The organism is Ruegeria sp. AE4, from assembly GCF_056542185.1.
In genome coordinates this window covers 55,423-107,475 of record NZ_JBQFZK010000010.1, presented here as the reverse complement: position 1 = coordinate 107,475, position 52,053 = coordinate 55,423, and the positions used below count along the sequence as shown (strand labels likewise).

General features: G+C 60.6%; 68 protein-coding genes (2 of these 68 cut by a window edge). 33 read left to right on the top strand and 35 right to left on the bottom strand.

Features of this window, described 5'->3' with window-relative positions:
• On the bottom strand, window positions 1-702 hold the 5' portion of the coding sequence (lepB, locus tag ACR0EK_RS13495; protein ID WP_480487137.1) for a signal peptidase I. It extends 138 nt beyond the left edge of the window; 702 of the gene's 840 nt are visible here — the first part of the coding sequence; its start codon is at window positions 700-702; its stop codon lies off the left edge, out of view.
• A gap of 62 nt (window positions 703-764) precedes the next feature.
• A complete protein-coding gene (gene acpS / locus ACR0EK_RS13490; RefSeq protein ID WP_209506227.1) occupies window positions 765-1,184 on the bottom strand; it encodes a holo-ACP synthase in 420 nt (139 codons plus the stop codon).
• Between the two features lie 126 nt (window positions 1,185-1,310).
• Here acpS and ACR0EK_RS13485 point away from each other — a divergent pair, with 126 nt between their 5' ends.
• Window positions 1,311-2,159 (top strand): CE1 family esterase, encoded by an 849-nt coding sequence (locus ACR0EK_RS13485; protein ID WP_480900393.1) that lies wholly within the window; start codon window positions 1,311-1,313, stop codon window positions 2,157-2,159.
• Between the two features lie 75 nt (window positions 2,160-2,234).
• Here the strand turns inward: ACR0EK_RS13485 and ACR0EK_RS13480 are convergent, their stop codons facing one another.
• The 7 genes from ACR0EK_RS13480 to folK form a co-directional block, all read right to left on the bottom strand.
• A complete protein-coding gene (locus tag ACR0EK_RS13480) occupies window positions 2,235-2,708 on the bottom strand; it encodes a hypothetical protein (protein ID WP_480900391.1) in 474 nt (157 codons plus the stop codon).
• Window positions 2,705-3,331, bottom strand: a complete 627-nt coding sequence (locus ACR0EK_RS13475) for a LysE family translocator (protein WP_480900389.1) — start codon at window positions 3,329-3,331, stop codon at window positions 2,705-2,707. The genes ACR0EK_RS13480 and ACR0EK_RS13475 overlap by 4 nt, the downstream gene beginning before the upstream one ends.
• Window positions 3,328-4,074, bottom strand: a complete 747-nt coding sequence (locus ACR0EK_RS13470; protein ID WP_480967871.1) for a pyridoxine 5'-phosphate synthase — start codon at window positions 4,072-4,074, stop codon at window positions 3,328-3,330. Before ACR0EK_RS13470 ends, ACR0EK_RS13475 begins: the two co-directional genes overlap by 4 nt.
• Window positions 4,074-4,766, bottom strand: a complete 693-nt coding sequence (locus ACR0EK_RS13465; protein WP_267364078.1) for a DUF2062 domain-containing protein — start codon at window positions 4,764-4,766, stop codon at window positions 4,074-4,076. The genes ACR0EK_RS13470 and ACR0EK_RS13465 overlap by 1 nt, the downstream gene beginning before the upstream one ends.
• 16 nt (window positions 4,767-4,782) lie before the next feature.
• Window positions 4,783-6,915, bottom strand: a complete 2,133-nt coding sequence (locus ACR0EK_RS13460; RefSeq protein WP_480774149.1) for a RelA/SpoT family protein — start codon at window positions 6,913-6,915, stop codon at window positions 4,783-4,785.
• A gap of 26 nt (window positions 6,916-6,941) precedes the next feature.
• Window positions 6,942-7,295 carry a DNA-directed RNA polymerase subunit omega gene (rpoZ, locus tag ACR0EK_RS13455; RefSeq protein ID WP_209506215.1) on the bottom strand — a complete coding sequence of 118 codons (354 nt, stop codon included), beginning with the start codon at window positions 7,293-7,295 and terminating at the stop codon, window positions 6,942-6,944.
• 94 nt (window positions 7,296-7,389) lie between these two features.
• Entirely contained in the window at window positions 7,390-7,959 is a 570-nt protein-coding gene (gene folK / locus ACR0EK_RS13450) for a 2-amino-4-hydroxy-6-hydroxymethyldihydropteridine diphosphokinase (protein WP_480900384.1), read from the bottom strand.
• 145 nt (window positions 7,960-8,104) lie between these two features.
• Here folK and ACR0EK_RS13445 point away from each other — a divergent pair, with 145 nt between their 5' ends.
• The 7 genes from ACR0EK_RS13445 (at window position 8,105) to ACR0EK_RS13415 (ending at window position 12,600) form a co-directional block, all read left to right on the top strand.
• The gene (locus ACR0EK_RS13445) at window positions 8,105-8,680 is read left to right on the top strand and encodes a LabA-like NYN domain-containing protein (protein ID WP_209506211.1); all 576 of its coding nucleotides are present in this window, start codon (window positions 8,105-8,107) and stop codon (window positions 8,678-8,680) included.
• A 189-nt stretch (window positions 8,681-8,869) separates the two neighbouring features.
• Window positions 8,870-9,820 (top strand): 4-hydroxy-3-methylbut-2-enyl diphosphate reductase, encoded by a 951-nt coding sequence (gene ispH, locus ACR0EK_RS13440; protein ID WP_480483764.1) that lies wholly within the window; start codon window positions 8,870-8,872, stop codon window positions 9,818-9,820.
• Window positions 9,817-10,269, top strand: a complete 453-nt coding sequence (locus tag ACR0EK_RS13435; protein WP_480538700.1) for a DUF3429 domain-containing protein — start codon at window positions 9,817-9,819, stop codon at window positions 10,267-10,269. The genes ispH and ACR0EK_RS13435 overlap by 4 nt, the downstream gene beginning before the upstream one ends.
• Entirely contained in the window at window positions 10,266-10,853 is a 588-nt protein-coding gene (locus tag ACR0EK_RS13430) for a class I SAM-dependent methyltransferase (RefSeq protein ID WP_209506203.1), read from the top strand. Before ACR0EK_RS13435 ends, ACR0EK_RS13430 begins: the two co-directional genes overlap by 4 nt.
• On the top strand, window positions 10,846-11,313 hold the full coding sequence (rnhA, locus tag ACR0EK_RS13425) for a ribonuclease HI (RefSeq protein ID WP_480832614.1): 468 nt from the start codon (window positions 10,846-10,848) through the stop codon (window positions 11,311-11,313). Before ACR0EK_RS13430 ends, rnhA begins: the two co-directional genes overlap by 8 nt.
• Window positions 11,310-11,933: a trimeric intracellular cation channel family protein gene (locus tag ACR0EK_RS13420; protein ID WP_209506199.1), complete on the top strand. Its 624-nt coding sequence runs from the start codon at window positions 11,310-11,312 to the stop codon at window positions 11,931-11,933. The genes rnhA and ACR0EK_RS13420 overlap by 4 nt, the downstream gene beginning before the upstream one ends.
• Window positions 11,934-11,997: 64 nt before the next feature.
• Window positions 11,998-12,600 (top strand): COG3904 family protein, encoded by a 603-nt coding sequence (locus tag ACR0EK_RS13415; RefSeq protein WP_480900381.1) that lies wholly within the window; start codon window positions 11,998-12,000, stop codon window positions 12,598-12,600.
• Window positions 12,601-12,660: 60 nt separating this feature from the next.
• Here the strand turns inward: ACR0EK_RS13415 and ACR0EK_RS13410 are convergent, their stop codons facing one another.
• The 5 genes from ACR0EK_RS13410 to def (ACR0EK_RS13390) are packed head-to-tail and all read right to left on the bottom strand — an operon-like array spanning window position 12,661 to window position 15,099.
• On the bottom strand, window positions 12,661-12,879 hold the full coding sequence (locus ACR0EK_RS13410) for a GlsB/YeaQ/YmgE family stress response membrane protein (protein ID WP_480900379.1): 219 nt from the start codon (window positions 12,877-12,879) through the stop codon (window positions 12,661-12,663).
• Window position 12,880: 1 nt separating this feature from the next.
• Entirely contained in the window at window positions 12,881-13,117 is a 237-nt protein-coding gene (locus ACR0EK_RS13405; RefSeq protein ID WP_267364066.1) for a hypothetical protein, read from the bottom strand.
• A 10-nt stretch (window positions 13,118-13,127) separates the two neighbouring features.
• Window positions 13,128-14,036, bottom strand: coding sequence for a methionyl-tRNA formyltransferase (gene fmt / locus ACR0EK_RS13400; protein WP_480914549.1), 909 nt, complete (start codon window positions 14,034-14,036; stop codon window positions 13,128-13,130).
• A gap of 53 nt (window positions 14,037-14,089) precedes the next feature.
• Window positions 14,090-14,584: a peptide deformylase gene (gene def, locus ACR0EK_RS13395; protein WP_209506187.1), complete on the bottom strand. Its 495-nt coding sequence runs from the start codon at window positions 14,582-14,584 to the stop codon at window positions 14,090-14,092.
• A complete protein-coding gene (gene def / locus ACR0EK_RS13390; protein ID WP_209506185.1) occupies window positions 14,581-15,099 on the bottom strand; it encodes a peptide deformylase in 519 nt (172 codons plus the stop codon). The genes def (ACR0EK_RS13395) and def (ACR0EK_RS13390) overlap by 4 nt, the downstream gene beginning before the upstream one ends.
• A 94-nt stretch (window positions 15,100-15,193) precedes the next feature.
• On the opposite strand from def (ACR0EK_RS13390), the gene ACR0EK_RS13385 reads away from it, so the two are divergent.
• Entirely contained in the window at window positions 15,194-16,366 is a 1,173-nt protein-coding gene (locus ACR0EK_RS13385; RefSeq protein ID WP_480900377.1) for a MalY/PatB family protein, read from the top strand.
• Entirely contained in the window at window positions 16,353-16,517 is a 165-nt protein-coding gene (locus tag ACR0EK_RS13380; protein WP_480900376.1) for a hypothetical protein, read from the top strand. The genes ACR0EK_RS13385 and ACR0EK_RS13380 overlap by 14 nt, the downstream gene beginning before the upstream one ends.
• On the opposite strand, the gene ACR0EK_RS13375 is transcribed toward ACR0EK_RS13380, so the two are convergent.
• Window positions 16,514-16,867, bottom strand: a complete 354-nt coding sequence (locus tag ACR0EK_RS13375; protein ID WP_209506181.1) for a hypothetical protein — start codon at window positions 16,865-16,867, stop codon at window positions 16,514-16,516. The two genes, ACR0EK_RS13380 and ACR0EK_RS13375, sit on opposite strands and share 4 nt — an antisense overlap.
• 212 nt (window positions 16,868-17,079) lie before the next feature.
• Between ACR0EK_RS13375 and ACR0EK_RS13370 the strand changes: the two genes are divergently transcribed.
• Window positions 17,080-18,069 carry a glutathione S-transferase family protein gene (locus tag ACR0EK_RS13370; RefSeq protein WP_480900374.1) on the top strand — a complete coding sequence of 330 codons (990 nt, stop codon included), beginning with the start codon at window positions 17,080-17,082 and terminating at the stop codon, window positions 18,067-18,069.
• On the opposite strand, the gene ACR0EK_RS13365 is transcribed toward ACR0EK_RS13370, so the two are convergent.
• Window positions 18,051-18,413 carry a response regulator transcription factor gene (locus ACR0EK_RS13365; protein WP_209506176.1) on the bottom strand — a complete coding sequence of 121 codons (363 nt, stop codon included), beginning with the start codon at window positions 18,411-18,413 and terminating at the stop codon, window positions 18,051-18,053. The two genes, ACR0EK_RS13370 and ACR0EK_RS13365, sit on opposite strands and share 19 nt — an antisense overlap.
• Before the next feature lie 185 nt (window positions 18,414-18,598).
• Here ACR0EK_RS13365 and cobD point away from each other — a divergent pair, with 185 nt between their 5' ends.
• From cobD to ACR0EK_RS13350, 3 genes are read left to right on the top strand one after another with little or no spacing between them, the layout of a single operon-like run.
• On the top strand, window positions 18,599-19,564 hold the full coding sequence (cobD, locus tag ACR0EK_RS13360) for a threonine-phosphate decarboxylase CobD (RefSeq protein WP_480914554.1): 966 nt from the start codon (window positions 18,599-18,601) through the stop codon (window positions 19,562-19,564).
• The gene (cbiB, locus tag ACR0EK_RS13355; protein WP_480900371.1) at window positions 19,561-20,481 is read left to right on the top strand and encodes an adenosylcobinamide-phosphate synthase CbiB; all 921 of its coding nucleotides are present in this window, start codon (window positions 19,561-19,563) and stop codon (window positions 20,479-20,481) included. Before cobD ends, cbiB begins: the two co-directional genes overlap by 4 nt.
• Window positions 20,482-20,492: 11 nt before the next feature.
• A complete protein-coding gene (locus ACR0EK_RS13350; RefSeq protein WP_480900370.1) occupies window positions 20,493-21,656 on the top strand; it encodes a lytic murein transglycosylase in 1,164 nt (387 codons plus the stop codon).
• Between the two features lie 75 nt (window positions 21,657-21,731).
• On the opposite strand, the gene ACR0EK_RS13345 is transcribed toward ACR0EK_RS13350, so the two are convergent.
• From ACR0EK_RS13345 to ACR0EK_RS13325, 5 genes are all read right to left on the bottom strand, one after another.
• Window positions 21,732-22,532: a hypothetical protein gene (locus ACR0EK_RS13345; RefSeq protein ID WP_480911298.1), complete on the bottom strand. Its 801-nt coding sequence runs from the start codon at window positions 22,530-22,532 to the stop codon at window positions 21,732-21,734.
• A 268-nt stretch (window positions 22,533-22,800) separates the two neighbouring features.
• Window positions 22,801-23,151 (bottom strand): hypothetical protein, encoded by a 351-nt coding sequence (locus ACR0EK_RS13340; protein ID WP_480900366.1) that lies wholly within the window; start codon window positions 23,149-23,151, stop codon window positions 22,801-22,803.
• Window positions 23,152-23,204: 53 nt separating this feature from the next.
• Entirely contained in the window at window positions 23,205-26,660 is a 3,456-nt protein-coding gene (locus ACR0EK_RS13335; RefSeq protein WP_480900365.1) for a chromosome segregation SMC family protein, read from the bottom strand.
• A gap of 140 nt (window positions 26,661-26,800) precedes the next feature.
• On the bottom strand, window positions 26,801-27,208 hold the full coding sequence (locus tag ACR0EK_RS13330) for a hypothetical protein (RefSeq protein WP_480483776.1): 408 nt from the start codon (window positions 27,206-27,208) through the stop codon (window positions 26,801-26,803).
• A gap of 44 nt (window positions 27,209-27,252) precedes the next feature.
• Window positions 27,253-28,446, bottom strand: coding sequence for an aminotransferase-like domain-containing protein (locus ACR0EK_RS13325; protein WP_480483777.1), 1,194 nt, complete (start codon window positions 28,444-28,446; stop codon window positions 27,253-27,255).
• A gap of 150 nt (window positions 28,447-28,596) precedes the next feature.
• Between ACR0EK_RS13325 and ACR0EK_RS13320 the strand changes: the two genes are divergently transcribed.
• Window positions 28,597-29,367, top strand: coding sequence for an FCD domain-containing protein (locus ACR0EK_RS13320; protein ID WP_480487174.1), 771 nt, complete (start codon window positions 28,597-28,599; stop codon window positions 29,365-29,367).
• A 23-nt stretch (window positions 29,368-29,390) separates the two neighbouring features.
• Here ACR0EK_RS13320 and ACR0EK_RS13315 read toward each other — a convergent pair whose 3' ends face one another.
• From ACR0EK_RS13315 to ACR0EK_RS13285, 7 genes are all read right to left on the bottom strand, one after another.
• Entirely contained in the window at window positions 29,391-30,224 is an 834-nt protein-coding gene (locus tag ACR0EK_RS13315; RefSeq protein ID WP_480911289.1) for a hypothetical protein, read from the bottom strand.
• A 201-nt stretch (window positions 30,225-30,425) separates the two neighbouring features.
• Window positions 30,426-30,986, bottom strand: coding sequence for a F0F1 ATP synthase subunit B (locus ACR0EK_RS13310; protein WP_480507355.1), 561 nt, complete (start codon window positions 30,984-30,986; stop codon window positions 30,426-30,428).
• Window positions 30,987-30,991: 5 nt separating this feature from the next.
• On the bottom strand, window positions 30,992-31,543 hold the full coding sequence (locus ACR0EK_RS13305) for a F0F1 ATP synthase subunit B' (protein WP_209506152.1): 552 nt from the start codon (window positions 31,541-31,543) through the stop codon (window positions 30,992-30,994).
• An 86-nt stretch (window positions 31,544-31,629) separates the two neighbouring features.
• A complete protein-coding gene (locus ACR0EK_RS13300; protein ID WP_005981269.1) occupies window positions 31,630-31,854 on the bottom strand; it encodes a F0F1 ATP synthase subunit C in 225 nt (74 codons plus the stop codon).
• A gap of 48 nt (window positions 31,855-31,902) precedes the next feature.
• Window positions 31,903-32,688 (bottom strand): F0F1 ATP synthase subunit A, encoded by a 786-nt coding sequence (locus ACR0EK_RS13295; RefSeq protein WP_480538728.1) that lies wholly within the window; start codon window positions 32,686-32,688, stop codon window positions 31,903-31,905.
• A gap of 2 nt (window positions 32,689-32,690) precedes the next feature.
• Window positions 32,691-33,023: an AtpZ/AtpI family protein gene (locus ACR0EK_RS13290; RefSeq protein WP_480559645.1), complete on the bottom strand. Its 333-nt coding sequence runs from the start codon at window positions 33,021-33,023 to the stop codon at window positions 32,691-32,693.
• A gap of 184 nt (window positions 33,024-33,207) precedes the next feature.
• Window positions 33,208-34,119, bottom strand: a complete 912-nt coding sequence (locus tag ACR0EK_RS13285) for a DMT family transporter (protein ID WP_480900364.1) — start codon at window positions 34,117-34,119, stop codon at window positions 33,208-33,210.
• 84 nt (window positions 34,120-34,203) lie between these two features.
• Here ACR0EK_RS13285 and ACR0EK_RS13280 point away from each other — a divergent pair, with 84 nt between their 5' ends.
• Window positions 34,204-34,539, top strand: a complete 336-nt coding sequence (locus tag ACR0EK_RS13280) for an ArsR/SmtB family transcription factor (RefSeq protein WP_480483782.1) — start codon at window positions 34,204-34,206, stop codon at window positions 34,537-34,539.
• On the opposite strand, the gene ACR0EK_RS13275 is transcribed toward ACR0EK_RS13280, so the two are convergent.
• From ACR0EK_RS13275 to ACR0EK_RS13265, 3 genes are all read right to left on the bottom strand, one after another.
• Window positions 34,536-34,949, bottom strand: coding sequence for a universal stress protein (locus tag ACR0EK_RS13275; RefSeq protein WP_267367733.1), 414 nt, complete (start codon window positions 34,947-34,949; stop codon window positions 34,536-34,538). The genes ACR0EK_RS13280 and ACR0EK_RS13275 overlap by 4 nt on opposite strands.
• Window positions 34,950-35,074: 125 nt before the next feature.
• Window positions 35,075-35,989 carry a DMT family transporter gene (locus ACR0EK_RS13270; RefSeq protein ID WP_480559641.1) on the bottom strand — a complete coding sequence of 305 codons (915 nt, stop codon included), beginning with the start codon at window positions 35,987-35,989 and terminating at the stop codon, window positions 35,075-35,077.
• Entirely contained in the window at window positions 35,986-36,864 is an 879-nt protein-coding gene (locus tag ACR0EK_RS13265; protein WP_209506137.1) for a LysR family transcriptional regulator, read from the bottom strand. The genes ACR0EK_RS13270 and ACR0EK_RS13265 overlap by 4 nt, the downstream gene beginning before the upstream one ends.
• A gap of 119 nt (window positions 36,865-36,983) precedes the next feature.
• Here ACR0EK_RS13265 and ACR0EK_RS13260 point away from each other — a divergent pair, with 119 nt between their 5' ends.
• Together ACR0EK_RS13260 and ACR0EK_RS13255 are read left to right on the top strand one after the other, a co-directional pair.
• Entirely contained in the window at window positions 36,984-37,565 is a 582-nt protein-coding gene (locus tag ACR0EK_RS13260; RefSeq protein ID WP_480487184.1) for an FMN-dependent NADH-azoreductase, read from the top strand.
• A gap of 72 nt (window positions 37,566-37,637) precedes the next feature.
• The gene (locus ACR0EK_RS13255) at window positions 37,638-38,375 is read left to right on the top strand and encodes an aspartate/glutamate racemase family protein (protein WP_480774170.1); all 738 of its coding nucleotides are present in this window, start codon (window positions 37,638-37,640) and stop codon (window positions 38,373-38,375) included.
• Here the strand turns inward: ACR0EK_RS13255 and ACR0EK_RS13250 are convergent, their stop codons facing one another.
• Window positions 38,376-38,906, bottom strand: a complete 531-nt coding sequence (locus ACR0EK_RS13250) for a prolyl-tRNA synthetase associated domain-containing protein (RefSeq protein ID WP_480900363.1) — start codon at window positions 38,904-38,906, stop codon at window positions 38,376-38,378. It lies immediately after the preceding gene.
• A gap of 87 nt (window positions 38,907-38,993) precedes the next feature.
• On the opposite strand from ACR0EK_RS13250, the gene ACR0EK_RS13245 reads away from it, so the two are divergent.
• Complete coding sequence (locus ACR0EK_RS13245; protein WP_480967870.1) at window positions 38,994-39,509, top strand: hypothetical protein; 516 nt, start codon at window positions 38,994-38,996, stop codon at window positions 39,507-39,509.
• A 3-nt stretch (window positions 39,510-39,512) separates the two neighbouring features.
• Here ACR0EK_RS13245 and ACR0EK_RS13240 read toward each other — a convergent pair whose 3' ends face one another.
• On the bottom strand, window positions 39,513-40,400 hold the full coding sequence (locus ACR0EK_RS13240; RefSeq protein WP_480483789.1) for a sulfotransferase domain-containing protein: 888 nt from the start codon (window positions 40,398-40,400) through the stop codon (window positions 39,513-39,515).
• Between the two features lie 258 nt (window positions 40,401-40,658).
• On the opposite strand from ACR0EK_RS13240, the gene ffh reads away from it, so the two are divergent.
• From ffh to ACR0EK_RS13185, 11 genes are all read left to right on the top strand, one after another.
• The gene (gene ffh, locus ACR0EK_RS13235) at window positions 40,659-42,167 is read left to right on the top strand and encodes a signal recognition particle protein (protein ID WP_209506127.1); all 1,509 of its coding nucleotides are present in this window, start codon (window positions 40,659-40,661) and stop codon (window positions 42,165-42,167) included.
• A complete protein-coding gene (locus ACR0EK_RS13230) occupies window positions 42,167-42,721 on the top strand; it encodes a GNAT family N-acetyltransferase (RefSeq protein WP_480900361.1) in 555 nt (184 codons plus the stop codon). The genes ffh and ACR0EK_RS13230 overlap by 1 nt, the downstream gene beginning before the upstream one ends.
• Entirely contained in the window at window positions 42,718-43,260 is a 543-nt protein-coding gene (locus tag ACR0EK_RS13225; protein WP_480559629.1) for a GNAT family N-acetyltransferase, read from the top strand. Before ACR0EK_RS13230 ends, ACR0EK_RS13225 begins: the two co-directional genes overlap by 4 nt.
• Complete coding sequence (locus ACR0EK_RS13220) at window positions 43,257-43,553, top strand: chorismate mutase (RefSeq protein WP_209506121.1); 297 nt, start codon at window positions 43,257-43,259, stop codon at window positions 43,551-43,553. The genes ACR0EK_RS13225 and ACR0EK_RS13220 overlap by 4 nt, the downstream gene beginning before the upstream one ends.
• A gap of 122 nt (window positions 43,554-43,675) precedes the next feature.
• Window positions 43,676-44,065: a 30S ribosomal protein S16 gene (rpsP, locus tag ACR0EK_RS13215; protein WP_209506119.1), complete on the top strand. Its 390-nt coding sequence runs from the start codon at window positions 43,676-43,678 to the stop codon at window positions 44,063-44,065.
• 12 nt (window positions 44,066-44,077) lie between these two features.
• On the top strand, window positions 44,078-44,713 hold the full coding sequence (bluB, locus tag ACR0EK_RS13210) for a 5,6-dimethylbenzimidazole synthase (RefSeq protein ID WP_480483790.1): 636 nt from the start codon (window positions 44,078-44,080) through the stop codon (window positions 44,711-44,713).
• Window positions 44,714-44,719: 6 nt separating this feature from the next.
• Window positions 44,720-44,869 carry a hypothetical protein gene (locus ACR0EK_RS13205; RefSeq protein ID WP_209506115.1) on the top strand — a complete coding sequence of 50 codons (150 nt, stop codon included), beginning with the start codon at window positions 44,720-44,722 and terminating at the stop codon, window positions 44,867-44,869.
• Window positions 44,862-45,365 (top strand): ribosome maturation factor RimM, encoded by a 504-nt coding sequence (gene rimM / locus ACR0EK_RS13200; RefSeq protein ID WP_480483791.1) that lies wholly within the window; start codon window positions 44,862-44,864, stop codon window positions 45,363-45,365. Before ACR0EK_RS13205 ends, rimM begins: the two co-directional genes overlap by 8 nt.
• Window positions 45,365-46,180, top strand: coding sequence for a hypothetical protein (locus tag ACR0EK_RS13195; RefSeq protein ID WP_480967869.1), 816 nt, complete (start codon window positions 45,365-45,367; stop codon window positions 46,178-46,180). Before rimM ends, ACR0EK_RS13195 begins: the two co-directional genes overlap by 1 nt.
• Window positions 46,177-46,986, top strand: coding sequence for a tRNA (guanosine(37)-N1)-methyltransferase TrmD (trmD, locus tag ACR0EK_RS13190; RefSeq protein ID WP_480914577.1), 810 nt, complete (start codon window positions 46,177-46,179; stop codon window positions 46,984-46,986). The genes ACR0EK_RS13195 and trmD overlap by 4 nt, the downstream gene beginning before the upstream one ends.
• Window positions 46,987-47,120: 134 nt before the next feature.
• Window positions 47,121-47,546 carry a hypothetical protein gene (locus ACR0EK_RS13185; protein ID WP_480914579.1) on the top strand — a complete coding sequence of 142 codons (426 nt, stop codon included), beginning with the start codon at window positions 47,121-47,123 and terminating at the stop codon, window positions 47,544-47,546.
• Here the strand turns inward: ACR0EK_RS13185 and ACR0EK_RS13180 are convergent.
• Window positions 47,543-48,343 carry a glycoside hydrolase family 25 protein gene (locus tag ACR0EK_RS13180; protein ID WP_480914581.1) on the bottom strand — a complete coding sequence of 267 codons (801 nt, stop codon included), beginning with the start codon at window positions 48,341-48,343 and terminating at the stop codon, window positions 47,543-47,545. The genes ACR0EK_RS13185 and ACR0EK_RS13180 overlap by 4 nt on opposite strands.
• A 379-nt stretch (window positions 48,344-48,722) precedes the next feature.
• Between ACR0EK_RS13180 and rplS the strand changes: the two genes are divergently transcribed.
• A complete protein-coding gene (gene rplS / locus ACR0EK_RS13175; RefSeq protein ID WP_267366771.1) occupies window positions 48,723-49,106 on the top strand; it encodes a 50S ribosomal protein L19 in 384 nt (127 codons plus the stop codon).
• A gap of 11 nt (window positions 49,107-49,117) precedes the next feature.
• Window positions 49,118-49,339, top strand: a complete 222-nt coding sequence (gene rpmE, locus ACR0EK_RS13170) for a 50S ribosomal protein L31 (protein WP_267366773.1) — start codon at window positions 49,118-49,120, stop codon at window positions 49,337-49,339.
• A 54-nt stretch (window positions 49,340-49,393) separates the two neighbouring features.
• Here the strand turns inward: rpmE and ACR0EK_RS13165 are convergent, their stop codons facing one another.
• Window positions 49,394-51,004 (bottom strand): MFS transporter, encoded by a 1,611-nt coding sequence (locus ACR0EK_RS13165; protein ID WP_480900357.1) that lies wholly within the window; start codon window positions 51,002-51,004, stop codon window positions 49,394-49,396.
• Window positions 51,005-51,490: 486 nt separating this feature from the next.
• Between ACR0EK_RS13165 and ACR0EK_RS13160 the strand changes: the two genes are divergently transcribed.
• On the top strand, window positions 51,491-52,053 hold the 5' portion of the coding sequence (locus tag ACR0EK_RS13160) for a division plane positioning ATPase MipZ (protein ID WP_209598810.1). The gene runs 247 nt beyond the window's last position; 563 of the gene's 810 nt are visible here — the first part of the coding sequence; the start codon lies at window positions 51,491-51,493; its stop codon lies off the right edge, out of view.

Genomic DNA, 52,053 nt, shown 5'->3' with positions numbered 1-52,053 from the left:
TTGCGGCAGGCGGCTGTCAGCCGAGTTGTCGCGGTTGTCGCCCATGAAGAAATAATGGCCTTCGGGCACGGTATAGATGCCGGTATTGTCCGAGCCCTGATTGCCGATATTCAGCACGTCATAGGTGACGCCGTTGGGCAGGGTTTCAATCAGGCGCGACTTTTCACAGGCGCCGCCAACGCCAACGGGGCCGTTTTCGCAGCGCGGGCGCAGGCGTTGCGGGCCCTGCGGTTCGGCGATTTCGGTGAATATGCCGTCAGGCTGTTGCGGAACCGGTGTGCCGTTGAGGATGATCTGCCCCTCGCGGACCTGAATGCGGTCGCCCGGCAGGCCGATCAGGCGCTTGATATAATCGCGCCCGCTAACCGGGTGGCGGAAGACGATGACATCGCCGCGCACGGGGTCGCCGCCCCAGATGCGGCCGCCGTCGTCGCCCTGCATCCAGCCGCAGAGATCTTCGGCGTCGATATTCAGACCGACACTGGGGATGATCAGGCTGGGGCATGAGGCGTAGGAATAGCCGTAGGCCATCTTGTTGACGAAGAGGAAATCGCCGATCAGCAGCGTCTGTTTCATCGAACCGGAGGGAATCCAGAACGGTTGAAAGAAGAGTGTCCGGAACACGCCCGCGATCAGCAGGGCATAGACGATGGTCTTGATCGTTTCCCAGACGCCGCTTCCGGTCTTGGCTTCGTCGGCCATACTGCTCTCTCCAGTTCTCTGTGCTTGGCTTCGCTGCTACATGCGGGGGGGATGGGGTCAAGTCAAGGCTGTGTGACGTGATCTTGCAGAGGACGCGCCTCGATCACGACAAAGGCCTGTGCCCAGGGGTGGTCGTCGGTCAGCGTGACGTGGATGATTGCCTCGTGCCCTGCGGGGGTCAGTTCGTTCAGGCGTTCGGCGGCCCAGCCGGTGACATGCATCACCGGCTGCCCGGTGCGCAGGTTGGTGACGGCCATGTCTTTCCACGAAATGCCCATGCGCAGGCCGGTGCCGAGCGCCTTGGAACAGGCCTCTTTCGCGGCCCAGCGCTTGGCATAGGTGCCTGCGGTATCTGCACGGCGTTCGGCCTTGCGCTGTTCGGTGTCGGTAAAGACACGGTTGCGGAACCGGTCGCCGAACCGGTCGAGCGTACCCTGAATGCGGTCGATATTTGCAAGATCTGTGCCGATGCCGAGGATCATGTGGCTCTCATTTCTCTGGTCGGGCCAATCAACGGCAATTGATGACCACGCGCAAGCGGTTGGTTGCCGCATTCCGTGATATACTTTACCGGAATGTTCAATTTTTACGTTGGTGCGGGGGACGCAATGTCGAAAATTCCGTTCATGGCAATCGCGGTGGCTGGCATTGTCGCAAGCACCGTTTCCCCCGCTTTTGCACAGGATTGCGGAACCGAGGAAACCCCCTGTCAGGTAGGAGAGTTGTCCTATCGGGTGGTTCTGCCCGAGGCCGCGCCCGAGCCGCCAGCTGTTATCTATCTGCATGGCTATGGGGCAACGGCGAATTCAGCCGTGAATCTTTCCGGCCTCGCGGCGGCCTTTACCGACCGCGGCATCGCCTTTATCGCGCCGAATGGTCAGGTCGACATTGGCAACCCCAAGGTGTTGGACTGGGGGGTGCATGATGGCTATCGCTGGCCGCGGGATGATCTGGCCGCGCTGGAGCAGATCAAGGAAGACGCCATTGCCCGTTTCGACCTGAACGCAGATCGCATTTTGCTGGCGGGGTATTCACGCGGCGGATCACTGGTTTGGGACAAGGCCTGCACGGATCATTCCTTTGCCTTTGCCTATGCCTCGGCATCAGGGGCTTTTTGGGAGCCAATGTGGCGGCGGTGCAGCGGCCCGGTTCACATGCATCATTCCCACGGATTTGCAGACCGGACCGTCCCGCTGGAGGGGCGTTTTGTGACCTTTGGGGACTATGATTTCGAACAGGGCAGCGTTTTGAAATCCATTGAAATTCTGACCAGAACCAATGGATGCGGGCAGATGGCAAACAGCGTTTCAACAGAGGGCGCAACCTGGCGAAAGAAGTGGAGCAAGTGTCAGGACGGCTCTGTCACCCTGGCGCTGGGGCCACATGGCCACGGCAGGCAACCCGGTTGGGCAAATGCCGTGGCGGAATGGTTTTTGGAAATCTCGAACGCGCCCTAGCGCTTCCACCGGATTTTGCGGAAATCAATTTGCGTGCGTTTGCCAAGTCTGTACCGAAACCGAGGATCAGTTGTGTCAGCTTCTTTCACCGCCAAAAAGCGTTCGTTTTGCCTGTATCGATTGCGATAGCACGGCTCGGCAGGTGCCTATAGAAACCGCTGCCCAAAACAGCAGAACACCGTTTCTTAAAGCGAAAGCCGAAAAATCAAATTGGTGCCAATACCTGAAGTGGTAAAACAATGCTGCGAGTTGCATAGCCCATAACACCGCCACTGAAAGACCAACCATGTAGGCTGCGTTGTACCACAATGTGGCGTTTGCGGTTGTTTCAGAAAACCTCTTTGACCATGGATGTGTGAGAACCACTGCTGCCATAAAGCTGGGGGTCACAAGGAAATCGACCGGAAAGAAAAACACACCTTCGAGGCCCAGTTTTTCCCGGGCAAAGCCCGACGAAACCGACAGCATCATACTAACAACGAAACAAACCACGTACCAAACCCGATTAAACAACAAGGTTTTTTGCTCGGATGTCCAAAGGTTGATCACGACAACCGCACCGTCAGGATCTTGTAACTCGCCACGCCAAAGAACCCGGCGAAGGCGAAATCGAACCAGCGGCGGGCACGGCGGTAGGTGCGGACCATGCGGGCGGATGAGAACAAAAACGCATAGCCGATGAAGATCAGCAGTGATCCTGCGTACAGCATGCCAAAATAGCCCAGCAGCATCGGCAGGCTGGCATCGCTTGGCGCGACGATGGCATAGATCGACCCCCAGCTGAGGATCGCCTTGGGGTTGGTCAGGTGGATCGCCGCACCTTTGGCAAAGATCGTGGGCAGCGTGCCGGTGACCGCTTTGCCCAGGGCGACCTCATTATCCGAGGTCATCGCGCGTTTCAGGGCCTTCAGCGCCAGCCAGCCCAGATAGGCCACGCCGACATAGCGGATCACCTCGAACAGCCAGACATTGGCCAGCATGACCGCCGACAGGCCCAGCGCTGCGGCAATGCCCCAAGCGGCCGATCCGGCGCAGATGCCAAGGGCAAAGGCCAGCCCGGCGGTACGGCCTTCGGTCATGGCGGTTCCGGCAATGCCCATCGTGGCCGGGCCCGGCGAGCCCCCGGCCATCAGCCAGGCGAACCAGATGGCGATAAAGCCGGGGGTGATCACGCGCGTGCCTCGTCCATCAGACGGCGCATTTCCCGAATGGCGGGGGTGAGACCCAGAAAGATCGCCTCGCCAATCAGGAAATGCCCGATGTTCAGTTCCATGACCTCGGGGAAGGCGGCAACCGGCTTTACGGAGTCATAGGTCAGGCCATGGCCTGCATGAACCTCGAGCCCCAGCGAATGGGCAAAGGTGGACATCTGGCGCAGCGCTTCAAGCTCGCGCGCGGCGGCGTCCATGCGGCCTTCGGCATGGGCATCGCAATAGGCGCCGGTGTGCAGTTCGATCACCTCGGCACCGATACGGTGCGCGGCCTCGATCTGGCGCTGATCCGCGGCGATGAAGATCGACACGCGGCACCCGGCCTCGCGCAGGGGGGCGATGAAATGGGCCAGCTTGTTTTCCTCGCGCGCGACTTCGAGCCCGCCTTCGGTTGTGCGTTCCTCGCGCTTTTCGGGAACGATGCAGACGGCGTGCGGCTTGTGGCGCAGGGCGATTTTCTGCATCTCGTCGGTGGCGGCTATTTCAAAGTTCAGAGGCACCGACAGAACCTCCATCAGGCCGTCGATATCGGCGTCCGAGATATGGCGGCGGTCTTCGCGCAGATGCGCGGTGATGCCGTCGGCGCCGGCCTCTTCTGCCAGCTTGGCGGCGCGCAACGGGTCAGGATAAGCCCCGCCGCGCGCGTTGCGCACGGTGGCAACATGATCGATATTCACACCCAGACGCAGACGGCTTTCGGACATCATTTGGTTCCTTTTGCAGATTTTCGCCCCGACCTTAGCGATCTTGGCGCGGGACTGGCAGATGTTTCTCCGGCCAGACGTTTGATTTCTTCAAACTTTGCCTTGATCTTCGCGCGGCGGCGCTGCTGGTAGGTCAGGATCAGTGGCAGGCTGAGGTAGTAGCAGATGATGCCCGCCACGATACCGGGGATGATGCCGCCAATCATGTAGGGATAGAAAACGTCGTGATAGAACTGCCCCAGCCCGTGCCAGTCGGCCACGCGATCGGTGAAGAGCGCAAGAAGGTTGTCCTTGAGGTCACCGATGGCGTCGGCAAATTTGCCCATCAGCCCCTGCGTGTCGCCTTCTTCATATTCGGTGCCCAGCAGGAAATGCCCGGTTTGCAGGCAGATCACCCCAATCGGGACATAGGTCAGGGGGTTGCCAAAGAACGTGCCGCTGAGCGCGGCCAGAATATTTCCCTTGATCAGCCGCGCACCAATTGCCGCGACCAGAAAGTGCAGCCCGTAAAACGGCGTGAAGGATGCGAAAACGCCCGCCCCGATGCCGCGGGCGATCCGGTCAGGGGAATCCGGCAGGCGGCGGACACGGTGTTTGACATAGTGGAAGGCGCGGGTCCATCCGCCACGCGGATAGACGAGTTCCGATGCGACCTGAACAGGAGAGCGTCGGTCTCGGCGCTTGAATACCACCCGTGATCACCCCTTCTCAGCCAGCCGCGGTCGCGGTTTTGGTCCGGTCCCGATAACGCTCGACCGCTGCAACGTCGCTTTCAGCCTCAAGCATCAGCATCAGCGAATGCAACTGTTCAAGGTCGCGCAGTTCGACATTGATCAGCAGGCGGTAAAAATCCGGTTTGCGGTCCACAAATTCCAGGTTCGAGATATTGGCCTTTTTCTCGCCGATCAATGTGCAAATGCGCCCCAGAACCCCGGCATCGTTGCCGATGGTCAGATCCAGTGTCGCCCCATAGACGGCCGGGTGCGTGCCAGAATGCCAATGCAGATCGACCCAGCGTTCCGGTTCGCTTTCATATTGGCTGAGCTTGTCGCAGTCGATGGCGTGCACCACAACACCCTTGCCCCGGTAGGTGATGCCGACGATCCGTTCGCCCGGCAGCGGCTGGCAGCAGGGCGCGCGGTCGAATTTCTGGCCGGGTTCAAGACCGATCACGGCGCGCCGCAGCGGGATGGCGTCGCCGTCATCCTGAGCCAGTTCGGGATAGACGGCCTGAACCACCTCATGAGCGGTCAGTTCTGCACTGCCCAGACGGGCCAGCAATTCATGCCGGTCTTTCAGGCGCAGGTGCTTGGCGGCGGTATCAAGCGCCTTGTCGGTGGCCTTGCGCCCCACATGGTCAAAGCCCGAGCGCGCCAGTTCCTTGCCCAGCTTGATGAACCGTTCGCGATCCACCTCGCGCAGGGCGCGGCGGATGGCGGTACGGGCCTTGCCGGTGACAGCGATCTCAAGCCATGTGACCTGCGGTGTCTGCCCGTCAGCGGTGATGATATCGACCGACTGGCCGTTCTTCATCCGCGTCCAGAGCGGCACGCGAATGCCATCGACCTTGGCCCCCACACAGGCATGGCCGATCCGGGTGTGGATGGCATAGGCGAAATCGATCGGGGTCGCACCGCGCGGCAGTTTCACCACGTCGCCCTTGGGGGTGAAGCAGAAGACCTGGTCCGAATACATCTCGAGCTTGACGGCTTCGAGGAAATCTTCGTGATCATCCTCGTTGTCGAATTGCTCGGTCAGGTTGGATATCCATTTCGCCGGGTCGACGGCAAAGGGGTTTTCCGTGCGCACCCCGTCCCGGTAGGACCAGTGCGCCGCAACGCCGGTTTCTGCCACATCGTGCATCTGGCGAGTGCGGATCTGAACCTCGACCCGTTTGCCATCGCGGCCTGAAACGGTGGTGTGAATCGAGCGGTAGCCGTTCGATTTCGGCTGGCTGATATAGTCCTTGAACCGCCCCGGCACCGCGCGCCAGCGCTGATGGATGGCCCCAAGCGTGCGATAGCAGTCTTCTTCCGTCTGGGTGATGATGCGGAACCCGTAGATGTCCGAGAGGCGCGAGAAGCCCTGATCCTTTTCCTGCATCTTGCGCCAGATCGAATAGGGTTTCTTGGCGCGGCCAAAGACTTCGGCCTCAATGCCTGCCTTTTCCAGCTCGTGGCGCATGTCGCCGGTAATGCGGTGGATCACATCGCCGGTTTCGCGTTGCAGCGTGATAAAGCGACGGATGATCGACTGGCGGCCTTCGGGATTCAGGACGCGGAACGCGAGGTCTTCGAGCTCCTCGCGCATCCATTGCATCCCCATGCGGCCCGCAAGCGGCGCATAGATATCCATCGTCTCGCGCGCTTTCTGAACCTGCTTTTCGGGCCGCATCGCCTTGATGGTGCGCATGTTGTGCAGACGGTCGGCCAGCTTGACCAGAATGACCCGCAGGTCCTTGGACATGGCCATGAACAGCTTGCGGAAATTCTCGGCCTGCTTGGTTTCGCGGCTGGACAGTTGCAGGTTGGTCAGCTTGGTGACGCCATCGACCAGTTTGGCGACCTCATCCCCGAACAGATCGGACACCTTGCCGTAATTGGCCTTGGTGTCTTCGATCGTGTCATGCAGCAAAGCCGTAATGATCGTCGCATCATCCAGACGCTGTTCGGTCAGGATGGCGGCAACGGCAACGGGGTGGGTAAAATAGGGCTCGCCAGAGTGGCGGAATTGCCCTTCGTGCATCTTCTGGCCGAACTCATAGGCCAGCGCGATACGTTCAGCATTCGTCTTGGGATTGTAGTTGCGGACCAGCGCAATCAGATCGTCAGCAGAAATCATCCGGTCCGCACCTTCGTCTTTGGAGCTTACCCCTGCCCTTGAGCCTCCATCAGGGCGCGCAGGAGTTTTTCTTCGGACATGTCGTCCATCGCAGGCTTGTCCGACTCGGCACCCATCAGCAGCGCCATCTGATCTTCTTCCGGCTCATCAACCTCGATCTGGGTCTGGTTGGCCTCGATCAGGCGTTCGCGCAGGGCGTCCGCGCCTTGGGTCTCGTCGGCGATTTCGCGCAGGGACACGACAGGGTTCTTGTCGTTGTCGCGGTCAACGGTAATCGCGGCACCGGCAGAAATCTCGCGCGCCCGATGGGCGGCCAGCATCACCAGTTCGAACCGGTTTGGAACCTTGTCTACGCAATCTTCAACCGTCACGCGGGCCATTGGGCGCTCTCCGTTTCTGAGTCCATGTCAGGAAGAGGTTTATCTAAGCGCGATTCCGCGCCTTGACAAGCAGGAAATGCTGCATTTGCAGGGATCACAGCGGCGTAACCGCTGCAACCTCGGATGGGGGCAGGTCGGCGACCATCTGGGAAACCGTGCGATCAAGCACGGGGTGGCGCCAGTCGGGCACAATATCCGCCATCGGCACAAGCACAAAAGCGCGGTCCTGAAGGCGCGGATGCGGCAGGATCAGCTGATCCGGTGCCTCTTGCCGTTGCGCCTCGGGCGGCAGGGTCAGCCAGCGGTCGAACAGGGCACGATTGGGCAGAATCTGATCGCCATAGCACACAAGATCCAGATCCAGCGTCCGCATTCCCCAGCGCTGCACCCGTTCACGACCGAACTGGTGTTCAACCTCGTGCAGCACGCGCAAAAGCTGGGCCGGGGATTTGTCGGTTTCGATCAGCACAGCCGCATTCACGTAGTCCGGACCAGCGCCAGCGGGGAAGCAGGGTGTCGCAAAAAACCGGCTGACAGAGCGAATCACTACGCCCTGTTGCGAAAGTGCGTCAATTGCGCGCTGTAGCGTTACAGCGGGCCCATTTCCTCTCAGATCGAGATTTGCGCCCAATGCCACAACCGCGTTTGGCAAAGAATTGTACATATGCTACCCTATATTCGACACATTGCATACTTGCGATAACGGCCAAAAGTTCTAACTATAAGCCCACCAGATTGCGTCAATTTATAAAACACCCACTCACTCACGTAACGCGGCGCAGTCTGGATTATACCGGAAGGACCTATTTATGTTTTATAAGGACGAACGGCTAGCGCTGTTCATCGACGGCTCGAACCTTTATGCCGCGGCAAAAGCACTCGGTTTCGACATAGACTACAAACTTCTGCGGCAGGAATTCATGCGCCGTGGCAAGTTGCTTCGGGCTTTCTACTATACAGCGCTGCTTGAAAACGACGAGTATTCACCGATCCGCCCATTGGTTGACTGGCTTCATTACAACGGCTTCACCATGGTCACAAAACCGGCCAAGGAATACACCGACAGCATGGGGCGTCGGAAAGTCAAAGGAAACATGGATATCGAGCTGACAGTCGATGCCATGGAACTGGCACCGCGTGTGGATCATATCGTGCTGTTCTCGGGTGACGGGGATTTCCGCCCGCTGATCGCCAGCCTGCAACGTCAGGGCGTTCGCGTGTCGGTCGTGTCAACGATCCGCAGCCAGCCGCCGATGATTTCGGACGAGCTGCGCCGTCAGGCCGACAACTTCATCGAGTTGGAAGATCTGCGTGACGTGATCGGTCGCCCGCCGCGTGAAATGCCGGCAGAGCATCGCAGCGTCGCGGTTGCAGGCGGCAGCTGATCCGGCACCACTGCCTGTTGATGGGAAAAATTCGCGCGGTCAGGACCGGAGTCCTGGCCGCGCTTCTTTAACTAAGGATTGGTGCTGAAACATCCTCTGACTAACAACGATTCGTGTCAGATGAATGACAATGTCCTGTCTGGACCAAGGCCGGGAAAAGACTTACCTGTGCCCTAAGGAGACAGCCGAATGACCAAGCCGCCACTGACACTTTATCTGGCCGCCCCCCGCGGGTTCTGCGCCGGTGTGGACCGCGCCATCAAGATCGTTGAAATGGCCCTGCAGAAATGGGGGGCACCGGTCTATGTGCGCCACGAGATCGTGCATAACAAATTCGTGGTCGACGGGTTGCGGGCCCAAGGGGCTGTGTTTGTCGAAGAACTGCATGAATGCCCCGATGACCGCCCGGTGATCTTTTCCGCCCATGGTGTTCCTAAATCGGTACCAGCCGAAGCCGCGCAGCGTGAGATGATCTATGTGGATGCCACCTGTCCGCTAGTGTCGAAGGTTCATGTCGAGGCGCAGCGCCATGCGGATGCGGGATTGCAGATGATCATGATCGGCCACAAGGGCCATCCCGAAACCGTTGGCACCATGGGACAGCTGCCCGAGGGTGATGTGCTGCTGGTCGAAACGGTCGAGGATGTGGCCGCCGTGCAGGTGCGCGACCCCGACGCGCTGGCCTTTGTCACCCAGACCACCCTGTCGGTGGATGATACCAAGGACATCATCGCAGCCCTTCAGGCCCGGTTCCCGGCCATTGTCGGCCCGCATAAGGAAGACATTTGCTATGCCACGACCAACCGGCAGGAGGCCGTGAAGGCCGTGGCCCCCAAGGCCGATGCGCTGCTGGTTGTGGGGGCTCCGAACTCGTCCAATTCCCGCCGTCTGGTCGAGGTTGCATCGCGCGAGGGGTGCAAATACGCGCAACTGGTCCAGCGCGCGACCGAAATCGACTGGCGCGCTTTGCAGGGCATCAAAAGCGTTGCGGTGACCGCTGGCGCATCGGCCCCGGAATTGCTGGTGAACGAGGTGATCGACGCCTTCCGCGATCACTATGATGTCACTGTCGAGCCGGTCGAGACCGCAACCGAAAACGTCGAGTTCAAAGTACCGCGCGTGTTGAGGCAACCGGCGTGATCGGCGTGCCGAAGGCGCCGCTCTATCTGGGGCTGGCGGGACTGGTCCCGTTTGTCTGGGGCGCGCTGACCTATCTGAACGGTGATCTGAACGCCTGGGGCGCGCGCAGCTTTGGCCCACGCTTTGTTGGCCCTTATGTGCAGCTGTTCTATGGCTCGGTCATCCTGAGCTTTATGTCCGGTGTTCTGTGGGGGTTTGCCACCAAGACCTCGGGCAGCAAGGCGGCGCTGTGTTATGGGCTGTCGGTCCTGCCTGCGCTGTGGGCCTTTGCCATGACAGGCGGCGGGCCGGTCACTGCAGGCACCAATCTGATCTACGGGTTCACCGGCTTGCTGCTGCTGGACGCCCTGTTTTCATACTGGCGGCTGACGCCGGTCTGGTGGATGCAGCTGCGTATCCTGCTGACCGCAATCGTTCTGGCCAGCCTAGCCGTAGGAGTGTACCTGTGAGCGACAAACGCACGATTGATGCCTATACGAACAGAGTAAACGAATATCTGGCCATTCCTCTGCCAGCCGAACAGCTCAAGACCCGTCAGGATTTTGCCGATGCGGTCGGTGCGGGCGGCTATGTGCTGGATCTGGGGTCAGGCCCCGGATCGGACAGCGGTTTCCTGATGCGTCAGGGGCTGAAGGTGCGGGCGCTGGATGCCACCCCCGCCTTTGTCGAACATGCCCGCCAGAACGGGGTGGACGCGCATCTGGGCACGTTCGACGATGTTACCGAAACCGCCGAGTATGACGGTGTCTACGCCAGTTTTTCCCTGCTGCACGCGCCGCGAGCGGATTTTACGCGTCACCTGAAAGCGATCCACACGGCCCTGAAGCCCGGAGGCCAGCTGTTTCTGGGCATGAAGCTGGGCACGGGCGAGCATCGTGACGATCTGGACCGCTATTACACCTATTACTCGGAAGCCGAGATCCGAGAGGCGCTGACCCAGGCCGGGTTCACGGTTGACCGCACGGTCGAAGGGGTGGGCAAGGGTCTGGCCGGGTCGTACGACGGGTTTATTCTGGTGTTCGCCCATGCCTGAGTTGTTTGCCTATACAGATGGCGCCTGTTCCGGCAATCCCGGCCCCGGAGGCTGGGGTGTGCTGCTGCGCGCGATGAACGGGGACAGGGTTCTGAAAGAGCGGAAACTGAACGGGGGCGAGGCCGAGACGACCAACAACCGAATGGAGTTGCTGGCTGCCATCAGCGCGCTTGAGACGCTGGAGCGCCCGTCGAAGATCACCATTGTCACCGACAGCGCCTATGTGAAGAACGGCGTCACCGGCTGGATATTCGGCTGGAAGCGGAATGGCTGGAAAACCTCGAACAAGAAGCCGGTCAAGAATGTCGATCTGTGGCAGCGACTGGACGAGGCGCAGGAACGACATGATGTGACATGGGAATGGGTCAAGGGCCATGCGGGCCATCCCGAAAACGAAAAGGCCGATGAACTGGCCCGCGCAGGCATGGCGCCCTTCAAGCCGAAAAAGGCGCAGGCGTGAGCGCGCTGACGCTGCTGGATTATGCCTCGGTTCTGATCTTTGCGCTGACCGGGGCGCTGGTGGCCAGCCGGGCGCAGCTGGATCTGGTGGGCTTTGCCTTCATGGCCTGCCTGACCGCGGTTGGCGGCGGCACGGTACGCGACCTGCTGCTGGACCGTCACCCGATCTTCTGGGTCGGCCAGCCGGATTACATCCTGATCGCCGTCGCGGCGGCGGTGTTTGTGTTCTTTACCGCGCATCTGGTGGAAAGTCGCTATAACTGGCTGGTCTGGCTGGACAGTTTCGCACTGTCGGTCGCCGTTGCTGCCGGAACCGGTGCCGCGCTGTCGCTGGATCAGCCCGGTATCATCGTCGTGCTGATGGGTGTGACGACCGGGTGTCTGGGCGGGCTGATGCGCGACGTGGTCTGCAACGAGGTGCCGCTGGTCCTGAAACAGGGCGAGCTCTACGTCTCGTGCGCGTTTTTGGGGGCGTTGACGGCGGTACTTGCGGTCAGGCTGGGGCTGGAGCCCGCCTTTGTGCTGGGCCTGTGCGCCCTTGTGTGCTGGGCCTTGCGGGCCGGGTCGCTGGTGTTTGGCTGGCAATTGCCCGTCTACAAAAGCCGCCCGCCCCGCAACTGAACCTGTCGGTGGACGCGACCGGGGCGGGCTGATAGCTGTTTGGAACGCGCAGCCCGGAGGCCAAATGCCGTTCAGACTTACATCGATTGCGGTCTCACTGGCTTTGCTGGCCTCATGCGGCACATATTATGCGCCTGTCCGCTTTGTTGCCGAGGGTGACCGGATCATCGCCTCGGGTACGATTGACGAAACGACGCTGTCCGCTTTTGAAGACGTCACCGCCGAAAATCCCGAAGCGCGCACGCTGGTGCTGCAATATATTGAGGGATCGGTGGATGACGACGCCAATGTCATCTTCAGCCGCGAGGTGCGCAGGGCCGGGTTCGATACCGTCGTGCCGTCGGACGGTCTGGTTGCCAGCGGCGGCACCGATCTGTTCCTGGCCGGACGCCGCCGCGTTTTGCAGCCGGGGGCCTGTGTGGGCGTGCACAGCTGGGCCGGATCGGGGCTGGTGGCCACGGAGCTGCCCGAGGATGACCCGGAACATGACCGCTATCTGGATTATTTCAGGGACATTGGCGTCGATGAGGCGTTTTACTGGTACACGCTGTATGCGGCCCCCGCCGACAGCATCCACTGGATGACCGCCGCCGAGGCGAACCGGTTCGACATGACCACAAAAACCGCCCCGGCGCTTGGTTCAGCGCTGGAGTGCGACGAGCGCTGATCTGCTGCACTATCTGTCGAGTGAAGGTTTGCGGGACGGAATGCGCGGCCAAGGAATATGCTAACGGCGCAGGTAGGTCTGCCAGATCCAGATCACCAGCAATGCGCCCAGAACCGCGCCCGCAAAGCCCGACATCCAGCCAGCGTCGGGTATCAGAGACCACAGAAGGGGCCCACCGATCATAGCCCCAACAATGCCGATCAGCATCGTCGCCGGGAGCAACCTGGCGAGCAAAACTTCAAGCGCAGCTTGGATGATGATCAGAGCGACGACGGGCATGTCATTTTCGCCAATGGGTCGGCACGATGATCAGCGCGCCGATAGACGAGATCACCGCATCCAGACCGGGAGGGCCAAAGCTGATCCCGAACATGATGCGGATGAAGTAGAACAGGAACGCCCCGCCCACGCAGATGATGATCGACTGAAGATAGCCGTTATGAGTGAACCCGGTCTGTTCGGACAGATATCCGACGATCCCGGCAATCACGACGGTCCCCATCATCACCATGAACATCGGGCTTCTCCTAGGTCAGGCGGGTGCCGGTGGGAATGGGCCAGCCCCGCAGGAAGGTTTCCCTATCCTGCGCGCCTTTGCCCGCCCGTTGCAAGCGCAGCAGTTCGACCGCGCCCTGACCGCAGGCCACGTGCAGGTCGTTGTTCAGAACCTCACCCGCTGCGCCCTGCCCGTCTGCCAGCCGCGATGCCAGCAGCTTGATGCGCTCGCCATTCATCTCGGTCCATGCGCCGGGAAAGGGTGACAGCCCGCGGATTTGCCTGTCGACCTCAACCGCCGGGCGTGTCCAGTCGATGCGGGCCTCGGACTTGTCGATCTTGGCGGCATAGGTCACGCCATCCTCGGGCTGCGGTTCCGGTATCAGGTCCGGCAGCTTGGCCAGAGCCTCGACGATCAGCGCGGCCCCCATGGCCGAGAGCCGGTCATGCAGGTGGGCGGTGGTTTCTTCAGCCTCAATCGCGGTTGCCTGTCGCAGCAGGACCGGGCCGGTGTCCAGACCGGCCTCCATCTGCATGATGCAGATCCCGGTTTCGGCATCGCCGGACATGATCGCCCGGTGGATCGGGGCGGCACCGCGCCAGCGCGGCAGCAGGCTGGCGTGGATGTTCAGGCAGCCGTGTCGCGGCGCGTCCAGAATGGGTTGCGGCAGGATCAGGCCATACGCGACGACGACGGCGATATCGGCGTTCAGCGCGGCAAATGCGGTTTGTTCGTCAGCAGATTTCAGAGAGGTTGGGTGGCGAACGGGCAGGCCCAGCGCCTCGGCCCGGGCATGAACCGGTGTCGGGCGGTCTTTCTTGCCGCGTCCGGCGGGGCGCGGAGGCTGACAGTAGACGGCGGCGATGTCGTGCCCGGCCTTGACGAGTGCGTCCAGCACCGGGACCGAAAAATCGGGGGTTCCCATGAAGATGATGCGCATCGTTGGCTCCGGCAGTTGGGACAGGTGCCGGTCTGAAGCCCGGCCTACGGATGTCAGGTTTGTTTGCGCGCCTTGCGCAGCAGCATGTCACGTTTGACCTTGCTGAGCCGGTCGAAATACATCCGCCCGTTCAGGTGGTCGATCTGATGCTGTACGCTGGTCGCGTCGATCCCGACGAAATCGCGGCGATCCAGCATGCCATGTTCGTTCAGGAACTTCACGGTCACCGCGCGCGGGCGTTTAATTGTGGCCGAGACGCCGGGCAGGTTCGGGCTGGCCTCTTCATGTTCGCGCAGTTCGATCGAGCTGTGCAGGATTTCCGGGTTTGCCAGACGCACGGCCCGGCCCCGTTCGGCAGAACCGTCAACAACGGCCAGCCGCAGCATCACCCCGATCTGTGGCGCGGCAAGACCGACGCCGGGCATCGCCTCCATCGTGTCGATCATGTCGTCCCAGATGGCGCGGACCTCATCAGTGATCTCGGGCACCTCATCCGCCTTGGTGCGCAGGCGTTTGTCAGGCCATGGCAGGCAGGTACGAACGGTCATGCACGGGCCCGTTCGCGTTTGAGCTTTTGCATCTTGCGGGTGATCATCTGCCGTTTCAGCGGCTTGAGATAGTCGATGAAAAGCTTGCCGTCCAAATGATCGATCTCGTGCTGAACGCAGGTGGCCCAGAGCCCGTCAAAGGTTTCCTGTTGCAGGTTTCCGTCGCGGTCCATCCATGTCACATCGACCACTTTGGGGCGCGTCACCTCGGCGTATTGATCGGGGATCGACAGGCAGCCTTCCTCGTAGACATTGGTTTCTTCCGAGGCCGCGATGACCTGCGGGTTGAACATGATCAGGGGGCGCGGCGCCTCGCCTTCTTCCTTGACGCAATCCAGCACGATCAAGCGATCCAGCACGCCGATCTGTGGCGCGGCAAGGCCAACACCGGGGGCGTCATACATCGTTTCCAGCATGTCATCGGCCAGTGCGCGCAGGTCGTCCGTGAGGTCGGCCACGGGGGCGCAGACCTTCTTGAGACGGGGGTCGGGATAGATCAGGATGTTACGTTTCATGAGGCTGATTTAGGGCATCGTGACCCGCGCCGCAACGCCCCCCTTGCACCTGCCTGAATTGCGGTTAGCTTTCGACCATCAGAATGGAGCTGACATGACTTTCAACGACCAGATCGACCGCCGGGGCACCAACAGTACCAAATGGGACAAGATGGAGATGCTGTACGGTGTCTCGCCCGAGGACGGGCTGGCCATGTGGACAGCCGATTCCGATTACCCGACGGCCCCCTGCGTGATCGACGCGTTGCGCAAGGCCGCAGATCACGGCGTGTTCGGGTATTCCTGGGCGCACCCGGAGTATCTGGCCTCGGTCCAGTGGTGGATGAAAACCCGCCACGACTGGGAGATTGACACGGACTGGGTTCTGACCACTCAGGGCTTGGGCAATGCAATCGCCCTGTCGCTGGATGTCTGGACCGATCCCGGTGATGGCATCGTGATCTTTACCCCCGTTTACCATGAGTTTGCCCACAAGGTGAACAAATCGGGCCGCCGGGTCGTGGAATGCCCTTTGGTGCGGGACGGGGAAAGTTATGGCCTTGACCTGGAAGATGCGCAGTCGCGGCTGGACGGGTCCGAGAAGATGTTGCTGTGGTGTTCGCCGCAGAACCCGTCGGGCCGGGTCTGGACGCCGGAGGAACTGCGCGCTGTGGCCGCATTTGCCGAGCGCAACGGGTTGATCCTTGTCTCGGACGAGATTCACCACGATCTGGTCTATCCTGGTGCCAAATTTGTGCCGATGGATGTGGCAGCCCCGGATGCGCGGCCATGGACGGTGACGCTGACTGCGGCATCGAAGACCTTCAACATCGCCGGGCAGCGGACCGGCAACATGATCATTCCCGACACCCAACTGCGCGAAGCGATGAAGCATCGGCTGGCAACGCTGGATTATGGCCCCAGCGCGTTGGGTGTGGCGATGATCACCGCCGCCTACAGCCCGGCTGGCGCGGAATGGGTGGATGCCCAGATCGCGCATCTGGACGGAAACAGGCATCTATTCGACCAGACCATCGCCGAGATTCCAGGCCTGTGGTCGATGCCCTTGCAGGCAACCTATCTGGCCTGGGTCGATTTTTCCGGCACCGGCATGGATCACGCTGAATTTGTCCGCCGATTGCGCGAGGACGCGCGGATTGCAACCTCGTCCGGGCCGGGCTTTGGCACTGGCGGAGAGACCTTCGAACGGTTCAACCTGGCCACGCAACGGGCGCGGGTCGAGGACGCCTGCGCGCGACTGAAAGGGGCCTTTGGTGACCTGCAATAATCCAAGCGGTGGCTGGGTTGGCTGGCCTCACAATGGACCGCGCCTGTTGGCCGGGCGCGGACCCCATGGCGAAATCCATAGCGATAGCCAGTCCTACGGCATGGTGGGCGTCACCCTGACCGAATCCGGCACGATGAAAATCCGAGCCTAGTCTTCGTATCCCAGCAGTGCGATGGGCGCATCCGGGGCGCGATAGAAATCCAGCGGTGCCTTGTCATGGGCGGCTGTGCTGCGCTTGAATTCATATCGCATCTCGCCGCCTTCATCCTGATCGGCAATGATCAGGCATTGATACAGAAGATTGGCCCCGTCATAGATATCGACCAACCCGCGCAGACGCGGTGTCGTTTCCGCCTCAACCGTGAAACCATCTTTCCACAATTTGAGAATTTTATAGGTATTGTCGCCCATCTGGACACGAAGGCGACTGGCCTTTTTCAATGTGGCGATTCGGGCGGCGTCCAACTCGGCGCGTATTTCCTTTGAAACATAAGTACTCATTAAATCATTCCCCCGCTAATGACCTCTATTGTGCGGGAACTGTTGTAAAAATCCAGTGAACGCGTTCACGCAACAGGCTGTGCCTGCGGTTTGTTGCACAGAAATCCCATCATTGCCTGTGCGCGCATGCAGGTCTTGTGCGCGGGCAAATGCATAGGAACAGGCGGGGCTTGGACCTATCTTTGGCCAAACGCCTATGCGGAGGATGAGATATGGGCCTGCTGGTCGATGGAAAATGGCAAGACACCTGGTATGACACCAAATCCACGGGTGGCGCATTCAAACGCAGCGCGGCGCAGTTTCGCAACTGGCTGACCGCCGATGGCCGCGCGGGACCGTCGGGCAAAAGCGGGTTCCGGGCCGAAGCCGGGCGGTATCACCTGTATGTCAGCCACGCCTGCCCCTGGGCGCATCGCACCTTGATCTTTCGCGCGTTGAAGGGGCTGAGCGATCTGGTTTCGGTCTCGGTCGTGCATCCCGACATGCTGGGTCACGGCTGGACCTTTGAGGCGGATGATCACGGTGCCACGGGTGACCGTCTTTACGGGCTGAGCTATGCACATCAGATCTATACCAAGGCGGATCCGTCCTATTCCGGTCGCGTCACAGTGCCGATCTTGTGGGACAAGGCGCAAGAGACCATTGTTTCGAACGAAAGTTCGGAAATCATCCGCATGTTCAATTCGGCCTTCAACGACATCACTGGCAATACGGACGATTACTGGCCCGAGGCGATGCGGGACGAGATCGAGGAGGTCAACGCGCGCATCTATTCAGATGTCAACAACGGCGTCTATAAGTCGGGTTTTGCCACCTCGCAAGCGGCCTACGACGCCGCCGTGGGCCCGTTGTTCGACACGCTAGACTGGCTGGAGGAGCGTCTGGCGCGGAACCGGTATCTGATGGGGGACCGGATCACCGAGGCCGATTGGCGGTTGTTCACAACCCTGATCCGCTTCGACCCGGTCTATCATCTGCATTTCAAGTGCAACAGGCAGCGCCTGATCGATTATCCAAACCTATGGGCCTATACGCGGGAGCTGTATCAATGGCCCGGTGTCGCCGGGACCGTGAACATGGATCACATCGTGCGCCACTACCACTACAGCCATGACAGCATCAATCCGCACCGCATCATTCCGGTGAACCCGGTGCTGGATTACATGGAGCCGCATGGGCGCGATCAGCGCCCGGCGGCGTAATGTTCGACCATCGCCGCCAGATCCTCTGGCGGCGTTTCGCTTTGGACATAGGCACAGGCATTGGGACTGTGCGCAAATATCGACCCGTCGGAAAAGAAGGTGGTGTTGGTGACAAAAATCACCCGTGCCTCGGGGCGGCGATAGCTGGCAAAATCGGCCACAGCCAATGCGCTTCCGGTTTCCAGAACCAGATCCAGCACGATGATATCAAAATCCGTGCCATAGAGCGCCAGAATGGCGGCCTCCTGAGCGTCAACCAGCGTGACTTCGGCGTCTTGCCGCTCCAGATGTCTTTTCCAGACCCGACCAAGGTCGGGGTTACTCTCAACAATCAGAACTTTCATTTGCAACAACCTCGGCACTTGGTATGGTGAGTGGTGCCGACCCCCGTGGTCCGTGATCTCGTTATTTCCTTAACAAAGTGTTAACAGCAGCCGCACGCTTGCGTGTTCGGGCGGATTTGCTTGTGTAAATGGCAAAAATCCGCTTGAAGCACCCCGAAACCGGTCAATCCCCGCAGAGAGAGCAGATGAGTACACTTGATCACGGCTTGGACCCCCGCGCAGTTCGCGACCACGGCGGGGGGCTGGACAGGGCGATTGTCAGGTATGGCGGAGCGCGTGCAGATTGGATCGATCTGTCGACCGGAATCAATCCGCATCCTTACGCCGTTGCGGGCCTGACCGCCGGGGATTGGGCCGAATTGCCGGATCACGGTGCCTTTGAACGGCTGAGTGATGCAGCCCGCAGGTTCTGGAACGTGCCGCAGGGGGCTGCAATCCTGCCGGCACCCGGTGCATCGGCTGTCATCTCTCGCATTCCGGCGCTGGCCGCGCCAGGGCGTGTCCAGGTCACGCCGCCCACCTATAACGAACACGCCGCCGCCTTTTCGGCGCAGGGGTGGCGTGTTCAGCCTGAGGGCGCGGCTGACGCCCGCGTGATCGTGCATCCCAACAACCCGGACGGGCGTATCTGGCAGGAAAGCGACGTCTCGGCCCCGCTGACCGTGATCGACGAGAGCTTTTGCGATGTCATGCCAGAGGTATCGTTGATCCATCTGGCGGAACGTCCCGGCGTGATCGTGCTGAAGAGCTTTGGCAAGTTCTGGGGGCTGGCCGGGATGCGGCTTGGGTTTGCCATCGGGCGGCCTGAACTGATCAACCGCCTGAACGACCTGACCGGACCCTGGTCGGTGTCCGGCCCGGCCCTACGGGTTGGGACACAGGCCTTGTCGGACGATGACTGGGCTGATGCCACGCGCGCGCGACTGGCGGATGAGGCGGCCCGGCTGGATGCGCTGATGCTGACCAGGGGCGCGGATATTGTCGGTGGCACCAGCCTGTTTCGTCTTTATCGGGTCGATGACGCCTCGGGGTGGCAGGACCGGCTGGCCCGCGCCAATATCTGGAGCCGGATCTTTCCCTATTCGGAAAGTTTTCTGCGTCTGGGTCTGCCACCAGAAAAGGGGTGGGACAGGCTGGAGGCCGCACTGTGAGCCCTGCCCTGATGCTGGTCTGCGCCCTGTGTCTGGACGCGGCACTGGGAGAGCCCGACTGGCTCTGGTCCCGCGTCAAACACCCGGCGGTGGTGATCGGCAACCTGATCGGCTGGCTGGACAAACGCCTGAACCACGGGCGCGGTCGGCGACTGAAAGGGGTGGCGGTGCTTGCCCTTCTGATCTGCGGCGCATGGGGCCTTGGGTGGGGTCTGTCCCAGCTGGGGCCGGTGGTTGAAATCCTCGGCTGTGCGATCCTGCTGGCGCAGAAGTCGCTGGTTGCCCATGTCCGCGCGGTTGGTGACGGGCTGCAAACCTCGCTGGAAGACGGGCGGGCGCAGGTGGCTATGATCGTCTCGCGCGACACGCAGGACATGACCGGGGCACAGGTGGCACGTTCCGCCATCGAAAGCGCGGCAGAGAACCTGAGTGACGGGGTCATTGCCCCTGCCTTCTGGTTTCTGGTCGCGGGGCTTCCGGGGTTGCTGGTGTACAAGGCGGTGAACACCGCCGACAGCATGATCGGCTATCGCACCGAAACGTACCGCGATTTTGGCTGGGCTGCGGCCCGGTTCGACGACCTGCTGAACCTGATCCCCGCCCGCCTGACCTGCGTGATGATCGTGGCGCTGTCCGGCCAATGGTTGCGCTGGCGCGAGATTGCGGGGGATGCCCGGCGGCATATCTCGCCCAACGCCGGCTGGCCCGAGGCCGCCATGGCCCGCGCCCTGAATGTCGCGCTGGCGGGGCCGCGCAGCTATGATGGGCAGGTGCGCGACCTGGCCTGGGTCAATGGAGACGCCCCGCGCGAGATCGGCGCATCAGAAGTTTTTCGCGCATGTGACATGCTCTGGCGGGTTTGGGGGCTTGCGCTTGGGCTCGTGTCAGTGTGGGTTGGGGCCGAACTGATATTCTGACGGACCTTTTCATGCGTATACTCTCTGGCCTGATCGCCGCTGCCCTGTTCACCTCACCTGCGCTGGCGCAATGTGGCGGTGGTTTTAATTCCTTTGTCAAAGGGCTGAAGGCCGAAGCCGTGCAGCAGGGTTTGGACAAATCAGCAGTGAACGGGTTTTTTGACGGGGTGCAGCAAGACAGCGCCGTGCTGAAGGCCGACCGGGCGCAGGGCGTTTTTCAGAAGCCCTTTGTTGAATTTTCCCGTCGTCTGATTTCGCAGAACCGGATCGAGCGCGGGCAAGCGATGTCGCGTAAGTACGATGCGGTCTTTGATCGGATTGAGCGCGAGTATGGCATTTCCCGCGGGGTGCTGCTGGCCTTCTGGGCATTTGAAACCGATTACGGATCGTTTCAGGGCGACTTCAACACCCGCAACGCCTTGGTGACGCTGGCCCATGATTGCCGCCGCCCGGAACTGTTCCGGCCACAGATCTTCGCCGCCATCGAGCTGTATCAGAACGGTGATTTCGACCCGGCCCGCACCACCGGCGCATGGGCCGGAGAGATCGGCATGGTGCAGATGCTGCCGCGTGACATACTGGAAAACGGCGTCGATGGTGACGGTGACGGGCATGTCCGCCTGAAAAGCTCGGCCCCTGATGCGCTGATGTCGGGGGCCAGAATGCTGTCTCATCTGGGATGGCGCGCGGGTGAGCCGTGGTTGCAGGAGGTCACCGTGCCCGCGCAGATGGACTGGTCCCTGTCCGGCCCCGGCAAACCGCGTTCGGTGGCGGAATGGCAGGCGATGGGCGTAGAGGCGCGCGGCGGGTCCTTGGCCAACCTGCCCGCCTCGCTGATCCTGCCACAGGGGCGCAACGGGCCTGCCTTTCTGGCCTACCCGAATTTCGATGTCTATTTCGAATGGAACCAGAGCTTTGTCTATGTTCTGACCGCCGCTTATTTCGGAACGCGGCTTGAGGGCGGCCAGATCTATGACGCGGGCAATCCCGCGCAGGGCCTGAATGGCGCACAGATGAAACAGTTGCAGACCAAGCTTCAGGCCAAAGGATATGATGTGGGCAAGATCGACGGGATCCTGGGGTCAGGGACGCGAGCTGCGACGCAGGCGGAGCAGAAACGTCTGGGCCTGCCTGCGGACGCATGGCCAACGATGGAGTTGCTGGGAAAACTCTGATCCAGCGGCCCGCACTTCTATGGTATGACGCAAAACCCGAAGATTATTCGACGATATCAGCGCCGTCACCGCTGATTATGTGACCGGATATTTTTCGGGGTCAATTCCATGTCTGTGACAGACAATATCGATGTAACTTCCCTTTGGAGGAATACCGCCGAACTTACTGCGAATACCACTGCGGGTTTCGCCCTGGAAGTGATGAAACCGGGCCCAATCGGGTTCGTAGTCTTCAATGTTCTCGACCGGGTCCAGAAACCCGCGACGCGGCCAATATAAATGCCAATGCTGGCCTCGGTCGATTTCACCGGTGACCCCCAGCGCCCAGCGGGTCACGCTTGGGCCGGTTGTCGTCCACGGAAGGTCGTAGAGCGTGAGTGTCTCGCCCGCCTCATAGCGTTTGACCAGTTTTTCAATGTGATCACTGCCCAACCAAAACGGGATCGGGACTTCTGATTCAAGGAAATTCAGGATCAGCTTCAGTGCCAGAGAATTTTTGGGAAGACGCAATACGCAGTTGTTCATCGCCTTATTGCGCCAGACGACACCAAACAGATAGTCCGGTGGAACATCCAGCGGCCGGATGCAATAGATATCCAGATCAACCCACACATAGTCGGTTTTTTGCAGCATGTGGATCCGGAAGATGTCTGAATAGACCGCCATCCGTCGTCGGCCACCGGTCAGGTTTTCGGTGGTTTCATCTGTATAGATTTCGCGGGCATCATGAACAACGACGCCGTCGGGAACATCTATGTTCAGATCCAGCACGTACAGGTGGAAGACATAGCCATGATCCAGAAAGGACTGAATGCATACTCTTTCAACGCAAGATAACGGCGAGCCAAACCAGAAACTTGCAACTTGAAAATCCAAAACAGCACCTCTTGCCCAAAGCCGAAACGGGATCGCTGCTGCACTAACGAAGCGGTACGTGGCTCGTCAACCGCGGCTGCTGTTTTGGCGCGACTTACCCTGCCTTGCGCCAGCGCGTTGTGTCGAGGTGCCCACAGTTTGGTTCTGGCCCCTCATTGGGCGCGTATATTTGCGTTGTTCCCGGCATGGCCGTTGACGTCTGCCGCGGGTTCAGATTGCTGCGCGGGTTGGTCCATTGCCAACATGGCTGGCCCAAATTGTGACTTCTTTATTTGGGCCGCACCGGGTACCTATCCCCTTTCTGATCAATCAGGATCAGCCGCTCGCCACTGTGGACATACAGGTCGCAGCGGCTGAACCCGTTGCGATACGCGATGCAGACGGAACCGTCATCGGCGATGGAGTAGGTTCCGAATGCAGACCCCCCGCCCGCGTAGGTATAGGAATAGGCGCCCCCCGCCGAAAACTTGGCCTGACCATCATCGTAGAAGGTCAGCGTCTGACCCGCGAGGGCGTCAAGCTCGGCCACTGTCAGCGGGACATCGCCGGGTTTGACGGGCCATTCAGCGGCGACAACCGGAGTGGCGGCGACGAGGGCGGGGATCAGGAAACGCGTCATGAGGCCAAGGTAGCGCGTTATGCCTGCAATCATCATAACGTTGCGGTGAGCGGTCAGGCCACCATCTGCTCGGCCTTTTTCAGGTCGACCGAAACCAGCTGGCTGACGCCCTGTTCCTGCATGGTGACGCCGAACAGACGATCCATGCGCGCCATGGTCACCGCGTGGTGGGTGATGATCAGGAAACGGGTGTCGGTCTGGCGGCACATCTCGTCCAGCAGGTCACAAAAACGCGTCACGTTTGCATCGTCCAGCGGCGCGTCGACTTCGTCCAGCACACAGATCGGGGCCGGGTTGGCCAGGAAAACGCCAAAGATCAGCGCGGTCGCTGTCAGGGTCTGTTCGCCGCCAGACAGCAGGCTGAGGGTCGACAGCTTCTTGCCCGGCGGCTGGCACATGATTTCCAGCCCCGCATCCAGCGGGTCGTCGCTTTCGACCATGACCAGATTGGCCTCACCGCCGCCGAACAGATGCTTGAACAACAACGCGAAGTTCGAGTTTACCTGTTCAAAAGCGGTCAGCAGACGTTCGCGGCCTTCGCGGTTGAGGCTGGAGATGCCGCTGCGCAGGGCTTTGATCGCCTCTTCCAGATCGGCCTTTTCACTGCTGAGCGTGTCGAATTCTTCCTGAACGTCCTTGCTGTCTTCCTCGGCCCGCAGGTTCACTGCGCCCATGGCGTCACGCTGGCGCTTGTGGCGGTTCACTTCGGCCTCCAGCGCATCCGCGGCGGGCATCTGGTCGGGGTTTACGTCCAGCTGGTTCAGCAGCTGGTTCGGGGTCAGTTGCTGGTCTTCGGCAATCCGTTCTGCCGCCGCAAGCACGCTTTCCTTTGCCGCGTCACTGCGCGCCTCGGCTGCGGCGCGGTTTTCGCGAGCTTCCGAGGCCAGGCGTTCCGCCTCACGCTCGGCCATCACCACTTCGCGCAACTGTGTTTCTGCTTCGGCCAGCTTGTCGGCGGCGTCGGCCCGACGGGCTTCGGCGGCTTCGATCAACTCGTTCAACTCTTCCCGCGCCTCGGCGATTTCGCCGGGGACGGCCATGGCCTCGGTCAGTTCCTCTTCCGAGCTTTCCTTGCGCTCGGCCAGTTCCGAAATCCGTTTCTCTGCCGTTTCCAGACGGTGCCGCCAGCCGCTGAGATCCTTGGTGACCTCCTGCGTGCGACGGGTACGGGCATCGCCTTCACGGCGCAGCTCATCATGGGTCGAGCGGTGGGTCAGCATGGTGATCCGCGCCGCCTCGACCGTCTGTTTGATGTCCTCAACCTCGGCGCGGGCGCTGGCAAGATCACCCAAGTCGTTCAGCGCCGCCTCGGCCTCGCGCAGTTGCACGCGGGCGGACATGGCATCTTCCTTGTGACGGTCCACGGCGAGGGCCAGGGTTTCCAGCTTGCCCTGCGCGAGGTTGCGATCCGCCTCGGCGCGGCTGAGCTGGCGTGCGGTTTCGGCCATGCGCTGATCAGCGGCACGACGGGCTTCGCGCGCGCGGCGGTCGGCCTCGGTCACGTCCGCCAGTTGCCGCGACAGGGTTTCATGCGCGGCGCGGGCGCCGTCGGCCTGCGCCTCGGTGCGGGCCAGTTCCTGTTTTAGCGCCTCAAGCTTGTTGAGCTGCTCCAGTCGCAGCGCCGCCGCACTTGGCGCATCCTCGGCCCAGGCGCGGAACCCATCCCAGCGCCACAGGTCGCCCGAGCGCGACACAAGACGCTGGCCCGGCTTCAACGACGCCTGCAACCGCGCGCCCTGATCCGCATCGACCAGCCCGATCTGCGCGATGCGACGGCTGAGCCTGTCCGGCCCCGACACGTGCAGCGCCAGCGGGTCGACCCCATCTGGCAAGGGCTGATCGCTGTCATACCCTGCCACCTGAACCCAGCCGGACGGGCCGTCACCTTCGACCAGCGGTGCACGGAGGTCATCGGCAAGCGCAGCACCCAGAGCCTTCTCAAAACCCGGTTCCACGCGCAGCAGGTCCATCACCTGCCCGCCTTCGGCCGTGTCGCGTTCCACCAGCTTGGCAAGCGCGGTGGTTTCGGCGCGAATTGCACCCAATTCGCCTTCGGCCTCGGACCGTTGCGCGCGTGCCTCGGCTTCGCGGGCCTGCGTTTCATTGCGCAACTCATCTGCGGCGGCCAGCGCCTCTTCGGCGGCCTCGGCGGCTTCGCGGGCTTCTTCCTCACCCTCCTGCGCGGTTTCGAACGCCTCGCTGGCACGGGTCAGGGCTGTTTTGGCCTCATCCACCGCCAGCCGGGCTTTTTCCTCTTCCCCCTCAGAGCGGGCCAGCGTCTTGCGGCTGTCTTCGACCAGACGCTGCGCCGACTGGTGACGGGCGACAAGACGCGCCATATCTTCGGTCTGCTGCGACAGGTGGTCTTCGCGGTCCTGAAGGATCGAAGCCGCTTCGCGGGCAATTTCTGCGGCTTCCGCCACCTTTGCGTCATGCCCTTCGGCGGCCTTGGCCAGTTCGCGGGCTTCCCATTCCAGCCGTTCGATCATCTGGCCCGCATCGCGGTTCAGGCCGGTTTCCCGGTCGATATCCTTGCCGAGCTGATGAATGCGGCTGGTCAGTGTTTCAATGGTCTGGCGCGCGCGGGTTTCCTGATCGGTCAGTTGATCGCGCTGCACCTGCTGGCGTTGCAGGACAGCGGCGGCGATGGCCTCTTCCTCGCGCAGAGGGGGCAGGGTTTCTTCGATCCCGGCCCTTTTTGCTGCTGCGGCGCGGGCTTCGGCCTCGGCGCGGGAGGCCTCGGAAATCCGGGCCCGCAGCTTGTCTTCAGCCTGCTGGCGGGCCATGTCGGCCTCTTTCCAGCGGCGATAGAGCAGCATTCCCTCGGCCTGACGCAGCTGTTCGCCGATTTCGCGATAGCGTGCGGCCTGACGGGCCTGACGGGCCAGTTGCGCAAGCTGCCCGCCCAACTGCTCGAGCACGTCATCGACGCGGGTCAGGTTGGACTCGGTCGCTTTCAGCTTCAGCTCGGCCTCATGCCGGCGTTGATACAGTCCCGAGATCCCGGCGGCCTCTTCCAGAATGCGACGGCGGGCGCGGGGTTTGGCGCTGATCAGCTCGGCGATGCGGTTCTGCCCCACAAGCGCGGGGGAATGGGCACCAGTCGAGGCATCCGCAAACAGCATCTGCACGTCGCGTGCGCGCACATCCTTGCCGTTGGTCTTGTAGGCGCTGCCGACATCGCGGGTGATCCGGCGCACGATTTCAAGCTGGTCGGTGTCGTTGAACCCCGCAGGCGCCAGACGTTCGGAATTGTCCATGGTCAGGACAACTTCGGCGAAATTGCGGGCGGGCCGTGTGGCGGCGCCAGCAAAGATCACATCCTCCATCGCGCCGCCGCGCATGGATTTGGGGCGGTTTTCACCCATCACCCACCGCAAGGCTTCCAGAAGGTTGGACTTGCCACAGCCATTCGGACCCACCACACCGGTCAACCCGTCCGCGATGATCAGATCGGTCGGATCAACAAAGCTTTTGAAGCCGGTCAGTTTGAGCTTGCTGAAACGCAATGGCCGCGTGTCCCGTGATTCCTATGAATTGAAAGTCTGCGCAAGGGATGGGGTCCGAGTCAACGCAGTTGCGCAGGATATGGGAGATCAGTGCAAGTTATCCACAACATCTTGCCGAAATGTGCAGGAACACGCGTATGTCAGTATGGGCTGCATTCGAAGACCTGATAGCCGCTGTCGCCCCCGACATTTTCATAGATACCATAGTCGATACATTCATACCGGGGCGTCGAGACAGCGGTCAGCAACAGCCGTTCCCCCGCCTCGCGGTCACACCCCAGTACACCAACCGTGACAGCCGCGTCACCCAGCACGTCGAGGATCGGGCAGCCTGAAACCTGCGCCATGGCCAGCGCGGCGCGATCCCGAACAGGGCCAAGCCGCGGGGCGTATTGCGCGTTGATCCGCACCGCCTCGGCCAGATCGCCGCGCACGCGCACGTCGAACACACTACCGTTCACCGCCACGCGGGTGGCCGGAACGTCGCGGAAATGCGGGGTCCCGGCGGCGCAGGCGGCCAGCAGGAGCGGAGCGAGAAACCGGATCATGCCGCAGAGTTGCAGCAATTTGGTTAACAGAACCTTTCTGGACGTCAGGCGCGCAGAACTTCGCCTAACCGGCGGATACCTTCGCGGATCGTCGCCTCGTCCGAGTTCGAGAAGCTGAGCCGGATCGTGTTTGCCCCGCTGCCGTCTGGGAAAAACGCCTGCCCCGGCACAAAAGCCACTTTCACCGTATCCAGCGCATGCGCCAGCAGGTCAGACCCACTGATCCCGGCGGGGAGTGTCACCCAGACGAACATGCCGCCTTCGGGGCGCGTCCACGCCACCCCGTCAGGCATGTGCTGTTGCAGCGCATCCAGCATCGCATCACGGCGCGCGCGGTAAGTGTCGCGCACTTTCGGGATATGGGTGTCAAAGCACGCTTCCGCCACCTGATGCACGGCCATCTGGTTGATGGTCGCCGAATGCAGATCCGCCGCCTGTTTCAGCAGAACCATCTGCGAGATGATCGGCTTGGCCGCAACCACCCACCCCATGCGCAGACCCGGTGACAGGGTTTTCGAGAAGCTGCCACAATAGATCGTCCGGCAGTTTTCGATCGACCCCTTTCGTGCCTGTTCCAAAGCCAGGATCGGCGGGATCGGATCACCGTCATAGCGCAGTGCCTGATAGGCGCCGTCTTCGATCAACGCGCAGTCCAGTTCGTCGGTCAGTTCCAGCAAGGCCTCACGACCCGGGCGGGTCAGGGTTTCGCCTGTCGGGTTGGCAAAATCGGGCGACAGATAGGCGAATTTCACGGCGCCATCCCCTGCCGCAGCTCTGAATTCATCGGCCCCCTTGTTGCCATTAAGCCGGTCAAAGCGCGGCTCATACGCGTTGAACGCGGCAAGAGCACCCAGATAAGTGGGCCACCCGACCAAGGCCGTGTCGCCGGGGGACAGGAACAGCTTGCCCAGATAATCCAGCGCCTGCTGCGAGCCCGAGGTGATCAGGACGTTGTCCATGTCACATTCCACTCCGATCTCGCGCATGTGCTGCACCAGCCACCGGCGCAGGGGGGCATAGCCTTCGCTGACCGAATATTGCAGCGCCTGCGCCTGCATGTCCGGCCCCAATGCCTGCTGAAACGCTTGCGCGAAAGCCTCGGCGGGAAAAAGCGCGGGGTCCGGAATGCCACCGGCAAAGGAAATGATGCCGGGCTGATCGAGCAGTTTCAGCAGCTCGCGGATTTCTGACGCCTTCATCCGGGAAGCCCGGGTGGCAAACAAAGGGTGATGGGACATGAGGCTCCTCCGATCTCATTTCGGCGCAGCCTATGCTTTCTCAAATTAAAGTCAACACTTCTGACCTAATATTTCAGCGGATGTGACCGGGTATTCTTGAACAGCCCCCCTGTCCATGGTCAAATGAGTTGACCAATTTCGGAACGGACCATGCCATTTCAGAAAGTTCAGACGGAAAAACTGTCACTTGCGGTCGTTCGCCAGATCGAGCTGTTGATCCTGCGCGGCATCCTGCGCCCCGGGGAGCGCCTGCCGCCCGAGCGTGAGTTGGCCGAACGGATGGGTGTGTCGCGCCCGTCCCTGCGCGATGCGGTGTCCGAGCTTCAGGAACAGGGGTTGCTGACAACAAAAGCCGGCTCCGGGATCTATGTGGCCGAGGTTTTGGGCTCGGCCTTTTCGCCGGCGCTGATCCGGTTGTTCAGCAGCCATGACGAGGCCGTATTCGATTACCTGTCCTTTCGCCGCGACATGGAGGGGCTGGCGGCGGAACGGGCCGCGCGGCTGGGATCAGAAAGCGACCTGAAGGTTGTTCAGACGATCTATGACAAGATGCGGGCAGCCCATGACCGGAACGCTGCGGACCAAGAGGCGCAGCTGGATGCCGAGTTTCATATGGCCATCATCGAAGCCAGCCACAATGTGGTGATGCTGCATATGATGCGGTCAATGTATGACCTGCTGGTGCAGGGTGTGTTCTATAACCGGCGGACAATGTTCCGGCAGCGCGCGACCCGCGAGGCCATTCTGGACCAGCACAGCACTATCAACGCGGCCCTTCAGGCCCGCGATCCGGCAGCCGCACGTCAGGCCGTCGAAACGCATCTGAGCTTTGTCGAACGCTGCATGATCGATCAGCAGAAGGCCGAGCGGAACGAGGCTGTTGCGCAGCAAAGGTTGCAGCACGAAACCCGTCAGGCCTAGCGCTTTCCAAGTGCCCTCAGGGATCAGGCGGCCCCGGTCTCGGGCTGGATCAGGTGTGACGGGAAAGGTGCGCCGCTGCCTTCGCCCAGATCGTCATTCGGGGCGATGGTTGTCAGGGCCGGGTCGATGAACAGCCGCGCGCCCCGGTCCCTGAGGTGTTTGTGCAGCATCACATGTTCGCACACGAGGTCGCCTTTTTCATCCCGGCAGGAATAGCGCAGGCCACGCAAGGCGCGGGTCTTGTACAATCCTGCACCGCCAAAGGCGCTGTCGACCGGTATCAGGGGCATATCGGACGGAATGTGGTACTGGCGGTCGAAAACTGCTGATTTCAGCAGAACTTTCCGCCACTTACGGCGCCCGAACAGGGGCTTGCGCGTTGTCCGAATTCTTTGCCAGACGTCTTCGTCACACCAGCCCGCACAGCGCAGAGCATAGATATCGTAATAGGCCGGTTTGGAATTGGCAAAGACACCTTCCCAGCGTGGTACGGACCGTTGTGCAGCCGTCAGAACCGTCTGAGCGTCCAGACAGACATTCGGCCCGTTCAGATCAAGCACCAATGTCAAGTCGTGACCGCTGTCGCGTTCTTCCAGCCTGCTGAGGACAGCGTTTCTGGCCGCCGTGATCCGCTCGACCCGGTCTGGCAGTCTGGAGGCCAGACCGTCCATGCGGACAAGGTCCACTTTCGGGTCGCGGCGCGCGAATTCGGACAGAACCCGATCTGTGCGATCAGTATTGTCGTTTGTCGCGATGGTCACGGAATAACGGTGCAAGCGGGTGGTCAGGTCTTCGATCCTGTTGATGCTTTCGATCAGCGCGGCCCCGCCGTTCCTGACCACCCCAACAATATTCATCGAAACGTCTTCGCCTGCCACGGCCCGTCTTTCCCTGTTCTTTTTGCACCCGTGGATCCCGAAGGGGACCTTCAGACCCTCAGAAGGGTACAGAATCCGGGTGATGTTGTGGTCAATACAATCAGCCCCGTCACCAAAACAAAAGACCCGACAGCGCAATGCTCTCGGGTCATCTGCGTTTTTTACCTGTCGGTGTCCCCGTCAGTGCAGCTTGGCGCCCACATCTGCGATCGAGGCCTCGATCAGCTTGTTCGCCTGCGCGGCTGTCATTTGCTTGGCCAGAACCGAGCTGGCGGCGGCAATCGCAACCGAAACGGCCTGATCGCGCACGTCTTTAACGGCAGAGGCTTCGGCCGAGGCAATCTGATCCTGCGCAGCAGCCAGACGGCGTTCAATCGACTTTTCGAGATCGACCTTCGCCTGGTCCGCAGCCAGAGCCGCGTCCTGTTTGGCCGCCTCGACTATCGCGTCGGCCTGTGCCTGCACTTCACGCTGCTTGCGCTCGTACGAAGCCAGCAGGCTGCGTGCTTCTTCATGCAGGGCGCGGGCTTCGTCCAGCTCGGCCTTGATGCCTTCGGCACGGTTGTCCAGCGCACCGCCGATCATGCCCGGCACCTTGAAGTAGAACAGGACCGCGATGAAAACGATGAAGCCCAGAAGGACGACAAAGTCAGTATTGCCAAGCGAGAAGAACGGACCGCTTGCAGCCAGCGCGGGGCTGGCGGCACCAACGGTCAGGATAAGGGCAAGAGTGTTCCGCATGTCACTTATCCTTTCATCTGCGCGTCAATGGCACTGTCGATGGCTTTGGCATCCGCCTCGCCGCCCAGCGCGGTGACCAGTTCAGCCGCCGTATCCTTGGCGACCACTTGAATGCTTTCCAGCGCACCGGCACGGATTTCGGCAATTGCCTTTTCCGATTCAGCCGCCTTTGCAGCGATTTCCGCATCCGCCCTGGCAATCGCATCATCCAGACCAGCCTGGATTTCTGCGCGTGCTTCGGCCGCGATACGCTGCGCTTCGGCACGGGCATCGGCCAGCGCCTTGTTATAGGCCTCCTCGGCCTCGACCGCTTTGGCCTTCAGATCTTCGGCCGCAGCCAGGTCATTTGTAATGGTCCCCCGGCGCTCGGCCAGGATTGCCGCGATGCGGGGCAGAGCCACGCGAGACAGGACCAGAAAGATGACGACCAGCGTAATGACCAGCCAGAAAATCTGGTTGGGGAACCAATCGAAGCAGAGCTGCGGCATCCCGATGGCAGAGCCATGCGAGTCGACGCACGCGCCAACTACTTCTTCGCTAATGGGTTCAGTCGCCATGATGTCCTCCGTCGGAACGTTGTCTTTACAACAGGTGGGCCGCTATGGCTTGGACCCACCTGCGCGTAAGGATCAGGTTCCGCAGATTAGACGGCGAACATCAGCAGCAGCGAGACCAGGAATGCGAAGATCCCCAGGGCTTCTGCGAATGCGATACCGATGAACAGGGTTGCGGTCTGCGAAGCAGCCGCCGAAGGGTTGCGCAGGGCGCCGGCCAGGAAGTTGCCTGCAACATTGCCCACCCCGATTGCGGCTGCGCCGGAACCGATTGCTGCCAGGCCTGCGCCGATGTGTGCGAGATCGCCTTCCATGATGTATCTCCTTACGAATTGGAAGTTTCGATGTTGGGTTATCGGACCTTAGTGCGAAGGATGCAGCGCATCTTTCAGATAAACACAGGTCAGAATGGTGAATACGTAGGCCTGAATGAAGGCCACAAGGACCTCGAGACCATACATTGCGGTGATCGCCAGAACCGACACGGGCGAAATCAGGGAAATTGCGGCAAAGCCCGCAAACACCTTGATCACCGCGTGGCCCGCCATGACGTTACCTGCAAGACGAATGGAGTGGCTGACGGGGCGCACGAAGTACGAGATCAGCTCGATAATCGCCAGAATCGGGCGCAGCGCCAGCGGCGCGCTGGAGACCCAGAACAGGCCCAGGAACGCGGCACCGTTCTTGACGAAACCCAGAATGGTCACGGTCAGGAACACGGCCAGCGCCAGCGGGATGGTCACGGCGAAATGCGATGTGGTGGTGAACGAGGTCGGGATCAGGCCCAGGAAGTTTGCGGTCACAATGAACATGAACAGGGTCATGACATAGGGGAAGTACTTGACACCGTCCTTGCCGCAGATGTCTTCCAGCATCTTGTAGATGAAGCCATAGGCCAGTTCCGCAATCGACTGCATCCGGGTCGGGACGATGGCGCGCTTTGATGTGCTGAGAACCAGCAGGCCAAAGATCGCCACGATGGCCAGGAACAGCCACAGGGTCACGTTGGTGGGGGTGTACCAGGCAATCTCGCCACCGAACAGCGGCTTGACGATGAACTGGTCCATCGGGTGAAACACCAGGCTGCTGGCTTCTGCTGCGTGGTCTGCGCCTTCGGCGCCGTGTGCTGCGGTGGTCTCGCTTGCCACGTTCAGTCCCTCTCGTCCTTTTCGGCCTGCATATGGGCCGCTTGTTTATCTTGAACCTCTTTCGCGCTGCGGAGCATAACCTTCACGCCCGCGACAAGGCCCAGCAATGTGAACAACACCAGAAAGATCGGGATCGTCCCGAGCAGGCTGTCCAGCCCGTATCCGATGCCAAATCCGATCCCAAGACCGGAAACCATTTCGATGACCATCCTCCAGGCAAGCTCGCCCCCGGATATGTCACTGTCAGCGCGGGCAGCCGGCTTTCTGGCCTTTTTCGCCGCGTCGATCTTGGCCTCAAGCTGCGCCATACGCTGCTTTTGGTCGTCATCGGTCACGGACGGAATCCTCGCGCTGTCTTGCGCATGGTGCTAAGGCGCGAAAGGCGCAGAGTCAACGGCGTTGATGGTGTGAAATGACGCAGGTTAGTGTGTTGTTTTTAAACTGTTATTACTGGTTAACTCGTCCAGCCAGATTGCTTGCCCATTCCCTGAACGGCAACAATCACCCAAAAACCCATATTCAACCTTTTGGTTGATCTTTGTGCGTGCGCTGAGGCCACAGGTGTCGAACAAGACGTCCGTCGATCAGCAAGAGCCCGGCAAAAATCGCCGCCATGCCCATCAAATGTTCGGGTTGCAGAGTTTCCCCCAAAACCCAGGTTCCAAGTATCAGGGCGGAAACCGGTGCGATCAGCGTGACGGTCGAAATGTTGGTTGGCCCGACTCTGGGCAGCAACCAGTAGAAGGCAATGAAAGCGGCCGAGGTCAGCACAAAACCGATCATCAGCAACGAAAGCCATGTTTCAGTGTGCTCGATCACCGGCAGGCCTTCACGCCAAAGCGCCAGGGGTAAAATCGCCAATGTCGCTCCTGTCAGGGCAAGGGCGACCAGCACCACCGGCTGCATGTCACGGAAGGCCCGCGCAATGTTGACGGAAAACGCGTAACAGATCGGCGCGCACAGGGTCAGCAAAACCGCCCAGAACTGAGAGGTTTGGCCATTGTGCAAAATCGGGACGGACAACACGACAATCCCGATGAAGCCGCACAACACACCAAGGGATTTCAACAGCGTCGCACGCTCGCTTCCCGGCCAGAAATGCGAAACGATGACGGCAAAGGCCGGTGTTGTCGCATTCACGATCCCTGCCACGCCGGACGCGATATGCTGCTGCCCAAGCGCATAGAACGCAAATGGTGCTGCATAGCTGAGCGCCCCGAACCCCAGCAGACCGATGGCGCGCCCGAGTGTCAGGTGAACCGGCATGCGGGCGGCAATCACATAGATCCAACAGCCCAGCGCCCCAAATGCAACACGCCCCAATGACACGGATAGCGGTCCAAGTTCGCGCAGCAATATGGCGTTGAACATGAAAGACATGCCCCACCCGATGCCAAGGACGCAGATCACCAGCCAGTATTTCAGCGCCATAGCCGCCCCCCTTGCGCATCACCGCTGCACAGTGACGTGATGGGGGAAATTGTCAAACGGGTTCTCGCCCATTAGGAAAGACCCATGTCCAACGATCTCGACACCGTGTTTGCGGCCCTTGCCGACCCCACCCGCCGCACCATTCTGGCGATGCTGCTGGAGGACGATATGGCCGTGACGGATGTGGCCGAGCCGTTCGAGATGTCGCTGGCGGCGATCTCGAAACATCTGGTCATCCTGACCAAGGCCGGGCTGATATCACAGGAAAAGCGCGGCCGGGTGAAATGGTGCAAGCTGGAACCCGACGCGCTGCGCACCGCTTCGGTCTGGATGCAGGGGTTCGGTCAGTTCGAACCCATCAACCTGGATGCGTTCGAACGGTTTCTGGAAGTCGAGCTTCCGACCTCGGACGAGGCCTAGCGCACCACAAAGACCGACATGCTGGCATGTTTGGCCAGATATCCGGCGTGGCTGGAAAAGATGTAATCGGTGATCCGGGGCGCATGGGTGCCCACGATGATCAGGTCTGCACCGATCTCTTCTGCTGCGCGGGTCAGGTCGCTGTCCACTTCGGCAGCAACATCGACCGAGTGTATCTTGCGCACCGCAACTTCGGCCGCGCCTTCTGATGCAAGCTGTTCGGTGAAGTCGGCCAGTTGCTTGTCTATCTCGGCCTCGGTTTCCGAGGATGCACCCATATGGGCCCCGCTGACACTGACCAGAGTGATCTTGGCGCCTTGCCATTTCGCCACCTGCGCGGCGACATCTGCGGCCTTGCGAACCTCGGGCGGCAGATGGCGGTCAATCGGCAGCATGATATGTTTGAACATAATCTCCTCCTTTTGTCCGCTTTCCAAGGTAGTCCTGAGACCAAGGGCCTACCTTGATCTGGCTCAACAGATTCTGCTTTTGGAATTCGTGGGCAATCTGTACCGGTTTCAGATCGGGAGCGGCCTTATTCAGTTGCCCGGCGTTGAGGGCTGGGGCGCGGGGCCTCTTCTTTCAGCAGCATCAGCAGGGCAATGACCGTCAGCGCCACACCGCCCAGGATCAATCCCGTCGGGACAGGTTTGCCCAGCGCGATTTCCCACAGGATCACCCAGCTTGGCACCAGATAGGTATAGGCCATGACCTTGGCCGACGGCAGCCGAAGCGAGGAGAATTGCACCAGAACGAAACTAGCCGCTGTTGCGAAGAATGAGATATAGAACAACCCGATCCAGACGATGGCGGGAAGAGCTGCCCAATCGGTCGCCTTCAGGTCGGACCAGCCGAACAGGACCAATAACAGGCACCCGGCAACCAGCGTTCCGAACGTGAACACGACGGCAGGTTCTCCGCGGTTCAGCCTGCGGATCATGGGGGTGTAAATCGCGTGCGCGACACATCCCCAGAAATAGATGATCTCGCCCCCGCCGATCTGGAAGGCGCGGAACATCTGCCAGTCGGCCCGAAAGATCACCCATAGCGCCCCAATCGCACCGATGGTCAGGGCCATTGCCATGCGCGGCGTGGTGATCTGGCGCAGCAGGACCCAGCCCGCAATGGCCGAGACAACGGGGGTCAGGGTGAAAACCGCGGCAGCGCTGACCGGCGGGGCGGTTTGCAGCCCGTAAAACATCAGGACAAAATAGGTGGCGAACAACCCGCCCAGCACCAGATACCGCCAGGGCGCCTGTGCGGCACTGCGGGGCAGACCGGTTGTCGCCAGTGCCGCCACACCAATCACCACAGCCGCAATGGCAAAGCGCACCGCGTTCAAGGCCGCCGGAGCAATTTCGTTGGCAATCATCGACCCCAGCGAGAAGCTGCCTGCGACAAGGGCCGAAAAGGCCAGCATGGCCAGATGGCCACGCATCTGCGGGTTCATGGACACCAGCCTTTGGAGGCTTCTTTCAGAAAACTCAGGAACGCTTGCACCTTGGTCGTTCGGTGCAGGTCCACATGGGTCACCAGCCACAGGTTGCCGAACCATTCCGGAAGCGGGTCGATCACTTCGACCAGAGTGTCATGACGGGCGGCCTCCCAACGGGCCATAAAGCCGATACCGGCCCCGGCCAGAACGGCCTCGCGCATACAGAAATTGTTGGTGCAGCGAAAGGTGATGCGGTCGGCGGATACCGTGTTGCGCAGCCACCGGGTGAACGGCGCACGGCTGCTTTCATCGTCAGAGCTGACGAAGTGGTGGTTTCCGAAATCCTCGATGCCCGAAGGTTTGCCGTGCCGTTCGATATACGAAGTACTGGCATAGAGGCCGACTTCTTCCTGCCGGAAAGGTTGCACAACGTTGTCGGGCTGATCCGGGGCCGATCCCGCACGGATTGCAACATGCGCCTCGCCATATTCCAGCCGGAACAGGCGGTCTCCGGTCAGGTAGCGCACGATCAGCTCGGGGTGCATCTTTTGAAATTCGGTCAGCGTCGGCACCACCAATGGCGCGATGGAGCCCAGCGACGTCACCACCAGTTCGCCCGATACATCGTCACCGCGCCCCTTCATCCGGCCGACAAGCTGGTTGAACTGGTCTTCGGTAGCCTGCGCCACGCGCAGCAAATCGTCGCCCGCTTCGGTCGGGGTGTATCCCCGCGCGTGGCGCTGGAACAGTTTGACACCCAACCGGGCCTCGATCGCGTCGATGTGGCGGATCACCGTGGCGTGGTGCACGCCCAGAACCTCGGCCGCACCGCTGACGGTTCCCATGCGTGCCACCTGATAGGCGGTCCTCACCTCATCCCAATTGTCCATCGTCACACCGTTCTGTGCAATTTCCAACAATAACTGTTGATGTATCCGAGTTTTGTTCGCAAACGCAACAGCCATATTGGGATCAGAACAAGATTACCCTGACCTTAAGGACCCAGAAAATGGCTAAAACCATCCTGCATATCGACGCCTCTGCCCGCCGCGTTGCTTCGACCACCCGCGACCTGTCTGACAGCATCGTCCGGCAGTTGGGTGCGGACCGCATCATCCGCCGCGACCTGGCTACCCCCCTGCCCCTGCTGACCGAAGACTGGATCGCCGCCAACTTTACCCCTGCCGAGCAGCGCGACGACCTGCAGCGCGACCGGCTGGCCCTTTCGGACGCGCTGGTGACCGAATTGCAAGAGGCCGATACCATCGTTATCGGCCTGCCGATCTACAACTTCTCGGTCCCCGCTGCATTCAAGGCCTGGATCGACCTGGTCGCCCGCGCGGGCCTGACCTTTTCCTATTCGGAGAACGGCCCAAAAGGGTTGCTGGAGGGGAAACGCGCCATTCTGGCAATCGCGTCGGGCGGTACTGCCGTCGGATCCGAGATCGACTTTGCCACCAACTATGTGCGTCACGTTCTGGGCTTTATCGGCATCCATGATGTAGCGGTCATCGCTGCGGATCAGATGGCGGTGAACCCCGAAGCCGCGTTGGAAAGCGCCAAAAAGGCGGTGACAGAACTGGCGGCCTGATCGCCTCTGGTCATTGAGCCCTGAAACGTCCAGTCTGCTGGTCAGATGGAACTGGCGGACTGGATGGCGCGCATGAAAAAGATCGGAATTCTGGGCGGTGTGGGTTGGGCCTCGACCGTGGACTATTACCGTGCCATTGCCGAGGGTGCCGGGCGTCACTTTGCGGCGCGCGGCCACGGCGCGCCCCTGCCGATCCCTGCCATGACCATCGAGTCTGTCACACAGGCCAAGACCCGCGCCTTGCGGGGTGTCGCCGGGGACGAAGCCAGCTGGGCGGCGTTTGATGCGGTGTTTCGCGACGCGCTGCTGACGCTGGAGCGCGCAGGATGCGATTTTGGCATCATAGCGTCCAACACCCCGCACGCGCGGCTGCACGCGATCAGACAGGGTGTTTCCATGCCCATCCTCAGCATTTTCGATGCAACGGCAGAGGCCACGGCCAGCACAGGCGTGTCAAACGCATTGGTGCTGGGAACAACCGTGACAATGCAGGCCACCAACTATGCGGATCGTCTGGCGGCCGAGGGCATCACCGCGAATGCGCGGCTGCCCGACTCCGAGATTTCCGAGATGCAGGCGATGATCGACAGTGATTTCTACGGTGGTGCCTCTGATGCGGCCCGCGCAAGACTGCTGGCCTTTTGCAACAAACATGCCCGTCCCGGAACCGCCATCCTGCTGGCCTGTACCGAACTGCCGCTTGCCTTTCCAAAGCATCTGGATGACCCTGTATTCGAGGCCGATGGGCACCTGTTCATCAACCCGTCCGCCGCGCATGTCGCCGCCGCGCTGAAACTGGCGCTTGAGTGATCAGGGCAGCCACGTAACGGTGCAACCGATGCGATCGAAAAACGCCATCACGTCGGATTGTTTCATCACAACGGTACGGTCATTGACCAACGGGTGCATATAAATCATCTCGGCCCCTTGGGCGGCGGCGTCCATGAAGAACTGCACATCGTTCTGCACACCGTTGATCATCGCCAGCGGGCTGACCGCGCCGGGGCGAATACCAAGGTTCTGCAACAGCCGGTCTGCCGAACCGAAAGACAGGGCGCCGACACTCAGTTCTGCGCCCAGCGCCTTGAGGTCAATCTCGCGGCTTTGTTCCAGCGTCACCAGGTAGTTGCGCTTTTTCTTGTCGCGCAAGTACAGGTTCTTGACCCGCAACGCGTTCTCGCCCGGCACCATGAACTGGCCTTCTACGGCCTTGGAGTCCTCGACCGTACGCAAAGGAACATGGGTATGCAGGCGGTAGGGCAGCCCCCAGTCATCCAGCTGCGCCAACAGCGCGTCAGAACTGAGCGGCAATGTATCCTGAAATGTGGATGATGCGTCCATGGGGCCCTCCTGTTTGTAGCGCTCATCGCGCAACATGGCGGCGAATTCAAGCTGGGGCAGAGCAGAAAACGGTGCTAGCGTGCCGCCATGAAAGTCACACGAAACACTCCGACCCAACTGATCCTTGCCGACACGCCCTGGTTCATTGGAATCATGCTGGTCTTTTTCATATTGACCTTTGTCGGCGCAGGGCTGGTCATGGTCAGTGACGGCGGCGAGAATATCTGGTTCGGGCTGTTCTTTGCACTAATCGGCGGCGGGCTAGGTGTCGGAGCGTTCTGCGTTTTCGTGCGGCGGGTTCAGGTCATTCTGGACCGCACAAAGAACCGCATTCTGATCCGCAGGCAGTCTGTCTTTGGCTATGAAGCGGTCGAGCCTCAGCTGTCCAGCCTGTCCCATGCCGAAGTTGAAAGCTCGACTTTCCGCAGCGACAGCAGCAGTTCGACGCTGTATCGCCCGGTTCTTGTGCTGGACAAGGGAATGAGCGAAGGGCGTCATCCGATTGTCGATGCGTACTCGAACGGGCGCGGCGCGCATAAACTGGTTGACGCGGTCAACGCATGGCTGCCCGCGCAGCAGGAAGACACGAAGGAACAGGCCTGACGATTACAGGACTTGTCCGTGCTCCAGCCAGGCTCGGTCAGCCGGTGTGACCATTTCGGACAGGCGCGCGTCGTATCGGGCCATGTCATCGGCGGTCAGCTTGCCCTCCCATTTGTTGCTGGTCCCGGACGAGAAGAACTGCGCGTAGTCCTGAAACGCGCTTTTGAAACCAGGCTGCTGCGAAGCGCGCCGGGCGTTTTCCTTCATTGAACCAAAGCTTGCGGCCTCAGCGATATCGTCGATCATTTCTGGTGCGATCTCGGTCCCCAAGATGTTTGCGATCCGCGCCACCTGTCCCGGCAAATCGCGGCTGAGTTCGGCGTAATGCAGGAAATGGATGTTTGGCAGATGCCGGAACGCGCGGAATGAACGGTAATGGTGGACGTATGAGGCCAGCGTCAGATCGTCAGTGCCCTTTGACGAGGCGGGCCGGTCCAGAAACATCGCGAAGGCTTCGGAAAGATCATCGGGAAACAGGTAGTCCAGCCAGTCGTCTTTCATGTTTTCCACATGGCGGCGCAGCGAGAAATGCACGTCAACCGGATGGCGATGCACCACCAGATAGGTCGCATCCGGGGAATAGGTGATCCCGTCCAATGGCGTGTGGGTCTTGATGCACCGTCTGTGCGTCTGTGCGGCAAGTATTCTGTCCTGCTCCTCACGATCTCTGAACCCGCAATCGAGCCAGGGGGAGACCGCGTTGTTGTACACGACTGGATCCGCGGTTTTGGTGATCAGCATTCGTACCAGCGTCTGTGTCCACGTGGTGCCGCATTTGGGAGGCGTGCAGACAAAGATGTCGTCGGGACGGATTACGAAGTCGGACCAGATATCGGTATTCGTGACTTCACCGACATAATCCTTGGTGCGCTGCGGCAATGGTTGACTCATGACCAAACTCCAAAACTGACCCCGACCTTTGGACGCTACACCAAGTGGCCAGATGCTCAAAGCGTTTGCCTTGACTCGCAGAGCCCAGAGGCGTAGATGACCGCCAAACATCCGGAAGCGTCTTGATCTTCCGGTCCCTTGAGTCGTTCAGGGATCGCCCCCCACCAGCGAGTTTCGCCCGTGGGGGCGTTTGTGCATTTAACCGACGCATCCTATCTAGGACGCGCCATCAGATAACCGGCTAAGGAGGCCGAAGGCATGTTTGAAAATCTATCCGAACGCCTTTCCGGCGTCTTTGACCGGCTGACCAAACAGGGTGCCCTGTCTGAAGAAGACGTCAAGACCGCCCTGCGCGAGGTCCGTGTTGCCCTGCTCGAGGCCGACGTCTCGCTGCCGGTGGCGCGTGAATTCGTCAAGAAGGTGCAGGACCAGGCAACCGGTCAGGCGGTGACCAAGTCGATCACCCCCGGCCAGCAGGTCGTCAAGATCGTGCATGACGCGCTGGTCGATACCCTGCGTGGCGAGGAAGACCCCGGCAAGCTGAAGATCGACAACCCGCCTGCCCCGATCCTGATGGTCGGTTTGCAGGGTTCGGGTAAGACCACCACCACCGGTAAGCTTGCCAAACGCCTGAAAGAGAAAGAGGGCAAGAAGGTCCTGATGGCCTCGCTCGACGTTTATCGCCCGGCGGCGATGGACCAGCTGGCGGTTCTGGGCGCGCAGGTCGGCGTTGATACGCTGCCGATTGTACCGGGCCAGAAACCCGTCGACATCGCCAAGCGCGCCAAGCAGCAAGCCACATTGGGCGGCTATGACGTCTATATGCTGGATACCGCCGGTCGCCTGCATATCGACGAAGTGCTGATGGACGAGGTCGAGCAGGTCCGCAATGCGGTTGACCCGCGCGAGACCCTGCTGGTGGTTGACGGCCTGACCGGTCAGGTCGCCGTTGAAGTGGCCGAAGAATTCGACGCCAAGGTCGGCATCTCGGGCGTGGTCCTGACCCGGATGGACGGGGACGGGCGCGGTGGTGCGGCGCTGTCGATGCGCGCAGTGACTGGCAAGCCCATTCGCTTTGTCGGTCTGGGCGAGAAGATGGACGCGCTGGAGACCTTCGAGCCGGACCGGATCGCCGGACGTATTCTGGGCATGGGCGACATCGTTGCCCTGGTCGAAAAGGCCCAGGAAACGATGGAGATGGAACAGACCGAGCGCATGATGAAGCGCATGGTCAAAGGTCAGTTCAATATGAACGACCTGAAGATGCAGCTGGAACAGATGATCCAGATGGGTGGCATGCAGGGCATGATGGGCATGATGCCGGGCATGGGTAAAATGGCCAAGCAGATGGATCAGGCGGGTCTGGACGACAAGATCCTGCGCCAGCAGATCGCCTTGATCCAGTCCATGACCAAACGCGAACGCGCCAACCCACAGCTGCTGCAAGCCAGCCGCAAGAAACGGATTGCAGCCGGTTCGGGGATGGAAGTCAGCGACCTCAACAAGCTGCTCAAGATGCACCGGCAGATGTCGGACATGATGAAAAAGATGGGCAAGATGGGCAAAGGCAAGATGCTGAAACAGGCCATGAAGGGCATGTTCGGCAAAGGCGGCCCCAGCCCCGAAGACATGGCAGCCGGCATGGACCCCAAGGCACTGGAACAGGCGGCCAAGGCGATGGGCGGCAAAATGCCCGGCGGTCTGCCCGGCCTGGGCGGCGGCATGGGGCTGCCTCAGGGCCTGAGCGGGTTTGGCAAGAAGAAGTAATGAACGCCATCGCCCAACATATCCCCCGGCTTGAAACCGAGCGCTTGATCCTGCGCGCGCCGTCCGAGGCTGATCTGGACGCCGATACCGCGTTTTTCGCCAGCGATGCGGCGAAATTCGTCGGCGGGCCACTGCGCCGGGATGAGGTCTGGCGACTGATCGCTTCGCTGCTGGGCCACTGGTCCCTGCGCGGTTACGGGTTCTGGAGCGCCGAAGAAAAAGCCTCGGGCACTTATGTCGGGCGGATCGGGCTTTGGTGCCCCGAAGGCTGGCCCGAACCCGAAATCGGCTGGACGCTGATGAACAATGCCACCGGCAAGGGTTACGCGACCGAGGCGGCACTGGCCGCGCGGTCTTATGCGTATGATGTTCTCGGGTGGGAGACGGCGATCTCGTTAATTGATCTGGACAATCATGCCAGCAAGGCGGTGGCGAAACGGCTGGGCGCACAGTTCGAGTATCACTATGACCACCCCAAATTCGGCAAGTCCGAGATTTGGCGGCACCCCGCGCCTGCCGATCTGGTGAATGGCGGGATGGAGGCCTACGCATGACCGCGTTCACCATCCCCACCGTTGAAACCGAACGTCTGATCCTGCGCGCGCCGCATCTGGATGATCTGCCTGCGCTGACCGCATTCTTTGCAACCGAGCGCAGCCATTTGGTGGGCGGCCCCCGGGACGCGCTGGAAAGCTGGGGCATGTTGGCCAGACGCCTTGGGCACTGGGCGTTGAAAGGATTTGGCCTTTGGCACCTGACCGAGAAATCCAGCGGTCGGTTCGCAGGCAACGTCGGCCTGATTGACGCCCCCGGCTGGGACGAGCCTGAACTGGGCTGGACCGTGATGGAAGATTTCGAAGGCAAAGGCTTTGCCTACGAGGCGGCGCTTGCCGCCCGGTCCTATGCGGCGCGGCATCAGGGCCTGAACGGGGTGATTTCGTATATCGCCCACGAAAATGACCGCTCGCGCGCTTTGGCCGAACGGTTGGGTGCTACGCTGGAGCGCGACAATGCCGAACTGCTGGGCCAGCCCTGCCAGGTGTGGCGACACCCCAAGATTGACGTTTCGACAGCCGAAAGGACCGGCCAATGAACAACCCCGTGACACGCGCGGCTGCATTGCTGAAAGAGCATCGCGAAAGCATCGACCGGCTGGACGCGATCCTTGTCTATACGCTGGGCGAGCGGTTCAAACACACACAGGCCGTTGGCAAGCTCAAGGCCGAACACAACCTTCCCCCGTCCGATCCCTCGCGTGAGGCCACGCAGATCGCACGGCTTGAAGACCTGGCGAAAGAGGCCGATCTGGACCCCGATTTCGCCAAGGCTTTTCTGAATTTCATCATTCAGGAAGTCATCCGACACCACAGGAAACACCAAGGGTGAACCAGAGGTTCAACAAGTTGAAAGTGAACCAGAGGTTCAACAAACACCAGAATTAACCGGAAATGACACCGGCCAATCAAATACACGCCTCCGGCGTGATGCCATTCAAAGGAGATACCACCATGGCAATGAAAATTCGTCTCGCCCGCGCAGGCTCGAAAAAACGTCCGTTTTACCGCATCGTAGCGGCTGACAGCCGGATGCCGCGCGACGGCCGTTTCATCGAGAAACTGGGCACCTACAACCCGCTGCTGCCGAAAGACAGCGAAGAGCGTGTGAAAATGGACATGGAACGCGTTCAGCACTGGCTGGATCAGGGCGCTCAGCCCACCGATCGTATCGCGCGTATGCTGGAAGCAGCCGGCACCCGTGACAAGGCCGAGCGCAACAACCCCAACAAGGGTACCCCGGGCAAGAAAGCTCAGGAACGCGCGGAAGAGAAAGCTGCAAAGGCTGCGGAAGCTGCCGAAGCGGCTGCTGCACCGGCTGAAGAAGCGGCCGCAGAAGAATAAGCAGGCCGAAGCGTGCGGGATCAGACCTTTACTGACGCATTTCGCACGCAGTTCGATCTGTTGTTGCGGCTCCGGCGCGATGTGCGACGGTTCCGCGGCGACGCGGTAGACGAGGCAGTGCTTGCGCGCTGCCTCGACGCGTTTCGGCTGGCCCCCTCCGTGGGGTTAAGCGAGCCGTGGCGCGTGATCCGCGTCGAAAGCGCGGCGGCCCGGGCTGCGGCGCTAAGGAATTTCCAAACCGCCAATGATGACGCCCTGGCGGGATATTCCGGCGACAGGGCGCAGCTTTACAGCCGCCTGAAACTGTCGGGAATGCAGGAAGCGCCGGTGCAACTGGCCATCTTCTGCGACGACAGCACCGACAAGGGATTGGGTCTTGGCGCGGGCTCGATGCCCGAGATGCGGCGCTATTCCGTGGTCTCTGCCATCACCCTGTTCTGGCTGGCCCTGCGGGCCGAGGGGCTGGGGCTGGGCTGGGTATCCATTCTGGACCCCGAACAGATGGCGCGCGATCTGGATGTGCCGGGCAACTGGCGTCTGATCGGGTATTTCTGTGTCGGATGGCCGGAACAGATATCTGACACCCCCGAACTTGAGCAGGTTGGCTGGGAAAACCGGGCCGACAGCCTGAAGATCGAAACAAGGTAGGGCCGCATGTTCGGATTGATACGCCTTCCCATTCTGCTGCTGATCGCCTTTATTGTGGGCGTGTTCTTTGAGCGCAACAATCAGCGCGAAGCCTGCGAAGGGCTAGGCGAATGGAGAAACGGGATCTGTTTGACGACGGGGGCTGCCAATGAATGATCTGATCTGCGTCGGCAGCGTCGCGGGGTCTTATGGTGTACGCGGTGAAGTGCGCCTGAAAAGCTTCTGCGCCGTTCCCGAAGATATTGAGACGTATTCGCCACTGACGGATGAAACCGGCAAGGAACGTTATCCGGTGGTTCTGACGCGTACGATCAAGAACGGTTTTGCCGCCCGTCTTGGCGGGATTGAAACCAAGGAACAGGCGGATGCCCTGAACGGTTTGCGCCTGTTTGCGCGGCGCGATCAGTTGCCCTCGTTGCCCGATGACGAGTTCTACCACACAGACCTGATTGGGCTTGAGGTCTATGACACCGGCGGCACCCTTCTCGGCAAGGTCAAATCCGTGCAGAACCACGGGGCCACGGACCTGCTGGAACTACACGGGCCGGGCCTGAAGGCGACGGTTCTTCTGCCGTTCACGATGCAGGTGGTGCCAACCGTCGATCTGGAACAGGGCCGCATCGTGGCCGACCCGCCCGAAGGCCTGATCTGATGCGACGTGTTCTGCTGCATCTGGGTTTTCACAAGACCGGCATGACGGCAGCACAGTCCTTTCTGCACGAAAACCGCGAGCTGATCTGGCCGCATTTCGCTCTGGTTCTTCCGTATAAGACCCGCAAGGCCGGGTTGAACGAAGCGGCCACGCGCCATTCGATCTATCGACTGGATGACACGCTGGCGGGTTTTGGCGGTCAACTGCACACTTTTTTCGGCGGTCTGGATTTCGGAGCACGCCGGGGATTGATCCTGAGCGAAGAGAATTTTCTGGGCCTGCGCCCCAGCAGGAACAAAATCGAAGGATACGGGGCCGCACCCGAACTGGCGGAAACGGTCGTCAGCGTGCTGCGCCGCCGTCTGGTGGGCGAAGAAACCGACATTACCGTCTACCTGTCGTTGCGCAATCGCGATGTGTGGTTGCGCAGCCTTTGGGCCCACGATCTGCACCTGTCGCGCATGGTTCAGGACCTGGACGGCTATTGCGCTGATCTTGCGCACCTGCCATCGCTACAGAACACGGCAGACCGGATCAGGGACCGGTTGCCAACTGTCACGGTACGGACCGCGTGGATGGAAGCGCTGAAAGGCCACCACCTTGGATTGGGCGCACCATTTGCCGAATTTCTCGATCTGCCACCCGGGAAATCTGCGCAGCTTGTGAAGCCCGCGCATGAAAGCCCACAGCTTTCCGACGACGTCCTGAGAGAACTGCTGGCTCTGAATCGATCATCGCTGGACGAAGCGGCATTGATCACTCAGAAAAAGGTCCTGATTCGAACCGCCCAACATGAACTGGCCCGCCAGAAATGACTGACAAACCCGGCAAATCCCATGGTCGCAAGGCGATCCGGGCCACGCTGAAACCGCGTGAGCTGATGACACCCACCCCGGACCTGCACGGCGTCTGGAAGGCGAAGATCATCACCCTGTTTCCAACCGCTTTTCCGGGCGTTCTGGGAGAAAGCCTGACCGGCAAGGCGCTGCAGGAAGGGTTGTGGCAGCTGGAAACCGTGGACTTGCGGCAATTCGGCGTCGGCAGGCATCGCAACGTGGATGACACGCCTGCCGGGGGCGGCGCGGGTATGGTTTTGCGGCCCGATGTGTTGGGCGAAGCCATTGAGCACACCATGGCGGGCATTCAGGGCAACTGGCCACTGATTTACCTCAGCCCGCGCGGGCGGCGCATGGACCAGCGCATGATGCAGACCCTTGCGCGCTGCGATGGCATGACCCTGTTGTGTGGGCGGTTCGAAGGCGTGGATGAGCGCGTGCTGGAGCATTACGGTGTGCAGGAGGTCTCTTTGGGTGATTTCGTGATGACCGGTGGTGAGATTGCGGCACAGGCCCTGATCGATGCCACAGTGCGCCTGATCCCCGGCGTTCTGGGCAATCAGGCCTCGACCGAAGAGGAAAGCTTTTCCTCGGGCTTGCTGGAGCATCCGCAATACACCCGCCCTGCGGATTGGAAAGGCCGCCCGATACCCGAGGTTCTGATGTCGGGCCACCACGGCCGCATCGCCGAATGGCGTCACAAGATGGCTGAGGACATTACCCGCGAGCGGCGCCCGGATATCTGGGCCGACTATGCAAAATCCCGATCGGATTCGTCTGATTAGAACGCCCGAATGTTGCAGACATGCCTTAGGTTCTGTGTTTGCCGGAATTCTATTTGCAGTTGATCGTCCTCCAAAATATGCACGTTTGAAAGCCCTGCGTTTTCAGGACCTTAAAACGAAAGACTAATTGCATAATGAAGAAGTTATTGCTTGGCGCTTTTCTGGTTGCCTCTGCCTGCACGACCAAACCACTGGGGATGTCCGTTCCAACGCAAGCCGGTCACAATCTGCATTCGGCGCGGGTTGCGGTCGATTCCTGCTCTCAGGAAGCTGACGAAGGTGGAAACAGCGCCGTCATCGGGGGATATGCAACGAATATCCTGCTGTGGGGTATCCTCATCGGCCCTGCGATTACCGCCCCGATCCAGGACGAACTGCGCACGCAGGGCGAAATCGATCAGGTGGACCGTTGCCTGCAAGAGCGCGGCTTCGAACGCCGGGAACTGAGCGCAGGTGAATCGTTCTGGGTGCGCAACGCCTTTGGGGAAGAGCGGGAGCGCCGGTTGGACCATCAGGTTGGCGGCGGCACCATTGAAACCTACGGCGCACCAAAGACCTAACCTCCGGCCTTCCATCTGGCCCAGACGTCTGGCGTGCCGTTGAAGGTGTTGATGTCCACCCGGCCCTGAACGCCCGGAACCAGACCGGTGCCGGTATATTGCCAGAACCGCCAGACCGCGCGGGGATAGACATTGCGGGGATGGCCTGCAACCGACCTCAGCCAGAACTCGGTCTTGGGCAGGCGTCCGATATCGGTGTCTTCATAGAAATCCACCGTGGTATAGACGATCGGGCGGCGGCCATAGTGTCGTTCGAGAATGTCCAGGAAACGCTGCGCCTCGGCGCGGACGGTTCTGCCATCGGGGCGCAGCGTGCAGGTCTTGGAATGCGGTGTCCATTCCATATCCAGCACATGCGGCAGGTCTGCCCCTTTGGGCACGTTCTGGATGAACCAGCGGGCCTGTTCCCGGGCCGACCGGCAGAAATAATAATAGTGATAGGCGCCCCAGGGCACACCGGCCGACTGCGCGCCGCGGCGGTGATCGTCGAACAGGGGATCGGCCACGTCGCCGCCTTCGGTCGCTTTCAGAAACACAAAGCTGACACCTGATGCCCGGGCCGTGCGCCAGTCAATCGGCCCTTGCCAGCGTGACACGTCAAGGCCATGGATCGGGTATTGTCCGGGGTGACGCCCTTCCCAGTCATGGGGATCCGCGTCGCCGAAATCGGGGTAGATCACAAGCGGTGCTGTCCTGTCCACGCCCGGAACGGGTTCAACGGTCTGAGGTTTTGGGCCGCCGCGCCCGCAAGACATCAGCGCAACGGCCGTTATGGCCAGCATGAATGCCAATCGCATCATAGGGTCCTGTCTGAAATATCTGCTCATATTATTTGCCTCAGAATGCCTGATCTGGGTCGCTTGGCAACGCCTTAGTTTAAGGCTGGCGGATTCCTACCGGCCCGTTGGGCAAGACAGGGCGTTTTTCCCTTGATCCCTGCCTGCAATACCCTTAAACGACCGCAATCCGGTGCCGCGTTTTGCGACTCCGGTGTTTTGGTTTGCACCATGGCGTGACGTCCCGCTTTCTTCGGCAGGGATGCGTCGGGTCAGGCCAGACCAAAGGAACATTCGATCTGACCTCTGGCGGGCTGTACGCAGGACCCGGTGAAGACCAAGAGCTCTCAGGCCGTGCCCAACTTCGTGGACCAACCACGAGCAGATAGGAGAAACTGCGATGGACCTGATCGCACAGCTTGAGGCGGAACAGATTGCCGCCCTGGGGAAAGACATCCCCGATTTCAAAGCCGGTGACACTATCCGTGTCGGCTATAAGGTGACCGAAGGGTCGCGCACCCGTGTGCAGAACTACGAAGGCGTCTGCATCGCGCGCAACAACGGCAGCGGCATTGCCGGTTCGTTCACCGTTCGCAAAATCTCGTTTGGCGAAGGCGTGGAGCGTGTGTTCCCGCTGTATTCGACCAATATCGACAGCATCACCGTTGTCCGCCGTGGTCGCGTTCGCCGCGCCAAACTGTACTATCTGCGCTCGCGTCGCGGTAAATCCGCACGTATCGCAGAGGTCACCAACTACAAGCCTAAAGCTGGCGCCGAAGCGTAAGGAGCGGAAAGATGAAAAAAGACATCCATCCCGATTATCACGTCATCGACGTCAAGATGACCGATGGCACCGTCGTTCAGATGAAATCCACCTGGGGCAGCGAAGGCGACCAGCTGGCACTGGAAATCGACCCTTCGGTTCACCCTGCATGGACCGGTGGTTCGTCGCGCCTGTTGGACGCTGGCGGCCGCGTGTCGAAGTTCAAGAAGAAATACGAAGGCCTGGGTTTCTAAACCTTTGCCACAGTCTTTCAAAGGAAGGTCGCCAGCGGGCGGCCTTCTTTCGTTTCAGGCCCTTGCTTTCCCCGGTATCTGATCCTTGGGTTTCGTGAGTTCGGCCGCGTCGTGCAATGGCGGAACCGGACCGCGCAGCAACAGCAGCGCGATCACCAGCCCGATACAGGCCGCGATAGCAGCCATGAGCATCGCCGCATCAAATGCATTATCCTGCAGGTCACGCAGTGCTTTGGCCAGTGTTGAGCCTGTTGACGGGTCAAGTCCGGCAATCAACTGTTCCACCTGTGTTGCCGTGCCATGCGTCAGGGCGCGCGCAAGGTCGCCGCGCTGTGCCGACCCGTCGGGTAGCGCCGCGATGACTTCGGACAGGCCGGAGCGGATGGTCAGGGATGCGGCCAGACCGCCGACAACCGATCCCATCGTGGCCCCGAAATACAGGAATGTGTTGATCACCCCGGACCCCTGTCCGACATGTTCGTCGGGCAGCAACCGAAGCCCGAGACGGGGCAGCAACGAAAAACAAATGCCGATGCCAACCCCCACAATGATCAGCTTCCACCAGATTTCAGCATAGCTGTCGATGTTCGAGGTTGTTGTCAAAAGCAGGAAGCCGCTGGCCATCAATCCCATTGCGACGGTCACCGGCCATTGAAAACTGTATGGCGCAAGCAGGCGCGGAGCGGTGACGGAAATGACAAACATGCTCAGGCTTAGCGGCAGTATCGCGACGCCTGCCTCAACCGGTGAATAGCCGAACGCGTCCGGGGATTGGACGAACACGTTGAAATAGATAAAGAAACAAAACAACGCAAATCCCACAAAGAACATCCCTGTTGCCGCCATAAGGTAGCGCGGGTGCCGGAAATAGCGGAACTCGACCAGCGGATCGTCGCTGCGCCGCGAGGTATAAACCAGACCGACAGCCGCCAAAGCGGCGACCCCCAAAGGAACAATGGTCAGGGCATTGTCCCATCCGCGCGCTTCACCGTTGCTGAGTGCGAATGACAATGGACCCAGAAGCAAGACAATGGCTATCGCCCCTGCGGTATCGAATTTCGCACCCCGAAGGCGCGTATCCGGGACATAGTTCTTCCTGCTGACCTGCAGGCCGATCACAAACGCAATGGCAAGTAACACAAGGTCTGTGGCGAATACCCCGCGCCAGCTTAGGAAATTGGCAAAGCTTCCTCCGACTATGGGCCCGACGCCTATCGCAAGGCCCACGATCGCGCCCCACATACCGGTCACGCTGGCCCGTTCTTCCTCGGGCGTTGCGGCGGTCAGCAGGGACAATGAGGTGCCGAACAGGGCCGCAGCCCCTGCCCCTTGCGCGCCACGCCCAATCAGCAGCATCGACGCATTCTGTGAAAACAACACAGAAGCAGAGCCGCAGGCAAACACGATCATGCCAAAGAAAAAGACACCCATCTTGCCCGTGATATCCCCAAGCCGACTTACAATCGTCACAAGGGCCGCGCTGGCCACCGTATAGATCGCCATCACCCATTGCAGGCCCGAAGGTGTCAGGTCGAACTCGGCCTTCAGATATGGAAGGATGGTCGCAACAGCGGTTGTGTTGAAGCCAACGACCATCATGCAAATGGCCGTCATTGCAAGAACAACGCGTGAACCGCCTGAACTTTCCGCAGCAGTGTCCGGCATGCCAATGCCCCTTTCACCTGCCTTGAAGATGAACCGAAGAGGACCCCTGCAAAACCTGCAAGACCGTTCGGTGTAAATCTGTTTGGTATTTAACCAAATTTTCCGTCCCCCGCATAGTTTTCCCGATCCGGCCCAACCGGCGCCACCGCGAAAGGACCCATTGGGCGGGCGATCCGTGCGTGTATGAATCAGGCAAAAGGCGCGATTGATTCCGACGCGGATCGTTGCAGGCAGCGGTTGGTGTATGCGTTCGGAAACAGGCGCTGACGCAGCGATTTCGCCGCCAAAACCGCGATCGGCTAGCCGATCAAGGCAGATCACCCGACAGGCGCCTTCGTGTAACCCGCGCAGGGCGCTGTGTTTTCCAAAATAGAGTCCGATAATGCCCAAAAGCGCCGCTTGAGGTTCTTTTCATCGCAGGCGACACAACATATAGTGGGTGCCAACAACGTGTAGTCAAACACGGCAAGACTTGGGAATACAAGCATGGCACATATCATTGTGGTCGGGAACGAAAAAGGCGGCGCTGGCAAATCGACCGTGTCGATGCATGTGGCAACCGCATTGGCCCGACTGGGGCACAAGGTCAGCACGCTTGATCTGGACCTGCGGCAACGCAGCCTTGGACGGTATTTCGAGAACCGGAACAACTTTCTGAAAAGCGCGGACCTGACACTGCCCAGCCCACGCCATCACGACCTGCCCGAGATCGATGCCAGCACGTTGAAACCGGGCGAGAATATCTATGACCACCGCCTGTCCGCTGCCGTGTCGCAACTGGAAAGCGACAGCGACTTTATCCTGATCGACTGCCCCGGCTCTCATACCCGGCTGAGCCAGGTGGCCCATTCGCTGGCCGACACGCTGATCACCCCACTGAACGACAGTTTCATCGATTTTGACCTGCTGGCGCGGATTGATTCAAAGGGTGAGAAAATCCTCGGCCCGTCCGTCTATTCCGAGATGGTCTGGAACGCCCGGCAATTGCGGGCGCAGGCCGGGCTGAAGCCCATCGACTGGGTCGTTGTGCGCAACCGCGTCGGGACCCA

What these genes read in the sequence shown, in the direction of transcription:
- ACR0EK_RS13260 (WP_480487184.1), top strand. Translation starts at nt 36,984, where the DNA reads ATGGCTAAAACCATCCTGCATATCGACGCCTCTGCCCGCCGCGTTGCT.
- ACR0EK_RS13485 (WP_480900393.1), top strand. Translation starts at nt 1,311, where the DNA reads ATGTCGAAAATTCCGTTCATGGCAATCGCGGTGGCTGGCATTGTCGCA.
- ACR0EK_RS13460 (WP_480774149.1), bottom strand. Translation starts at nt 6,915, where the DNA reads ATGATTTCTGCTGACGATCTGATTGCGCTGGTCCGCAACTACAATCCC.
- rpsP (WP_209506119.1), top strand. Translation starts at nt 43,676, where the DNA reads ATGGCAATGAAAATTCGTCTCGCCCGCGCAGGCTCGAAAAAACGTCCG.
- ACR0EK_RS13195 (WP_480967869.1), top strand. Translation starts at nt 45,365, where the DNA reads ATGCGACGTGTTCTGCTGCATCTGGGTTTTCACAAGACCGGCATGACG.
- ACR0EK_RS13470 (WP_480967871.1), bottom strand. Translation starts at nt 4,074, where the DNA reads ATGTCCGAAAGCCGTCTGCGTCTGGGTGTGAATATCGATCATGTTGCC.
- cobD (WP_480914554.1), top strand. Translation starts at nt 18,599, where the DNA reads ATGAGTACACTTGATCACGGCTTGGACCCCCGCGCAGTTCGCGACCAC.
- folK (WP_480900384.1), bottom strand. Translation starts at nt 7,959, where the DNA reads ATGTACAATTCTTTGCCAAACGCGGTTGTGGCATTGGGCGCAAATCTC.
- ACR0EK_RS13225 (WP_480559629.1), top strand. Translation starts at nt 42,718, where the DNA reads ATGACCGCGTTCACCATCCCCACCGTTGAAACCGAACGTCTGATCCTG.
- ACR0EK_RS13185 (WP_480914579.1), top strand. Translation starts at nt 47,121, where the DNA reads ATGAAGAAGTTATTGCTTGGCGCTTTTCTGGTTGCCTCTGCCTGCACG.
- ACR0EK_RS13325 (WP_480483777.1), bottom strand. Translation starts at nt 28,446, where the DNA reads ATGTCCCATCACCCTTTGTTTGCCACCCGGGCTTCCCGGATGAAGGCG.
- ACR0EK_RS13370 (WP_480900374.1), top strand. Translation starts at nt 17,080, where the DNA reads ATGGGCCTGCTGGTCGATGGAAAATGGCAAGACACCTGGTATGACACC.
- ACR0EK_RS13255 (WP_480774170.1), top strand. Translation starts at nt 37,638, where the DNA reads ATGAAAAAGATCGGAATTCTGGGCGGTGTGGGTTGGGCCTCGACCGTG.
- ACR0EK_RS13220 (WP_209506121.1), top strand. Translation starts at nt 43,257, where the DNA reads ATGAACAACCCCGTGACACGCGCGGCTGCATTGCTGAAAGAGCATCGC.
- ACR0EK_RS13270 (WP_480559641.1), bottom strand. Translation starts at nt 35,989, where the DNA reads ATGAACCCGCAGATGCGTGGCCATCTGGCCATGCTGGCCTTTTCGGCC.
- ACR0EK_RS13280 (WP_480483782.1), top strand. Translation starts at nt 34,204, where the DNA reads ATGTCCAACGATCTCGACACCGTGTTTGCGGCCCTTGCCGACCCCACC.
- ACR0EK_RS13205 (WP_209506115.1), top strand. Translation starts at nt 44,720, where the DNA reads ATGTTCGGATTGATACGCCTTCCCATTCTGCTGCTGATCGCCTTTATT.
- ACR0EK_RS13285 (WP_480900364.1), bottom strand. Translation starts at nt 34,119, where the DNA reads ATGGCGCTGAAATACTGGCTGGTGATCTGCGTCCTTGGCATCGGGTGG.
- ACR0EK_RS13275 (WP_267367733.1), bottom strand. Translation starts at nt 34,949, where the DNA reads ATGTTCAAACATATCATGCTGCCGATTGACCGCCATCTGCCGCCCGAG.
- ACR0EK_RS13245 (WP_480967870.1), top strand. Translation starts at nt 38,994, where the DNA reads ATGAAAGTCACACGAAACACTCCGACCCAACTGATCCTTGCCGACACG.
- ACR0EK_RS13445 (WP_209506211.1), top strand. Translation starts at nt 8,105, where the DNA reads ATGTTTTATAAGGACGAACGGCTAGCGCTGTTCATCGACGGCTCGAAC.
- ACR0EK_RS13375 (WP_209506181.1), bottom strand. Translation starts at nt 16,867, where the DNA reads ATGAGTACTTATGTTTCAAAGGAAATACGCGCCGAGTTGGACGCCGCC.
- def (WP_209506185.1), bottom strand. Translation starts at nt 15,099, where the DNA reads ATGAAACGTAACATCCTGATCTATCCCGACCCCCGTCTCAAGAAGGTC.
- ACR0EK_RS13315 (WP_480911289.1), bottom strand. Translation starts at nt 30,224, where the DNA reads ATGAATATTGTTGGGGTGGTCAGGAACGGCGGGGCCGCGCTGATCGAA.
- ACR0EK_RS13165 (WP_480900357.1), bottom strand. Translation starts at nt 51,004, where the DNA reads ATGCCGGACACTGCTGCGGAAAGTTCAGGCGGTTCACGCGTTGTTCTT.
- rimM (WP_480483791.1), top strand. Translation starts at nt 44,862, where the DNA reads ATGAATGATCTGATCTGCGTCGGCAGCGTCGCGGGGTCTTATGGTGTA.
- fmt (WP_480914549.1), bottom strand. Translation starts at nt 14,036, where the DNA reads ATGCGCATCATCTTCATGGGAACCCCCGATTTTTCGGTCCCGGTGCTG.
- ACR0EK_RS13340 (WP_480900366.1), bottom strand. Translation starts at nt 23,151, where the DNA reads ATGACGCGTTTCCTGATCCCCGCCCTCGTCGCCGCCACTCCGGTTGTC.
- ACR0EK_RS13320 (WP_480487174.1), top strand. Translation starts at nt 28,597, where the DNA reads ATGCCATTTCAGAAAGTTCAGACGGAAAAACTGTCACTTGCGGTCGTT.
- trmD (WP_480914577.1), top strand. Translation starts at nt 46,177, where the DNA reads ATGACTGACAAACCCGGCAAATCCCATGGTCGCAAGGCGATCCGGGCC.
- rnhA (WP_480832614.1), top strand. Translation starts at nt 10,846, where the DNA reads ATGCCTGAGTTGTTTGCCTATACAGATGGCGCCTGTTCCGGCAATCCC.
- ispH (WP_480483764.1), top strand. Translation starts at nt 8,870, where the DNA reads ATGACCAAGCCGCCACTGACACTTTATCTGGCCGCCCCCCGCGGGTTC.
- acpS (WP_209506227.1), bottom strand. Translation starts at nt 1,184, where the DNA reads ATGATCCTCGGCATCGGCACAGATCTTGCAAATATCGACCGCATTCAG.
- rplS (WP_267366771.1), top strand. Translation starts at nt 48,723, where the DNA reads ATGGACCTGATCGCACAGCTTGAGGCGGAACAGATTGCCGCCCTGGGG.
- ACR0EK_RS13350 (WP_480900370.1), top strand. Translation starts at nt 20,493, where the DNA reads ATGCGTATACTCTCTGGCCTGATCGCCGCTGCCCTGTTCACCTCACCT.
- def (WP_209506187.1), bottom strand. Translation starts at nt 14,584, where the DNA reads ATGACCGTTCGTACCTGCCTGCCATGGCCTGACAAACGCCTGCGCACC.
- rpmE (WP_267366773.1), top strand. Translation starts at nt 49,118, where the DNA reads ATGAAAAAAGACATCCATCCCGATTATCACGTCATCGACGTCAAGATG.
- ACR0EK_RS13265 (WP_209506137.1), bottom strand. Translation starts at nt 36,864, where the DNA reads ATGGACAATTGGGATGAGGTGAGGACCGCCTATCAGGTGGCACGCATG.
- ACR0EK_RS13300 (WP_005981269.1), bottom strand. Translation starts at nt 31,854, where the DNA reads ATGGAAGGCGATCTCGCACACATCGGCGCAGGCCTGGCAGCAATCGGT.
- ACR0EK_RS13305 (WP_209506152.1), bottom strand. Translation starts at nt 31,543, where the DNA reads ATGGCGACTGAACCCATTAGCGAAGAAGTAGTTGGCGCGTGCGTCGAC.
- ACR0EK_RS13365 (WP_209506176.1), bottom strand. Translation starts at nt 18,413, where the DNA reads ATGAAAGTTCTGATTGTTGAGAGTAACCCCGACCTTGGTCGGGTCTGG.
- ACR0EK_RS13410 (WP_480900379.1), bottom strand. Translation starts at nt 12,879, where the DNA reads ATGCCCGTCGTCGCTCTGATCATCATCCAAGCTGCGCTTGAAGTTTTG.
- ACR0EK_RS13415 (WP_480900381.1), top strand. Translation starts at nt 11,998, where the DNA reads ATGCCGTTCAGACTTACATCGATTGCGGTCTCACTGGCTTTGCTGGCC.
- rpoZ (WP_209506215.1), bottom strand. Translation starts at nt 7,295, where the DNA reads ATGGCCCGCGTGACGGTTGAAGATTGCGTAGACAAGGTTCCAAACCGG.
- ACR0EK_RS13250 (WP_480900363.1), bottom strand. Translation starts at nt 38,906, where the DNA reads ATGGACGCATCATCCACATTTCAGGATACATTGCCGCTCAGTTCTGAC.
- ACR0EK_RS13240 (WP_480483789.1), bottom strand. Translation starts at nt 40,400, where the DNA reads ATGAGTCAACCATTGCCGCAGCGCACCAAGGATTATGTCGGTGAAGTC.
- ACR0EK_RS13230 (WP_480900361.1), top strand. Translation starts at nt 42,167, where the DNA reads ATGAACGCCATCGCCCAACATATCCCCCGGCTTGAAACCGAGCGCTTG.
- ACR0EK_RS13310 (WP_480507355.1), bottom strand. Translation starts at nt 30,986, where the DNA reads ATGCGGAACACTCTTGCCCTTATCCTGACCGTTGGTGCCGCCAGCCCC.
- ACR0EK_RS13180 (WP_480914581.1), bottom strand. Translation starts at nt 48,343, where the DNA reads ATGCGATTGGCATTCATGCTGGCCATAACGGCCGTTGCGCTGATGTCT.
- ffh (WP_209506127.1), top strand. Translation starts at nt 40,659, where the DNA reads ATGTTTGAAAATCTATCCGAACGCCTTTCCGGCGTCTTTGACCGGCTG.
- ACR0EK_RS13330 (WP_480483776.1), bottom strand. Translation starts at nt 27,208, where the DNA reads ATGATCCGGTTTCTCGCTCCGCTCCTGCTGGCCGCCTGCGCCGCCGGG.
- ACR0EK_RS13385 (WP_480900377.1), top strand. Translation starts at nt 15,194, where the DNA reads ATGACTTTCAACGACCAGATCGACCGCCGGGGCACCAACAGTACCAAA.
- ACR0EK_RS13405 (WP_267364066.1), bottom strand. Translation starts at nt 13,117, where the DNA reads ATGTTCATGGTGATGATGGGGACCGTCGTGATTGCCGGGATCGTCGGA.